Annotated in this window: 56 protein-coding genes, 1 tRNA gene and 1 pseudogene (1 of these 58 running past the window's edge); 25 read left to right on the plus strand and 33 right to left on the minus strand. The window is 49.8% G+C overall.

All coding sequences use genetic code 11. From position 1 onward, the window contains the following. The 3 genes and pseudogenes from uvrC to ABEA14_RS05230 all read right to left on the minus strand — a co-directional run. Nucleotides 1–583: the 5' end (the start) of an excinuclease ABC subunit UvrC gene (gene uvrC, locus ABEA14_RS05220; protein WP_345338818.1), read on the minus strand. The gene continues 1,247 nt to the left of window position 1, outside the view; only the first 583 of its 1,830 coding nucleotides appear in the window; it begins with the start codon at nt 581–583; its stop codon lies beyond the left edge, outside the window. 2 nt (nt 584–585) lie between these two features. Then, nucleotides 586–1,223 (minus strand): annotated as a pseudogene (gene uvrY, locus ABEA14_RS05225) (UvrY/SirA/GacA family response regulator transcription factor). A 281-nt stretch (nt 1,224–1,504) separates the two neighbouring features. Then, nucleotides 1,505–1,595: transfer RNA gene (locus ABEA14_RS05230), tRNA-Ser, on the minus strand. A gap of 150 nt (nt 1,596–1,745) precedes the next feature. Here ABEA14_RS05230 and tusD point away from each other — a divergent pair. The 4 genes from tusD to tusE are packed head-to-tail and all read left to right on the plus strand — an operon-like array spanning nt 1,746 to nt 3,115. Beyond that, a complete protein-coding gene (gene tusD, locus ABEA14_RS05235) occupies nt 1,746–2,135 on the plus strand; it encodes a sulfurtransferase complex subunit TusD (protein WP_345338819.1) in 390 nt (129 codons plus the stop codon). 9 nt (nt 2,136–2,144) lie between these two features. Further along, on the plus strand, nt 2,145–2,504 hold the full coding sequence (gene tusC / locus ABEA14_RS05240; protein WP_345338820.1) for a sulfurtransferase complex subunit TusC: 360 nt from the start codon (nt 2,145–2,147) through the stop codon (nt 2,502–2,504). Beyond that, nucleotides 2,505–2,780 carry a DsrH/TusB family sulfur relay protein gene (locus ABEA14_RS05245; RefSeq protein ID WP_345338821.1) on the plus strand — a complete coding sequence of 92 codons (276 nt, stop codon included), beginning with the start codon at nt 2,505–2,507 and terminating at the stop codon, nt 2,778–2,780. Between the two features lie 5 nt (nt 2,781–2,785). Continuing rightward, nucleotides 2,786–3,115: a sulfurtransferase TusE gene (tusE, locus tag ABEA14_RS05250; RefSeq protein ID WP_345338822.1), complete on the plus strand. Its 330-nt coding sequence runs from the start codon at nt 2,786–2,788 to the stop codon at nt 3,113–3,115. A gap of 65 nt (nt 3,116–3,180) precedes the next feature. Here the strand turns inward: tusE and serS are convergent, their stop codons facing one another. The 5 genes from serS to lrp all read right to left on the minus strand — a co-directional run bounded on the left by serS (nt 3,181) and on the right by lrp (nt 9,642). Continuing rightward, a complete protein-coding gene (serS, locus tag ABEA14_RS05255; RefSeq protein ID WP_345338823.1) occupies nt 3,181–4,476 on the minus strand; it encodes a serine--tRNA ligase in 1,296 nt (431 codons plus the stop codon). 153 nt (nt 4,477–4,629) lie between these two features. Continuing rightward, complete coding sequence (locus tag ABEA14_RS05260; RefSeq protein WP_345338825.1) at nt 4,630–5,973, minus strand: replication-associated recombination protein A; 1,344 nt, start codon at nt 5,971–5,973, stop codon at nt 4,630–4,632. Then, nucleotides 5,963–6,628 carry an outer membrane lipoprotein periplasmic chaperone LolA gene (lolA, locus tag ABEA14_RS05265; protein ID WP_345338826.1) on the minus strand — a complete coding sequence of 222 codons (666 nt, stop codon included), beginning with the start codon at nt 6,626–6,628 and terminating at the stop codon, nt 5,963–5,965. The genes ABEA14_RS05260 and lolA overlap by 11 nt, the downstream gene beginning before the upstream one ends. A gap of 47 nt (nt 6,629–6,675) precedes the next feature. Then, a complete protein-coding gene (locus ABEA14_RS05270; protein WP_345338827.1) occupies nt 6,676–9,117 on the minus strand; it encodes a DNA translocase FtsK in 2,442 nt (813 codons plus the stop codon). 45 nt (nt 9,118–9,162) lie between these two features. Then, nucleotides 9,163–9,642, minus strand: a complete 480-nt coding sequence (gene lrp, locus ABEA14_RS05275) for a leucine-responsive transcriptional regulator Lrp (protein WP_345338828.1) — start codon at nt 9,640–9,642, stop codon at nt 9,163–9,165. A 139-nt stretch (nt 9,643–9,781) separates the two neighbouring features. On the opposite strand from lrp, the gene ald reads away from it, so the two are divergent. The 5 genes from ald (at nt 9,782) to infA (ending at nt 13,779) form a co-directional block, all read left to right on the plus strand. Beyond that, entirely contained in the window at nt 9,782–10,894 is a 1,113-nt protein-coding gene (gene ald, locus ABEA14_RS05280; protein WP_345338829.1) for an alanine dehydrogenase, read from the plus strand. 109 nt (nt 10,895–11,003) lie between these two features. Continuing rightward, nucleotides 11,004–11,954, plus strand: a complete 951-nt coding sequence (gene trxB / locus ABEA14_RS05285; RefSeq protein ID WP_345338830.1) for a thioredoxin-disulfide reductase — start codon at nt 11,004–11,006, stop codon at nt 11,952–11,954. 97 nt (nt 11,955–12,051) lie between these two features. Further along, entirely contained in the window at nt 12,052–12,786 is a 735-nt protein-coding gene (gene aat, locus ABEA14_RS05290) for a leucyl/phenylalanyl-tRNA--protein transferase (protein WP_345338831.1), read from the plus strand. Further along, nucleotides 12,770–13,480 carry an arginyltransferase gene (locus ABEA14_RS05295; protein ID WP_345338832.1) on the plus strand — a complete coding sequence of 237 codons (711 nt, stop codon included), beginning with the start codon at nt 12,770–12,772 and terminating at the stop codon, nt 13,478–13,480. The genes aat and ABEA14_RS05295 overlap by 17 nt, the downstream gene beginning before the upstream one ends. An 80-nt stretch (nt 13,481–13,560) precedes the next feature. After that, nucleotides 13,561–13,779, plus strand: a complete 219-nt coding sequence (infA, locus tag ABEA14_RS05300; protein ID WP_345338834.1) for a translation initiation factor IF-1 — start codon at nt 13,561–13,563, stop codon at nt 13,777–13,779. An 89-nt stretch (nt 13,780–13,868) separates the two neighbouring features. Here infA and clpA read toward each other — a convergent pair whose 3' ends face one another. Together clpA and clpS are read right to left on the minus strand one after the other, a co-directional pair. Continuing rightward, the gene (clpA, locus tag ABEA14_RS05305) at nt 13,869–16,142 is read right to left on the minus strand and encodes an ATP-dependent Clp protease ATP-binding subunit ClpA (RefSeq protein ID WP_345338835.1); all 2,274 of its coding nucleotides are present in this window, start codon (nt 16,140–16,142) and stop codon (nt 13,869–13,871) included. 48 nt (nt 16,143–16,190) lie between these two features. After that, nucleotides 16,191–16,511 (minus strand): ATP-dependent Clp protease adapter ClpS, encoded by a 321-nt coding sequence (gene clpS / locus ABEA14_RS05310; protein ID WP_345338836.1) that lies wholly within the window; start codon nt 16,509–16,511, stop codon nt 16,191–16,193. Nucleotides 16,512–16,747: 236 nt separating this feature from the next. Between clpS and cspD the strand changes: the two genes are divergently transcribed. Beyond that, nucleotides 16,748–16,963, plus strand: coding sequence for a cold shock domain-containing protein CspD (gene cspD / locus ABEA14_RS05315; protein WP_345338837.1), 216 nt, complete (start codon nt 16,748–16,750; stop codon nt 16,961–16,963). A gap of 195 nt (nt 16,964–17,158) precedes the next feature. Here the strand turns inward: cspD and icd are convergent, their stop codons facing one another. Continuing rightward, on the minus strand, nt 17,159–18,412 hold the full coding sequence (gene icd / locus ABEA14_RS05320) for an NADP-dependent isocitrate dehydrogenase (RefSeq protein WP_345338838.1): 1,254 nt from the start codon (nt 18,410–18,412) through the stop codon (nt 17,159–17,161). A gap of 91 nt (nt 18,413–18,503) precedes the next feature. Between icd and ABEA14_RS05325 the strand changes: the two genes are divergently transcribed. The 7 genes from ABEA14_RS05325 to ABEA14_RS05355 all read left to right on the plus strand — a co-directional run bounded on the left by ABEA14_RS05325 (nt 18,504) and on the right by ABEA14_RS05355 (nt 24,770). Next, entirely contained in the window at nt 18,504–19,118 is a 615-nt protein-coding gene (locus ABEA14_RS05325) for a pseudouridine synthase (protein ID WP_345338839.1), read from the plus strand. Between the two features lie 48 nt (nt 19,119–19,166). Beyond that, nucleotides 19,167–19,622: an NUDIX hydrolase gene (locus ABEA14_RS05330; protein WP_345338840.1), complete on the plus strand. Its 456-nt coding sequence runs from the start codon at nt 19,167–19,169 to the stop codon at nt 19,620–19,622. Between the two features lie 262 nt (nt 19,623–19,884). Next, nucleotides 19,885–20,988 (plus strand): tRNA 2-thiouridine(34) synthase MnmA, encoded by a 1,104-nt coding sequence (mnmA, locus tag ABEA14_RS05335; protein WP_345338841.1) that lies wholly within the window; start codon nt 19,885–19,887, stop codon nt 20,986–20,988. Nucleotides 20,989–20,999: 11 nt separating this feature from the next. After that, nucleotides 21,000–21,626, plus strand: a complete 627-nt coding sequence (gene hflD / locus ABEA14_RS05340) for a high frequency lysogenization protein HflD (RefSeq protein WP_345338842.1) — start codon at nt 21,000–21,002, stop codon at nt 21,624–21,626. Between the two features lie 19 nt (nt 21,627–21,645). Further along, nucleotides 21,646–23,016 (plus strand): adenylosuccinate lyase, encoded by a 1,371-nt coding sequence (gene purB, locus ABEA14_RS05345; RefSeq protein WP_345338843.1) that lies wholly within the window; start codon nt 21,646–21,648, stop codon nt 23,014–23,016. Between the two features lie 156 nt (nt 23,017–23,172). Continuing rightward, nucleotides 23,173–24,309 carry a JmjC domain-containing protein gene (locus ABEA14_RS05350; RefSeq protein WP_345338844.1) on the plus strand — a complete coding sequence of 379 codons (1,137 nt, stop codon included), beginning with the start codon at nt 23,173–23,175 and terminating at the stop codon, nt 24,307–24,309. After that, nucleotides 24,306–24,770 (plus strand): GNAT family N-acetyltransferase, encoded by a 465-nt coding sequence (locus ABEA14_RS05355; protein WP_345338845.1) that lies wholly within the window; start codon nt 24,306–24,308, stop codon nt 24,768–24,770. Before ABEA14_RS05350 ends, ABEA14_RS05355 begins: the two co-directional genes overlap by 4 nt. Here ABEA14_RS05355 and ABEA14_RS05360 read toward each other — a convergent pair. Continuing rightward, nucleotides 24,767–25,198: a DUF4826 family protein gene (locus ABEA14_RS05360; RefSeq protein WP_345338846.1), complete on the minus strand. Its 432-nt coding sequence runs from the start codon at nt 25,196–25,198 to the stop codon at nt 24,767–24,769. The genes ABEA14_RS05355 and ABEA14_RS05360 overlap by 4 nt on opposite strands. 176 nt (nt 25,199–25,374) lie before the next feature. On the opposite strand from ABEA14_RS05360, the gene ABEA14_RS05365 reads away from it, so the two are divergent. Then, nucleotides 25,375–26,403 (plus strand): Leu/Phe/Val dehydrogenase, encoded by a 1,029-nt coding sequence (locus ABEA14_RS05365; protein WP_345338847.1) that lies wholly within the window; start codon nt 25,375–25,377, stop codon nt 26,401–26,403. A 176-nt stretch (nt 26,404–26,579) separates the two neighbouring features. Further along, nucleotides 26,580–28,454 (plus strand): diguanylate cyclase domain-containing protein, encoded by a 1,875-nt coding sequence (locus ABEA14_RS05370; RefSeq protein ID WP_345338848.1) that lies wholly within the window; start codon nt 26,580–26,582, stop codon nt 28,452–28,454. Nucleotides 28,455–28,477: 23 nt separating this feature from the next. Here ABEA14_RS05370 and ABEA14_RS05375 read toward each other — a convergent pair whose 3' ends face one another. From ABEA14_RS05375 to ABEA14_RS05400, 6 genes are all read right to left on the minus strand, one after another. Then, on the minus strand, nt 28,478–29,605 hold the full coding sequence (locus ABEA14_RS05375) for an META domain-containing protein (protein ID WP_345338849.1): 1,128 nt from the start codon (nt 29,603–29,605) through the stop codon (nt 28,478–28,480). Between the two features lie 45 nt (nt 29,606–29,650). Beyond that, a complete protein-coding gene (locus tag ABEA14_RS05380; protein ID WP_345338850.1) occupies nt 29,651–30,184 on the minus strand; it encodes an NUDIX hydrolase in 534 nt (177 codons plus the stop codon). Further along, nucleotides 30,181–30,720: a hypothetical protein gene (locus ABEA14_RS05385; protein WP_345338851.1), complete on the minus strand. Its 540-nt coding sequence runs from the start codon at nt 30,718–30,720 to the stop codon at nt 30,181–30,183. Before ABEA14_RS05385 ends, ABEA14_RS05380 begins: the two co-directional genes overlap by 4 nt. 89 nt (nt 30,721–30,809) lie before the next feature. Continuing rightward, entirely contained in the window at nt 30,810–31,358 is a 549-nt protein-coding gene (locus tag ABEA14_RS05390; RefSeq protein ID WP_345338852.1) for a GNAT family N-acetyltransferase, read from the minus strand. Nucleotides 31,359–31,419: 61 nt separating this feature from the next. Then, nucleotides 31,420–31,974 carry a hypothetical protein gene (locus tag ABEA14_RS05395; protein ID WP_345338853.1) on the minus strand — a complete coding sequence of 185 codons (555 nt, stop codon included), beginning with the start codon at nt 31,972–31,974 and terminating at the stop codon, nt 31,420–31,422. 138 nt (nt 31,975–32,112) lie between these two features. Beyond that, entirely contained in the window at nt 32,113–32,604 is a 492-nt protein-coding gene (locus ABEA14_RS05400; protein WP_345338854.1) for a flavin reductase, read from the minus strand. Between the two features lie 281 nt (nt 32,605–32,885). Here ABEA14_RS05400 and ABEA14_RS05405 point away from each other — a divergent pair, with 281 nt between their 5' ends. Beyond that, nucleotides 32,886–33,533, plus strand: coding sequence for a DUF1707 domain-containing protein (locus tag ABEA14_RS05405; protein ID WP_345338856.1), 648 nt, complete (start codon nt 32,886–32,888; stop codon nt 33,531–33,533). Between the two features lie 11 nt (nt 33,534–33,544). Here ABEA14_RS05405 and ABEA14_RS05410 read toward each other — a convergent pair whose 3' ends face one another. Next, a complete protein-coding gene (locus ABEA14_RS05410; RefSeq protein WP_345338858.1) occupies nt 33,545–34,330 on the minus strand; it encodes a rhomboid family intramembrane serine protease in 786 nt (261 codons plus the stop codon). 188 nt (nt 34,331–34,518) lie between these two features. Between ABEA14_RS05410 and ABEA14_RS05415 the strand changes: the two genes are divergently transcribed. Continuing rightward, nucleotides 34,519–35,064, plus strand: a complete 546-nt coding sequence (locus ABEA14_RS05415; RefSeq protein WP_345338859.1) for a sugar O-acetyltransferase — start codon at nt 34,519–34,521, stop codon at nt 35,062–35,064. Between the two features lie 17 nt (nt 35,065–35,081). Here the strand turns inward: ABEA14_RS05415 and codB are convergent, their stop codons facing one another. After that, the gene (gene codB / locus ABEA14_RS05420; RefSeq protein WP_345338860.1) at nt 35,082–36,386 is read right to left on the minus strand and encodes a cytosine permease; all 1,305 of its coding nucleotides are present in this window, start codon (nt 36,384–36,386) and stop codon (nt 35,082–35,084) included. 33 nt (nt 36,387–36,419) lie between these two features. Continuing rightward, nucleotides 36,420–37,706 carry an amidohydrolase family protein gene (locus ABEA14_RS05425; protein ID WP_345338861.1) on the minus strand — a complete coding sequence of 429 codons (1,287 nt, stop codon included), beginning with the start codon at nt 37,704–37,706 and terminating at the stop codon, nt 36,420–36,422. Between the two features lie 223 nt (nt 37,707–37,929). On the opposite strand from ABEA14_RS05425, the gene trpB reads away from it, so the two are divergent. The 3 genes from trpB (at nt 37,930) to ABEA14_RS05440 (ending at nt 42,587) form a co-directional block, all read left to right on the plus strand. Further along, a complete protein-coding gene (trpB, locus tag ABEA14_RS05430) occupies nt 37,930–39,156 on the plus strand; it encodes a tryptophan synthase subunit beta (RefSeq protein ID WP_345338862.1) in 1,227 nt (408 codons plus the stop codon). A gap of 161 nt (nt 39,157–39,317) precedes the next feature. After that, entirely contained in the window at nt 39,318–40,295 is a 978-nt protein-coding gene (locus ABEA14_RS05435; protein WP_345338863.1) for a phosphotransferase family protein, read from the plus strand. 525 nt (nt 40,296–40,820) lie between these two features. Beyond that, nucleotides 40,821–42,587 carry a S8 family peptidase gene (locus ABEA14_RS05440; protein WP_345338864.1) on the plus strand — a complete coding sequence of 589 codons (1,767 nt, stop codon included), beginning with the start codon at nt 40,821–40,823 and terminating at the stop codon, nt 42,585–42,587. A 97-nt stretch (nt 42,588–42,684) separates the two neighbouring features. Here ABEA14_RS05440 and ABEA14_RS05445 read toward each other — a convergent pair whose 3' ends face one another. From ABEA14_RS05445 to acsA, 6 genes are all read right to left on the minus strand, one after another. After that, on the minus strand, nt 42,685–43,752 hold the full coding sequence (locus tag ABEA14_RS05445) for a CNNM domain-containing protein (protein WP_345338865.1): 1,068 nt from the start codon (nt 43,750–43,752) through the stop codon (nt 42,685–42,687). Nucleotides 43,753–43,935: 183 nt separating this feature from the next. Further along, nucleotides 43,936–44,181, minus strand: a complete 246-nt coding sequence (locus tag ABEA14_RS05450; RefSeq protein ID WP_345338866.1) for an acyl carrier protein — start codon at nt 44,179–44,181, stop codon at nt 43,936–43,938. Beyond that, nucleotides 44,169–45,449: a dihydrolipoamide acetyltransferase family protein gene (locus tag ABEA14_RS05455; RefSeq protein ID WP_345338867.1), complete on the minus strand. Its 1,281-nt coding sequence runs from the start codon at nt 45,447–45,449 to the stop codon at nt 44,169–44,171. Before ABEA14_RS05455 ends, ABEA14_RS05450 begins: the two co-directional genes overlap by 13 nt. Before the next feature lie 59 nt (nt 45,450–45,508). Further along, entirely contained in the window at nt 45,509–46,489 is a 981-nt protein-coding gene (locus ABEA14_RS05460; protein WP_345338868.1) for an alpha-ketoacid dehydrogenase subunit beta, read from the minus strand. Then, on the minus strand, nt 46,489–47,499 hold the full coding sequence (gene pdhA, locus ABEA14_RS05465) for a pyruvate dehydrogenase (acetyl-transferring) E1 component subunit alpha (protein WP_345338869.1): 1,011 nt from the start codon (nt 47,497–47,499) through the stop codon (nt 46,489–46,491). Before pdhA ends, ABEA14_RS05460 begins: the two co-directional genes overlap by 1 nt. Next, nucleotides 47,496–49,304, minus strand: coding sequence for an acetate--CoA ligase (gene acsA / locus ABEA14_RS05470; protein ID WP_345338870.1), 1,809 nt, complete (start codon nt 49,302–49,304; stop codon nt 47,496–47,498). The genes pdhA and acsA overlap by 4 nt, the downstream gene beginning before the upstream one ends. A 665-nt stretch (nt 49,305–49,969) precedes the next feature. Here acsA and ABEA14_RS05475 point away from each other — a divergent pair. Beyond that, a complete protein-coding gene (locus ABEA14_RS05475) occupies nt 49,970–50,443 on the plus strand; it encodes an NYN domain-containing protein (RefSeq protein ID WP_345338871.1) in 474 nt (157 codons plus the stop codon). 33 nt (nt 50,444–50,476) lie between these two features. Here the strand turns inward: ABEA14_RS05475 and ABEA14_RS05480 are convergent, their stop codons facing one another. The 6 genes from ABEA14_RS05480 to ABEA14_RS05505 form a co-directional block, all read right to left on the minus strand. Beyond that, a complete protein-coding gene (locus ABEA14_RS05480; protein ID WP_345338872.1) occupies nt 50,477–51,814 on the minus strand; it encodes a hypothetical protein in 1,338 nt (445 codons plus the stop codon). Nucleotides 51,815–51,849: 35 nt separating this feature from the next. Continuing rightward, on the minus strand, nt 51,850–52,353 hold the full coding sequence (locus ABEA14_RS05485) for a hypothetical protein (RefSeq protein WP_345338874.1): 504 nt from the start codon (nt 52,351–52,353) through the stop codon (nt 51,850–51,852). A gap of 155 nt (nt 52,354–52,508) precedes the next feature. Then, nucleotides 52,509–53,240 (minus strand): TIGR00266 family protein, encoded by a 732-nt coding sequence (locus ABEA14_RS05490; protein ID WP_345338875.1) that lies wholly within the window; start codon nt 53,238–53,240, stop codon nt 52,509–52,511. Nucleotides 53,241–53,250: 10 nt separating this feature from the next. Then, nucleotides 53,251–53,934: a TIGR00266 family protein gene (locus tag ABEA14_RS05495; RefSeq protein WP_345338876.1), complete on the minus strand. Its 684-nt coding sequence runs from the start codon at nt 53,932–53,934 to the stop codon at nt 53,251–53,253. Nucleotides 53,935–53,957: 23 nt separating this feature from the next. After that, entirely contained in the window at nt 53,958–54,620 is a 663-nt protein-coding gene (locus tag ABEA14_RS05500) for a TIGR00266 family protein (RefSeq protein ID WP_345338877.1), read from the minus strand. Between the two features lie 56 nt (nt 54,621–54,676). Next, on the minus strand, nt 54,677–55,933 hold the full coding sequence (locus ABEA14_RS05505) for a M48 family metallopeptidase (protein ID WP_345338878.1): 1,257 nt from the start codon (nt 55,931–55,933) through the stop codon (nt 54,677–54,679). Between the last annotated feature and the right edge of the window lie 356 nt (nt 55,934–56,289).

A 56,289-nucleotide genomic window follows, 5' to 3' on the forward strand; every position in this document is an offset into this window, starting at 1 on the left:
GTCGTGTTTGATCAACTTGCTTTGCATACTGCTCGTCGGTTACATGTCCCTGCACACAAGGCGCAGTGCAACGACCCAACTGGTATTGCAAACAGGGCCTGGAACGACTGCGATAAGTCGTGTCGTCACATTGTCTTACCTGAAACAGCTTCTGTAACAGATTCAGCGATTCTCGAACCGCGCCACCACTGGGAAACGGACCGAAATATTCACCGTGGGATTTTTTAGCACCGCGATGAAACGCCAAACGTGGGTGTTTATGATTAGAGATAAGCAGATAGGGATAACTCTTATCATCCCGCAGTAACACGTTGTAACGGGGACGAAAGCGTTTGATCAGATTGTTTTCCAGGATCAACGCTTCCGCCTCAGTATGAGTCACTGTCACCTGAATATTGGCGATGTGTTTGACTAAGGCGCGAGTTTTGGCTGAATCAACATTGGTTCGAAAATAGCTGGATAGGCGTTTCTTCAGACTTTTTGCTTTACCAACATAGATAACGTCATCGTTGGCATTAAGCATCTGATACACGCCCGGCTGATCAGTCACCGAGCGCAGGAACGCCTTGGCATCAAAATCCATGGCTAGAGTTTTTCAGCGTCTAGCATTCCGTGGCGGATCGCCAAATGGGTAAGTTCAACATCACCATCAATGTCCAGCTTCTTAAACAAACGATAGCGATAGCTGTTCACTGTTTTAGGACTGAGGTTAAGTTGTTCTGAGATGTAACTGACCTTCTCACCACGAGTGATCATCAACATGATCTGCAACTCGCGCTCAGAAAGTTCTTTGAATGGGTTTTCCTGACTGTCGCTGAATTGGCTAAGTGCCATTTGCTGAGCAATTTCAGGAGATAAATAGCGCTGACCGCTGTTGACTAAGCGAAAATGACTTCGTCAGGCGCTGCACCTTTTGACAGGTAGCCGCATGCCCCCGCCTGCATTACTTTGCTCGGGAATGGGTTTTCTGTGTGAACAGTCAAAACAATAATTTTGCTGTCAGGTGAATGACGAAGAATTTTTCGGGTGGCTTCTAAGCCGCCAATACCCGGCATATTCATGTCCATGAGAATAACGTCAGGCTGATTATCTCTGGCCCACTTTACCGCATCTTCACCATTATCAACTTCACCCATGACTTGCATGCCGCGTACATCCTCTAACAGGCGGCGAATTCCGGTGCGAACAAGTTCATGGTCATCAACGAGAAAAACTCGGATCACGGATGGCACTCCAAAAAAAAGCTAATACGAAAACTGCGCCTCTAATCCGTTGGCTATACGGATGTCCTTTAACAAATCCGTACACTGAATAATAACGAATGCCACAATCTAAAATAAAGCTAATCACAGCGCAAACTTGCGCATCCGCAGTGTGCCGCACAATCAAATAGCAGTTTTGTGACATTGTTGTGAAGCTGGTCAAATTGCGGAGCGAAGGAAAATGGGGAGAGCCGGGAGCCAGAAACGAAAAAGGCCGTCGATATCGACGGCCTTTTAAGAGATGGCGGAGGAGGTGGGATTTGAACCCACGGTAGGGTATAAGCCTACGCCGGTTTTCAAGACCGGTCCATTCAACCACTCTGGCACCCCTCCGGAACGCCGCGAATAATACGGTGGTTAATTTCAGTTGTAAAGCCCCTATTTAACTCATTAGTATCGTTTGCTCATTATCTAAGCAAGACGACCAGAAGTTGGCCTAATTTAAGCCTTTTTCTTTTGATAACACTGTCCGATAATAGCGCCATGGCGACATTTACTATCTCAATCAGTGCCTCTCCTGTTTCTCACCAGGCACACAAAACGGCATACCAGTTTGCATTGGCTGCAATTACGCAGGGTCACAGCGTGAAACAGGTTTTCTTTTTCCAGGAAGGTGTAACAACAGGCTCCAAGTTGCTATCTCCAGCCGGAAATGAGAGCAATTGGGCTGAGCGATGGGCCGGCTTTTCTGCTGAACACAGTGTTCCCCTGATACTGTGTGTTGCATCGTCACTCAGACGCGGCATCCTCAATCAAGAGGAAGCAGATGATGTCAGTGGGTCGGCTAACCTGCATTCCGGTTTTCATATCGGCGGACTGGGTGAGTTGGTAACCCATTCCCTCAAGTCAGATCGCACGATCCACTTTAAATAGGCGAAGTTGATGGATAAACGTATTGCGCTGGTCTTTCGCCAATCACCTTTTGACGGCAATCAGGTTCAGGAAACGATAGATATCGGCTTAGCCTATGCCGCATACGATCAGGCAGTCACGCTGATTTTCACAGATGATGCCGTATCAGCTTGTTGCGACAGCACAAAACCTGAAAAAGCGGGTTATGCAAACTTTCTCAAGCAGTTTGGAGCCTTCGACATGTACGACATTGAGGAGGTGTGGGTGAATAAACAAGCGATGAAAAAAAGAGGACTTGCCGGATCCAGGCTTCGCGAAAGTGTTCAGTTCGTGGACGAAAATCAGATTGCCTCCTCGTTATCGTCATTCGATATTGTTCTGAGTATTTAAATGACCCCATTAATCATATTTAATAAGCCCCCTGAACAGGGCAGTCTTTCGCAATTACCAGCAAATGCAGCCATGTTATTGCGTGCCGATGCCTGTTTCGCCCTCCCCACCTGGCTTACCAATGATACGCTGACGAATATGTCATCTGGTGTCTACGTGCTGGAGGAGGATGCTCAGGCACGAGGCATTTCTGAGTTACCAAGCACTGTGAAGAGCATAACCATCGACCAAATGGTTGAACTGACTCTGTCGCACCACCCCATCATCAGTTGGTAGTTTTCATGTACGAATTTGAAGGCAAAACCATTGCCACCGATAAAGCCGGTTATCTGGAAAACATTGATGACTGGAGCGAAGCTCTTGCGCAGATCATCGCCGACGCAGAGAAGATAGAAATGACAGATAACCACTGGCAAGTGGTTCATTTCGTTCGGGAGTTTTACCTAGAGTTTGAAACTAGTCCGGCGATCCGCGTATTGGTTAAAGCGATGGCGAAAAAATATGGCGAAGAGAAAGGTAACAGCCGCTATCTGTATAAGTTGTTTCCTAAAGGCCCTGCCAAACAGGCAACCAAGATCGCGGGTCTGCCAAAGCCGGTAAAGTGTATATAAACAACGTGAAACGCCAGAAGTAAAAAAGGAGCCCTTTCGGCTCCTTTTTTAATCAAGCGATACGACTAGTCACGCTTCAAGATATGGGTTGTGCCACCCATGTAAGGACGCAGTACTTCCGGCACTTCAACAGAACCATCTTCCTGCTGGTAGTTCTCCAGCACTGCCACCAAGGTGCGTCCTACCGCCAGGCCAGAGCCATTCAGCGTGTGCAGCAACTCAGGCTTCTTCGCGCCTTTGGCACGATAACGAGCCTGCATACGACGCGCCTGAAAGTCGAGCATGTTACTGCAAGAGGAGATCTCACGGTAAGTTCCCTGAGTGGGGATCCATACTTCCAGATCGTACGTCTTACAAGCACCGAAGCCCATATCACCGGTACATAACAGCATGGTGCGGTACGGCAATTTCAACAGCTGCAGTACTTTTTCAGCGTGCAGAGTCAGAGTTTCCAAGGCTTCAAATGAATCTTCCGGCTTAACCAGGTGTACCAGCTCAACTTTGTCAAACTGGTGCTGACGAATCAGGCCACGCACATCACGGCCATAAGAGCCGGCTTCTGAACGGAAACATGGCGTATGCGCAACCATACGCACAGGCAAGTCTGCTTCATCAGTAATGGTATCGCGAGCCAAGTTAGTCAGTGGTACCTCAGCGGTGGGGATCAGCGACATGCCAACGCCCTCTTCGGTAGCAGGCTGCGTGTTGAACAGGTCTTCACCAAACTTAGGCAGCTGACCTGTACCGCGCAATGAGTCGGCGTTAACCAGGTAAGGTACGTACATCTCCTGGTATCCGTGCTGCTGGGTATGCAGGTCCAACATAAACTGGGCTAAAGCACGATGCAGGCGTGCCATCTCACCACGCATAACAACAAAGCGCGAACCAGACAGTTTCACTGCTGATTCAAAATCCATGCTCTTGCCAAAGTCACCCAGGTCGACATGATCTTTAGGCTCAAAATCGAACTCACGCGGTTCGCCCCAGCGGCGGATCTCTTGGTTTTCCTCTTCGTCTTTACCTTCAGGTACGGACTCGTGTGGAAGGTTTGGAATGCCCTGGCTCAGTTCTTTAATCTCTTCGAGCAGCTTGCTCAACTCAGCCTTAGCTGCGTCCAGCTCTTCACCCAGAGAGCCTACTTCTGCCAGTAACGGCTGGATATCTTCGCCACGGGCCTTAGCCTGACCGATCGACTTGGAACGGGTGTTACGCTCACTCTGCAACTGTTCAGTTTTTACCTGCAGGGATTTACGCTGCTCTTCGAGCGACTTAAATCGCTCTACATCCAGCTCATAACCACGTTTGGCCAGCAGTGTGGCCGTCTCATCGATTTCGGTGCGAAGAAATTTAGCGTCCAGCATTTTGCGTGTTGTACTCGTTAATGATTAAAAGGTGGGGTTGTCTCTATGACTCAAGCTACGTAGAACACCTGAGCTTCATCGAAACATCACATGGCCCCTTCTTATGGCCGCCAAGTTTAACAGAGGCGGCGCTGAAACCAAGGGATGGGATCATCACAGATCGCGTTTTTTATCACTGGCAGCATCTAATTGCGCCAGATACGCCAGTTTCTGTTGGATTTTTTGCTCAAGACCACGATCTGTTGGCTGATAATAGCGTCGCTCGGACAGCTCAGGAGGCAGATAACTCTCGCCTGCAGCATAAGCGCCCGGCTCGTCGTGAGCATATCGATACTCTGCGCCATGTCCCAGCGATTTAGCCAATTTCGTCGGTGCGTTGCGCAGATGCACGGGTACCTCATACTGCGGCAATTCCGCGGCATCTCTAAGCGCTTGTTTAAACGCGGTGTACACGGCATTACTCTTTGGAGCGACAGCCAGATAAACAATCGCCTGGGCAATTGCCCGCTCTCCTTCTGCCGGGCCGACTCGCTGAAAACAATCCCAGGCATTCAGCGCGACATCCATCGCTTTCGGATCGGCATTGCCAACATCTTCAGACGCAATAGCCAGCAGACGCCTGGCAACATAAAGTGGATCGCAGCCAGCATTGAGCATGCGTGCATACCAGTAAAGTGCGCCATCAGGGGATGAGCCACGAATCGATTTATGCAGAGCCGAGATCTGGTCGTAATAGTGATCGCCCTGCTTATCGAATTGGGCAACCTGTTGTCCGGAAACATCGGCAACCAACCCTTTCTCAATAACCTTGCTATCCCCTTCCACCAAATCGCTGGCCATTTCCAGCAAGTTCAGCAATCGACGCGCATCACCAGCAGCCAGGTCCAGCAAAAGCTCCTCTGCATCAGCTTCCAGCGTCAGCTGTTTTTCACCCAGACCACGCTCTGGGCAGGTCAGTGCGCCATTCACCAGTCCTTTCAAGGATGGCTTGTCTAAAGGCTTAATGACGTATACACGGGCTCGACTGAGCAACGCGGCATTCAGTTCAAAAGAGGGGTTTTCCGTCGTCGCGCCTATGAACGTAACCGTACCCGCTTCGATATGAGGTAGAAATGCGTCCTGCTGAGATTTGTTGAAACGGTGCACCTCATCAACAAACAACAGAGTACGCCGTCCAAGATCGTGCAGATTTCGCTCGGCGCGTTCAATAGCCGCACGAATATCTTTAACGCCAGCAGTCACGGCTGAAATACGCTCAATTTCAGCATTGCAATGCCCGGCAAACAACTCAGCCAAGGTGGTTTTGCCGGTACCCGGTGGTCCCCACAGGATCATGGAGTGAACCTGACCATGTTCCAGTGCGCGGCGCAGCGGCTTGCCCTCACCTAACAGGTGAGGCTGCCCTACATATTGGTCAATGGTTTGAGGCCGCATACGGGCGGCCAAAGGCTGATACTGAGTGGTATCAGCAAAAGAAAAGGAGAGATTATCCGGCATTAGCTTCGGCGCGCTGATCGTCCACGTCGACCCCCTCGGGAACAACAAAGCTGAAAGTGCCTTCCGCAAGCTCTGCTGGCGCAGTGAACTTAGTCAGTTTAAATTGGCTGCGCTGCCCCTGACTGTCAACAATCAGCAGTTCGGTTAACTGGTTGCCTGCAAACTGGAGTTCAAAACGCTCAATGTTGCCGCCCGCTTCCAGTGGCGTCACTTCATAGCGTTCACCGACTACGCGCACGCGATACTGCGCCCATACCTTAGGGTCATTCTCAGCCAACAGCAGGATGGGACTGTCTTTCATCACGTCTTGCGCGCTGTAGAGGCTTACCTGCTCCAACAGAGGGTTAAATACCCAAACGGTGTTGCCATCTGACTGCACCAAGTGCTCATCAGGAGAGATGGTTTCCCAGACAAACTGATCCGGTGTTTTAACTTTGATAACACCGGTCGCTTCCTGAACCAGCTCACCATCAAACGAGTGTACCTGTTGATTAAACTCAGCAGAAAATGACTGATAACTGGCCAGCCTGTCACGCAATGTTTTTGGCTTCTCTGGCGCTTTGTCTGCAGCAAACGCTGAAGCAACCACCAGGGACATGCAATAAACGAAAACAGCTGGCACGGAGGCCAGCTTTTTAAAAGAAGTTAAGATCATTCTTGCTCTCAATACTTACTCATTTTCTGATTAGCTATTTGGGCAAATCAGTCTCTTGGCGGTGGTGGCGCCAGGACTTCTCTATTGCCGTTATGGCCTGGTCCTGATACGACACCGTCCATTTCCATCTGTTCGATCAAACGTGCCGCGCGATTGTAACCAATTTTGAATTTACGCTGGACGCTGGAGATAGATCCTCTGCGACTCTCAGTGACAAAAGCGACCGCTTCGTCGTAAAGAGGGTCCAGGTCCTCTTCACCCTCAGGACGTTCACCTGGAAGTGCCGTTTCTGCTGTGATCTCTCCGCTCAGGATCTCGTCGATATAATCCGGCTTGCCACGCTTCTTCCAATCTTCAACCACAGCATGCACTTCATGGTCATCGATAAATGCACCGTGAACACGGGTTGGAACGCCGGTACCCGGCGGCAGGTAAAGCATATCGCCCTGCCCCAACAGTTGCTCTGCGCCCGGCTGATCAAGAATGGTTCGTGAATCGACTTTGCTCGATACCTGGAATGCCATACGGGTTGGGATATTGGCTTTAATCAGACCTGTAATCACATCTACCGACGGACGCTGAGTTGCCAGAATAAGGTGAATACCTGCAGCACGGGCTTTCTGAGCCAGTCGCGCAATCAACTCTTCCACCTTCTTGCCGACAATCATCATCAAGTCAGCAAACTCGTCAACAACCACCACAATGCTGGGTAGCTTCTCCAGCTCAGGCGCTGAGTCATCCATGCTATCGCCGGGCTTCCACAGCGGATCTTTAAGAGGCGTACCCGCTTCAATCGCTTCCGTGACCTTGGCATTAAAGCCTTTCAGGTTCCGCACACCCAAGGCGCTCATCAGCTTGTAGCGGCGCTCCATCTCACCCACACACCAACGCAGCGCATTGGCCGCATCTTTCATGTCGGTGACAACTTCCGCCAAAAGATGTGGGATACCTTCATAAACGGAAAGCTCCAGCATCTTGGGGTCGATCATAATAAAGCGAACATCTTCCGGCTTGGACTTATACAGCAGGCTCACGATCATCACGTTCACGCCCACTGATTTACCCGATCCCGTGGTACCCGCTACCAGCAGGTGTGGCATCTTTGCCAAATCCACGGCGACCGATTTACCGCCGATATCTTTACCCAACACCATGGTCAGGTTGGATTTACCATTTTCGAACGCCGGACAGGCAATCACTTCTGACAAACGTACGATCTCGCGATGGGCGTTGGGTAGCTCCAAACCAATCACAGACTTGCCCGGAATTACTTCGACAACACGCACGCTAATGGCACTCAGCGCACGAGCCAGGTCTTTGGATAGGTTGGAGATACGAGACACTTTAACGCCGGGGGCAAGGTCAAGTTCAAATCGTGTGATCACAGGGCCAGGGTAAACACCAACAACTTCGGCCTGAACGCCAAAATCCAGCAGCTTGGCTTCAACCAAACGGCTAACCTTATCCATCTCTTCCTGTGTTACCGGGTTGGTGCTTTTATCTGCCCGATCAAGCAAGCCAATGGTTGGCATTTCGGTCACTTCACTGGCGACATCTGCCGATGCCGCAACCGCAGGCAGAGGTGCAGTTCCGCCATTCACTACCTGTTTGGGCGGTTCAAATGCAGGCGCCACAATGGGAGCAGAGTTTTCAGCCAGATTTAGCGTTGGCGAAGGCGTGCTGGACGCAAGCGGATCGAACTCCTCTTCATAGTCGTACTCGTCTTCGTCGATATCTTCTGGCTCAAACGGCTCAAGTTCTTCTAAACGAAGTGAAGGCTCATTGTCTTCCTCTTCGACAAAACCTGTGGCTGGCGCTTCCTCTAATTCGGTTTCCTCAGTATTCGATGCTTCGGTGGCGCCCTCTTTACGGCTCTCCATGTAGTTGTGGATGGGTCGGTAGATGCCTTGAATAGCGCCCCAAACAAGTACTGCGCCGAGAAAATCTGCGATTGCAACCCAAGAGAGCCCTGTAGCGAGCGTAAAGCCAGAGAGCACCAGACCTAATAACAGCAGCGTGGTACCGAGCAGATTAAATACAGGCAACATGCTTGCGGCAATCACATCGCCAAGCATGCCCCCCGCGGAAAAGAAGTAAAAATCATCAAAATTGATACTGGCCAGCGCTGAGATACCAATAAGCAGCAATAAGCCACCCACCATCCGCAACGACAGCGCCATGTAGTCAATTTCAAACACGTGGTAGTAACGGCGGAAACTGTACCAGCCGAGGAAAGCGACCAAGAAAGGCACCATGTAGGCTTGATAGCCCAACACAAAGAAAAGCAGGTCCGCGACTAACGCACCTACCGCACCGGTCATATTTTTTATTTCGCCCGCAAACGCAGTCTGCGACCAACCGGGATCGGTCGGAGCATAGCTGTATAACGCCAGCAATAAAAATACCGCACCGACACTACTCACTATCAGTGCAGCTTCTAATAATCGCTGTACGCCATTTAACGTGGCGGGTTTAGTGATCCTGTTCAATCTGAACTCCCTGCGTAGAGATCCCTATAAGATCTCATTGAACGCTCAGGTAATCAACACGGCGGGGCGCTGTTTCACCTCTTCCATCACAACATAGGTGCGACTATCACTTACCCCGGGCAGTTTTAACAGGGTTTCACTCAACAATCTGCGGTATGCCGACATGTCTGTCACCCTGGCTTTTAACAAATAATCGAAGTCACCTGATACCAGGTGACATTCCTGTAGTTCATCCAACGTCATTACCGCTCGATTAAAGCGCTCAAAAAGGTCCGGCGTCTCACGGTTCAAAGTGATCTCAATGAACACCAGCAGCGTCTTGCCCAACTTAAAAGGGTCTAGGTCGGCCTGATAGCCACGGATAAAGCCGTCTCTCTCTAAGCGCTTAACCCTTTCATGGCAGGGGGTTGCGCTCAACCCAACGCGCCGGGCCAGCTCAACATTGGACACTCTGGCGTCCTGTTGTAGCTCCCGGAGAATGCTTCTATCTGTCCTATCTAGTTTTTTAAGCTGCTTTATCTGCATCTAACCAGTGAATTTCACTACTATGAAATCTATTTATAGTGTTTTTACACGTTATTAACAAGTTATTTGGAGAAACATTTTTTGAATTCGAATTTATACTTTGATCTGTCTCAACTAGCTTCTTCAGATAGGTTAAAAAATGATCGTCGGTATACCAAAAGAGATTAAAAACAATGAGTTCCGTGTTGCTATGACACCGGCAGGTGTAGCGGAACTGGTTAAAAACAACCACAAAGTTGTGGTTGAAACTCAAGCCGGAGTGGGCAGCGGATTCGCTGATGAAGATTATGTTTCTGCTGGCGCAGAGATTTTGCCTACCGCTGAAGCAGTGTTTTCCACTGCCAAGATGATCGTAAAGGTTAAAGAGCCACAAGCTATCGAGCGTGCGCGCCTGAACAAAGAGCACACGCTCTTTACCTACCTGCACCTGGCACCAGATCCTGAGCAGACGGCAGATCTGGTTAACTCAGAAGCCACCTGTATCGCTTACGAAACAGTGACTGATGACCTGGGCCGTTTACCTTTGCTGGCGCCAATGTCTGAAGTGGCTGGCCGTATGTCTATCCAAGCTGGTGCCTATGCCCTGGAAAAATCTCGTGCCGGTCGTGGAATGTTGCTCGGTGGCGTTCCGGGTGTAAGCCCTGCCAAAGTAGTTGTGATTGGTGGCGGCGTTGTTGGCCGTAATGCTGCGCAAATGGCAGTCGGCATGGGTGCCGACGTAACCGTACTGGACCGCAGCATTGACGTACTGCGCGCCATCGACGCCGAGTTTAACGGCCGAGTGAAGACTGTTTTCTCTACTGCTTTAGCACTGGAAGAACAGGTATTAGCAGCGGATCTGGTAGTAGGTAGTGTACTGGTTCCTGGTGCTGCAGCACCTAAGCTGGTCACCAAAGAGATGGTTAGCCGCATGAAAGCCGGTGCCGCTGTCGTTGACGTAGCAATTGACCAGGGTGGCTGTTTTGAAACTGCCAAAGCCACCACGCACGCCGAACCCACTTACATTGTTGATGACGTAGTGCACTATTGTGTCGCCAACATGCCAGGCGCGGTTGCTCGCACCAGTACATACGCCCTGAGCAACGCTACCCTGCCCTATATCATCAAGCTGGCAAACATGGGTGCCGAAGACGCTCTGAAGGCAGACAAACACCTGTTGGAAGGCCTGAACGTGCGCCATGGCAAGGTGACCTGTCAGTCAGTTGCGGAAGAGTTGGGCTACGATTTTGTGCCTGCCCTTGAAACGCTGTGATCACGTCTACATATAGCAACTAAGACTTTACCCTTATCAGGGGGCTCGATATTATCGGCCCCCTTTATTGATACCAATTCTCGGTTTTAAACCCGATGCGGAGAGCAGCATGAGTGACGTGAAACACGCCCGCCTCCTGATCTTAGGCTCTGGCCCAGCAGGATACACAGCCGCTGTATATGCAGCGCGCGCTAATCTTAACCCCGTCCTGATCACAGGTATGCAGCAAGGTGGTCAGCTGACCACGACCACGGAAGTGGAAAACTGGCCTGGTGATCCTAAAGATCTGACGGGCCCTGCGCTGATGGAGCGTATGCGTGAGCATGCTGAAGCATTCAACACCGAGATTATCTTCGATCATATTCATACTGCGGAACTGACTGAACGCCCTTTCAAGCTGACAGGCGACACTGGCAGCTACACCTGTGATGCACTTATCATCTGTACTGGCGCATCTGCTATGTACCTGGGCCTGCCTTCTGAGGAAGCTTTCCAAGGCCGTGGTGTATCCGCCTGTGCAACCTGTGATGGTTTCTTCTACCGCAACCAGAAAGTTGCCGTGGTTGGTGGTGGTAACACCGCTGTTGAAGAAGCACTCTACCTGTCAAACATCGCAGCTGAAGTTCATCTGATTCACCGCCGCGACCAGTTCCGTTCAGAGAAAATTCTGACCGACCGACTGATGCAGAAAGTGGAAGAAGGCAATATCGTGCTTCACCTGGATCGCACACTGGACGAAGTTTTGGGTGATGATATGGGCGTTACAGGCGTTCGTATTAAAGATACCAAGTCTGATGCCACCGAAGAGCTCGAACTGCAAGGTGTATTTATTGCGATTGGCCACAAGCCAAATACCGACCTTTTCGCTGGTCAGTTAGACATGAAAGATGGCTACCTGAAGGTTGAAAGCGGTACCGAAGGCAACGCGACACAAACCAGTATTGAAGGTGTGTTCGCCGCGGGTGACGTTATGGACCATATCTATCGTCAGGCTATTACCTCTGCCGGTACAGGTTGTATGGCGGCACTGGACGCTGAAAGGTACCTGGACGCTCAATAACCCATTAGTGTCATATTAATCTCAAAGCCCGGCTCGACCGGGCTTTCGTTTTTGTTAAGCTTTATAAAGGCTAAGTCGTTTCCGCTGCAAAGGTGATATGACCCAGTTTCTTACCGAACTCGATACTGCGACAACCATATTCCCGCCAACCGAATATGCACTGTCAGAGCCCAACGGGTTGCTGGCCATCGGTGGTGATCTTTCCGCAGATAGACTCAAGCGGGCGTATCAGTCCGGTATCTTCCCCTGGTTCTCAGAAGAGGATCCCCTACTGTGGTGGTCTCCCGATCCTCGCTGTGTCTTTGATATCGCCAGCTTTCGCGTGTCCCGAAGCCTGAAAAAGAGCCTGAGGCGCTGCGGTTATACAATCTCAGTGAACAGAGCGTTTGATGAAGTGGTAGCGGGCTGTGCCGGTCCTAGAGAGCAAGAGTCCGGCACATGGATCTTACCGGAAATGGCCCATGCTTATGGCGAATTACATCGTCAGGGAGCCGCCCACTCCATTGAAGTTTGGGCCGGTGAAACCTTGGTAGGAGGCTTGTACGGTGTTTGCAGCGGTCGTCAGTTTTCAGGGGAGTCGATGTTTTTTCGACAAACAGACGCCAGTAAGGTCGCGCTCACAGGGCTCGTAGCACTATTACACAGTACAGGAGCGCGCTGGATCGATTGCCAAATTGCTAATCCCCATTTGATCTCACTTGGCGCAATCGAAGTACCCAGAAAACAATATATCGAACAGCTGAATTTAGAGATTTGCACGGTACTGCCAGAAGAACATTGGGTAGCACGGGACATTACAGGATTAGTAAGCGACTATGCCGGAATCAATTAGTGTCCGACTTGGGATAACCCAAACCATCCCTTGCCAGTACATAGATGGCGAGTTTGAGCGATTGGTAGTTTTGGCTGCCGAAGAGATAGCGGACGACTTCAAATACCGCCACTTGCTGGCGCACGGCTTTCGTCGCTGTGGTGACAGCCTGTACGCGCCCCACTGCCCCGAATGCAAAGCCTGTGTTCCCATTAGAATTCCAGTCCAGGATTTCAAGCCCTCACGAAGCCAGCGCCGTGTGCTTAATGCTGGAGATCGTGCTCTCACCATTGAAGTAATTGATCAATTGGATCGCTCAGCCGTCTACCCGCTCTATAAACGGTATGTAGAGATCCGTCATGCTGAGAGCAGCATGAATCCAGTAAGTTATGAGCAGTATGAAAATTTCTTGTTCAGCCATTGGCACCAACCCAAATACCTGTGCCTCTATGATGAAAAAACACTGGTGGGTATTGCCGTTACCGACTATCTGGAAGACTCACTCTCTGCGGTGTACACCTTTTTTGAGCCCGAGTACGACAAGCTTTCCTTAGGCACTTATGCCCTGTTAAAGCAGATTGAGTTCGCCAAATCAGAACAAAAACCGTTTCTTTATCTTGGGTTTCAAATAGATAAATGTGCCGCGATGAACTATAAAACTCGCTATAAACCCTATCAGATGCTGGAAAATGGGCATTGGAATCAATATGAGTAAGGGTTCTTCTTTACACACTGGACAAATTTCGGCAAAATTCCGCGGTCTAAAATTTGGGCGTTAACAGGAATCTCTACTAGATGGCGAAAGAAGACAACATTGAAATGCAGGGCACTGTGTTGGAAACCCTTCCAAACACCATGTTCCGTGTAGAATTAGAAAACGGACATGTGGTCACTGCCCACATTAGCGGCAAAATGCGCAAGAACTATATCCGTATTTTGACCGGGGACAAAGTGACTGTGCAGCTGACTCCCTACGACCTCTCTAAAGGACGTATCGTCTTCCGCGCCCGTTAAGCGCCAGGAAGCTTCAATGCTTCTTAAAGAATATGAAAAAGCCCGGAACATTCCGGGCTTTTGCTTTTGTATCGTGATTGAACGTTTAACTAAGCTGGGCAGGCTTCATCTTCACCGCAAAAAGCCATATCCAATTCATCACTTTTCACCGTCACTTTGACACTGCCGCCAGCGGCAAGCTCGCCAAACAACAGCTCTGAGGCCAACGGCTTCTTCAGTTGCTCCTGGATCAAGCGCGCCATTGGGCGAGCCCCCATCGCTTTGTCGTAGCCTTTTTTGGCGAGCCACAAACGCGCTTCCTCACTGACTTCCAGAGATACACGCTTGTCATCCAATTGCGCTTGCAGTTCGACAATAAACTTATCGACGACCTGTTGGATCACCTCTTCGCTCAAGTGGTTGAACCAAACTACGTTGTCCAGGCGGTTTCTGAATTCAGGAGTAAACACACGGTTAATTTCAGATTTACCATCGAACGAGTTGTCCTGCTGCTTGAACCCAATAGAGGTTCGTTCAGTCTCTCGTACACCGGCATTAGTCGTCATTACCAGAATGACATTACGGAAGTCTGCTTTACGTCCGTTGTTATCCGTCAGGGTTCCGTTATCCATTACCTGCAGCAGCAGGTTATAGACATCCTGATGCGCTTTTTCTATTTCATCGAGCAGCACTACGCTATGGGGGTTTTTTAGTACCGCATCGGTCAGCAAACCACCTTGGTCATAACCTACATAGCCCGGAGGCGCACCAATCAGGCGGCTGACCGCATGGCGCTCCATATACTCAGACATATCAAAACGAATAAGCTCAACGCCCATGGCTTTCGCCAGCTGCTGAGTTACCTCTGTTTTACCCACCCCAGTGGGCCCTGCAAACAGGAAACAACCAACAGGTTTTCGATCATTACCCAAGCCTGCGCGAGCCAGTTGGATAGACTCAGATAGCACATCGATCGCCTCATCCTGTCCAAACACCACCATCTTGAGGTTGGTATCTAGGTTTTTAAGCAGATCTTTATCTGAACGGGTCACCGTTTTCTGTGGGATACGAGCTATACGCGCAACAATATCTTCGATGTCATGCACACCGATGGTTTTCTTGCGTTTACCCTGCGGGGTTAATCTCAGTCGCGCTCCCGCTTCATCAATCACATCAATCGCTTTATCTGGCAGATGACGTTCATTGATGTATTTAGCTGAAAGCTCAGCGGCTGCTCGCAATGAACCAACGGTATACCTTACCCCATGGTGCTCTTCGTAGCGCGATTTGAGACCTTTCAGGATCTTGGTGGTCTCTTCGACACTCGGCTCGAGTACGTCGATCTTCTGGAAGCGACGAACTAACGCGCGATCTTTCTCAAACACACCGCGGAACTCTTGGTATGTCGTAGACCCTATGCAGCGCAGGCTACCACCAGACAACAGCGGCTTAATCAGGTTGGAGGCGTCCATCATGCCACCAGAGGCCGCACCCGCACCTATGATGGTATGGATTTCGTCGATAAACAGAATGGCACCGGGATCTTTGCGAAGCTCTTTTAGCACTGATTTAAACCGCTTCTCAAAATCTCCGCGGTACTTGGTGCCTGCAAGCAAGGCCCCCATGTCCAAAGAGTAGATGGTGCTCTTCTCAATAACCTCGGGCACCTGGCCTTGCACAATGCGGTATGCCAGGCCTTCAGCGATAGCGGTTTTACCGACACCCGCTTCACCCACAAGCAAGGGGTTATTCTTACGACGACGGCAAAGTACCTGAATGGTGCGCTCAAGTTCCTGGTTCCGGCCGATTAGCGGGTCAATATTGCCCTCTTCCGCCAGTTTGTTCAGGTTGGTGCAAAAACTTTCCAAGCGATTTTCTTCACTGGCACCCTCGCCTTCACTCTCACGTTCCTGGTCTATCTGAGGCTGATCAGGTCCTGAGTGTTGGTCGACCTTACTAATGCCGTGGGAAATAAAGTTCACGACATCCAGTCGGCTCACATCTTCTTTCTTCAGCAGATAAACCGCTTGGGATTCCTGTTCGGAAAAGATGGCCACCAGCACATTGGCACCACAGACTTCACTGGCACCAGAGCTTTGCACATGAAACACAGCACGTTGAAGCACGCGCTGAAAGCCAAGCGTGGGCTGCGTTTCCCGTTCACTATCGTGTTCAGGGATCAGCGGTGTTGTTTCGGCAATAAAACGAGTTAACTCACCTCTAAGCCTGTCGAGGCTAACGCCACAAGCAGATAGGGCCTCGGATGCAGACGGATTGTCCAGCAATGCCAACAGGAGATGTTCAACGGTCATGAATTCATGGCGATTCTCACGCGCTTCGCGAAAGGCTCCGTTGAGCGATATCTCGAGGTCTTTGTTTAACATCGGCGTACCTCACATTGAGTTAGAAAACTCGCTACCACCGGCAGCGACTTAAGCCTTCTCCATTGAGCATAGCAAGGGGTGCTCATGCTGTCTGGCGTAACTGTTGACCTGTTCAACTTTTGTTTCAGCTATCTCGGCGGTGAACACACCACACACGCCTTTACCTTTGTAGTGCACGGAGAGCATCACTTCAGTTGCCTGCTCAACATTTAAGTTGAAAAATCTCTGTAGAACCTCGACTACAAAGTCCATCGGAGTGTAGTCATCATTATTTAGGATCACCTTATACATCGGTGGCGGCTTAACCTTCGGTTTCGCCGTTACCACGTCTAACTCGTGATGGTGATCTACCTGCTCGTCGTTACTCATAATTTCAATATTAGTACGTCTCTGATACGCCGCGAATTGATATCAAGTTCAAATGATAAATTCACTACGCGTCTTAAAAAAAACCAGTCAAAGCCTTGACTGCCATGTCAGATCGACTATTTTTTGACACTGGTAGTCGGTGTTTAATGTCTCATATATATGGGCATAGTGAAAACATCACAACCGTAAGTTCAAGGAGTTCAAGTCTTAAGGAAGTGAGGTAAGGAAGTAGATTTATGGCAACGGGTACAGTTAAGTGGTTCAACAATGCCAAGGGATTTGGCTTTATCGTGCCAGATGACGGCGGTGAAGACGTATTTGCGCATTATTCAACAATCGAAATGGAAGGCTATCGTACACTTAAAGCAGGCCAGCCTGTTGAGTTCGAACTTCATGAAGGCCCCAAGGGGATGCACGCTCATGACATCAAGCTTAACGACAGCTCTAAGTAGTCGGTAACTGATTCGATTAGAGAAGAGGAGCAGGCTCAGGCCTGCTTTTTTCTTTTTAACAGAAAACGTCGCTCCTGTGCATTTGCATGCCCCACGAAGTGCTTTGGGTACCATGCACCCGCGACATACCGTACTTCCTGTACATAAAAAAAAGCACCCAATTGGGTGCTTTTTTAATCGATGAATCACAACAAATTACATGTTGTTGATGATCGCATCACCGAACTCTGAGCACTTCAGCAAGGTTGCACCTTCCATCAGACGGTCAAAGTCATAAGTTACAGTCTTAGCAGCGATAGCGCCTTCCATGCCCTTCACTACCAGGTCAGCAGCTTCAGTCCAACCCAGATGACGCAGCATCATTTCGCCAGACAGGATCAGTGAACCAGGGTTAACTTTATCCTGACCTGCATATTTAGGAGCAGTACCGTGGGTAGCCTCAAACAGAGCAACACCATCACCGATGTTAGCGCCAGGTGCAATACCGATGCCGCCAACCTGCGCCGCCAAAGCGTCAGAAACATAGTCACCGTTCAGGTTCAATGTAGCGATCACATCGTATTCAGCCGGACGCAGCAGGATCTGCTGCAGGAATGCATCAGCAATCACATCTTTAATAATGATATCTTTGCCGTTGTTAGGGTTTTTGATTTTCACCCAAGGGCCGCCATCCAGCAGCTCGCCGCCGAAAGCTTCCAGAGCCAGTTCGTAGCCCCAGTCTTTGAATGAACCTTCGGTAAATTTCATGATGTTGCCTTTGTGAACCAGAGTCACAGAGGGACGATCATTCTGGATTGCGTACTCGATAGCTGCTTTAACCAAGCGCTCAGTACCCGCCTTAGATACTGGCTTAACACCGATACCACAATTCTCAGGGAAACGGATCTTAGTTACGCCCATTTCGTTCTGCAGGAATGAGATAACTTTCTTAGCTTCGTCAGAATCGCCTTTGAATTCGATACCCGCGTAGATATCTTCCGAGTTCTCACGGAAAATCACCATGTCAGTCAGTTCAGGCTGCTTAAGAGGGCTTGGCGTACCTTCGTAGTAACGAACAGGACGCAGACAAGTGTACAGGTCAAGCAGTTGACGCAGAGCAACGTTCAAAGAACGGATACCGCCGCCTACAGGTGTTGTCAAAGGACCTTTGATTGATACAACGTAGTCTTTTACCGCTTCCAGCGTTTCGTCTGGCAGCCATACGTCTTCGCCGTATACCTGAGTAGATTTCTCACCGCAGTACACTTCCATCCAAGAAATCTTCTTGTCGCCGCCGTAAGCTTTTTCTACAGCCGCATCCAGAACTTTCTTCATTGGTGGGGTAACGTCAACACCAATGCCGTCACCTTCGATGAATGGAATGATTGGGTTATTAGGAACGTTAAGGCTGCCATCGGCGTTTACTGTAATTTTTTGGCCGTCAGCAGGCACAACAATCTTACTTTCCATTTAGCTTCTCTCCTGGCCCTGTTAAACAGGGTTGGTGTTTTTAAAGTGGGGCCATCATAATGGATCGCCTCAAAGATTCAAAGCGCCTACCATGTCTCAGACTCGCCGTAAACACTCCAGTCAAAATCGACGCAAAAAGCAATCCCCCAAACGAGATACACCTGTTGCACCAAGAAAGATCGTTTTACTGAACAAACCATTTGATGTGTTATGTCAGTTCACTGATGACCAAGGTCGAAAGACGCTGGCCGACTACGTCAAAGAACCTAATGTTTACGCGGCTGGTAGGCTCGACAGAGACAGTGAAGGCTTGCTTATTTTGACCAATGATGGCGCACTGCAAGCTAAACTGACCCAACCTAAACGTAAAACCAGTAAAACTTATTGGGTTCAGGTCGAAAAAATCCCGGACGAAGCGGCGCTGCAGCAACTAAGAGACGGTATTGAGCTAAAAGATGGTATGACACTACCAGCCAAAGTGGAAAGAATGGAGGCACCTGATGTCTGGCCAAGGGTTCCCCCCATCCGCGAACGCAAATCGATTCCCGACTGTTGGTTATCTATTACCATTACCGAGGGCCGAAACCGCCAGGTGCGCCGTATGACCGCGGCAATCGGGCATCCAACGTTGCGGCTCATCCGCTACCGAATAGGCAATTGGACTATTGATGGTATTGCCAATGGCGAATATCGCGTCATTGAATAGGCGTACCGATAAGAAACTAATGGACAGAGAAACAAAGGAGCGGGTCTGATGTTTTTGCCGGAAGTCACTGTTGCATGTGTCATTACTTATCAAGATAAATTCCTGCTGGTGCAGGAATACAAACGCAACCAGCTGAAAATAAACAATCCTGCAGGTCATCTTGAACAGAACGAGTCACTGATAGAAGCCTGCCAACGCGAAGTGTTAGAAGAGACGGGCCTTGCTATATCGCCACACGGCTTCATTGGTAGCTATTTGGCACCTACGGCCGAACCTGGCAAGAGCTATCTAAGATTCTGCTTCTATTACGAATTTACCAATCCACCGCCCCAACACGAGCCACAAGATTCAGATATCGATAGTTGTGTTTGGCTGACTTATGAACAACTCAAAGTCGCATCAGCCCGTCACCGCAGCGATCTGGTCTTGAAATGCATTGACGACTTTAAGCGTGGCCAACGCGGCCCTCTCTCTTTGGTTCAGTATTGCCCAGACAAAAGCTAGGGCATGTTGAAAACGTTTGCTCCTATCCCAATCAGCATAAAAAAATAACCTGTCAGCGGGGGAAGTATGGGCAAGCACACTTCTCCGTTGCAGCCATTTGCAAGGCAACAACCATGGCTACACGACTGCGCCTTGAATTGAACTAGCCCAGGCTTCCTGGTTGACCATATCTTTATGCGGATTGGTATTAAACACACCACCCTAGCTGTGATAAAATCCCGCGCCTTTATTTAAGTTAGCGAATTAGCACAGCGTCCCAATCATGACAGATAACAGTCAAACCAAGGTTATCGTCGGCATGTCCGGCGGTGTAGACAGCTCCGTTTCAGCCTATCTCCTGCTTCAGCAGGGGTACCAGGTTGAGGGACTGTTTATGAAAAACTGGGAAGAGGACGACAACGACGAGTACTGCGCGGCAGCTGAAGATCTGGCTGACGCACAAGCCGTCTGCGATAAGCTCGGGATTGAGCTACACACGATCAACTTCGCCGCAGAGTACTGGGACAATGTGTTCGAGTACTTTTTAGCAGAGTACAAAGCAGGGCGAACCCCTAACCCAGACATCATGTGTAACCGGGAAATCAAGTTCAAAGCCTTCCTGGAGTTTGCAGCAGAAGAACTGGGTGCTGACTATATAGCAACAGGCCACTACGTCCGCCGCACAGATCGCGACGGACACTGGCAAATGCAGCGAGGTTTAGACACCAATAAAGACCAGAGCTATTTCCTCTACACGCTGGCCGAAAAACATATCGCCCAGACTCTGTTTCCTGTTGGTGAGTTGGAAAAGCCTGAAGTACGCCGCATCGCTGAAGAACAGGGCTTGGTGACAGCAAAGAAAAAAGACAGTACCGGGATCTGCTTTATTGGCGAGCGCAAATTCAGAGATTTCCTAGCCAAATATCTGCCAGCACAGCCAGGTGCCATTGTCACTGTGGATGGAGAAACCATAGGTGAACATCAGGGTTTGATGTACCACACTCTGGGTCAACGCAAAGGCCTGGGCATTGGTGGGTTAAAGAACAGTAATGACAACCCTTGGTATGTCGTAGATAAAGATCTGGAGCGAAACGAGCTGATCGTTGCCCAGGGCCACGACCACCCTCGCCTATTCAGTAACGGTCTGATCGCGGATCAACTGCACTGGGTGGACCGTAAAGGCCCGCAGGGCGAGCTTCGCTGTACCGTCAAAACCCGATATCGCCAAACAGACGTACCATGCGTACTGAAACGTACCGAAGAAGATAAAATCGAAGTCATCTTCGATGAACCGCAAGCTGCGGTAACCCCAGGACAGTCTGTCGTAGTCTATCTTGAGGATGTTTGCCTTGGTGGCGCAATTATTGATTCACCGATCAGGGATTAGAGGAGTAGAGGTTGAGTACACCACTGATAGATCAAGTACTGAGTTTTTCCGGTATCTGCCAGGCAACGGCGCTGGTTCAGCAGATTGCAAAAACCGGCCAAGCTGACAGTGATGCATTGCAAAACACACTCAAGAGTATCCTGATCACAGATCCAAGAAGCACCGAAGAGGTGTTTGGTGGTACAGCAAACTTAACCTTGGGTATCAATACCTTGGTTAACCAATTGAATCCTACGGGTGACTCGAAAGATGCTGAGCTAACCCGTTACGTGGTTAACCTGCTAAGCCTTGAACGCAAGGTGGCGCAGCAGCGCGGACTGATGTCGATGCTGGGCGAGCGTATTACTCAGGTAAAACGCCAGATAGAGCACACCAACGAACTTGACTCTCAAGTGGTGCGAAGCCTTGCAGCCATATACAGCGATCTTATCAGCCCGCTTGGTCCGCGTATTCAGGTCTCTGGCTCACCGACCTACCTGAAACAGGACCTCTGTCAAAACCAAATCCGTGCCGCATTGCTGGCTGGCCTGCGTGCCGCCGTATTGTGGCGTCAGGTTGGGGGCAAACGCCGCCACCTGTTATTAAGTCGTAAGAAAATATTGGACACAGCCCGTTACCTGAAAACTCAGGTAATTTAACTCTTTAGCAGGAGCAAACATGCAACTATCCAGTTTAACTGCCATCTCTCCCGTTGATGGTCGCTATGGCAGCAAAGTCTCTGCATTGCGCGGCATCTTCAGTGAATTTGGCCTGGTAAAGTATCGCGTTACCGTTGAGGTTCGCTGGCTACAGAAGCTGGCAGCTACCGCAGAAATCGCTGAAGTACCCGCATTTTCTGACGAAGCCAACGCCCTGCTTGATGCTATCGTTGCCAACTTCAGTGAAGAAGACGCACTACGCGTAAAAGAGATTGAACGTACCACTAACCACGATGTGAAAGCGGTTGAGTACTTCCTGAAAGAAAAAACAGAAGCCCTGGACGAACTGGCCAAAGTCAGCGAATTCATCCACTTTGCCTGTACTTCAGAGGACATCAACAACCTGTCACACGGCTTGATGATGATGGAAGCCCGTGACCAGGTGTTGGTACCTATGCTCAATGAGCTAACCGGCGCGGTGAAAGCGTTGGCATTTGAGTACAAGAGCGTGCCTCTGATGTCTCGAACTCACGGCCAGCCAGCCTCTCCGTCAACACTGGGCAAAGAGATGGCAAACGTATACATCCGTATGCAGCGTCAGATCCAACAGATCGAAGCGGTTGAGCTGCTTGGTAAGATTAACGGCGCTGTCGGTAACTACAACGCGCACCTGTCCGCCTACCCAGAGCTGGACTGGCACAAATTCTCTGAAGAGTTTGTTACCAGCCTCGGTCTGACCTGGAACCCTTACACAACTCAGATTGAACCGCACGACTATATCGCTGAGATCTTCGACGCAATCGCACGTTTCAACACAGTGCTTATCGATTTCGACCGTGATATCTGGGGTTACATCGCGCTGGGTCACTTCAAGCAAAAGACCATCGCCGGTGAAATCGGTTCTTCAACCATGCCGCACAAGGTTAACCCAATCGACTTCGAAAACTCTGAAGGTAACCTCGGCATCGCAAACGCTTTGTTTGACCACCTGGCCGCTAAGCTGCCTATCAGCCGCTGGCAGCGTGACCTGACAGACTCAACCGTACTGCGTAACCTGGGTGTGGGCGTTGCCCATGCGGTTATCGCTTATCAGGCAACGCTGAAAGGTATCAGCAAGCTGCAAGTAAATGAGCAGAATCTGCTGGACGAGTTGGACCAGAACTGGGAAGTATTGGCAGAGCCAGTACAAACAGTTATGCGTCGTTACGGTATCGAAAAGCCTTATGAGAAGCTTAAAGAACTGACCCGTGGCAAGCGTGTTGACCAACAGGCAATGGCCGACTTTATCGATAATCTGGAACTGCCAGACAGCGTGAAAGTTGAGCTGAAAGCAATGACACCGGCAAACTACATTGGCCGTGCAATCGCCTTTGTTGACGATCTGGCGTAATCTGCAGCCAAACTAGCTAAACTCAAGAAAGCCACCGCTAAGTCGGTGGCTTTTTTATATACAGGACGTATGGTATGTAGCGGGTGCATGGTACCCAAAACACTTCGTGGGGCATGCAAACGCACAGGAGCGACGATTTATGTCGAAGGTAAACAGATGCCATATACCCTGAACTTGGATCTTGAAGACTTCATGGCCAATTATTGGCAGAAAAAACCACTGTTAATCAAACAGGGATTCGTCGAATTTGAAGATCCGATAGACGAGAGCGACCTTGCAGCGCTGGCGCAGGAAGATGAAGCCGATAGTCGGCTGGTCAGTCACACTGACGGTACACAATGGCATGTTGCCCATGGCCCCTTCGATAACTTCGAGCATCTAGGCGATTCTCAGTGGAGCCTGCTGGTACAGGGAGTCGACCATTGGATCCCGGATGCTGCAGAGCTGATTCGCCCATTTCAGTTTATTCCGCAGTGGCGTATCGATGACCTGATGGTCAGTTTTTCCATGCCCGGTGGTGGCGTGGGGCCGCATCTGGACCAATATGACGTATTCATTGTTCAGGGCAAAGGTAGGCGTCACTGGCGGGTTGGTGCGCAGCAAGAGACACAATCCCACTGCCCTCACCCAGATCTTTTACAAGTGAAAGCCTTTGAAGCGATTATTGATGCAGAACTAGAACCTGGCGACATCCTGTACATCCCACCAGGTTGCCCTCACGAAGGCTATGCAAACACACCCGCTCTGAACTATTCGATAGGCTTTAGAGCCCCCAGCGAACGTGAGCTTTTCAGTGGCCTCGCTGACTATTTGATCGATCACGATTTGGGTAACCGAAGGTTTTCAGATCCATCCAGAGCAACCTATGGCAACCACTGCGGCAAGGTCAACGAATCTGACATTGCGCAGCTTAAAGCCATGCTGCAATCCATTATCGATGATGAGTCATTGCTACGAGCAAGCCTATTGCAGCAACTTTCTACGCCCAAGCGCGAACTCAGTCTTGATCCCATCGAGGGTGTTTTAACCAATTCTGATGTCATCCAGTTTCTGGAAGATGGTGGTGAACTCACTTGGGTATCGGGCGTTCGCAGGCTCTATACCCTGGGTACTGGCCTCTATGTAAATGGCGAGAAGTTAGACGCTGGTTTGGCCGAAAACGATATGGAGCTCCTGGCCGACAATACAAACCTTGGCTTGGCTCAACTGAAACAGGCATCGGATTTATCACTTTTTGCTGAAGTAATAACTACACTTACTCAACAAGGGTTACTTTTTAGCATGACTGAATGAGTAGTTTTACTATCCGGCAGGTATGTTGGAACGATGCAGCTGAGGCGCTGAAGCGGGTCAGATATCAGGTATTTTGTTGCGAATGGCGCATCCCAGAAACGTTAGAATTTGATCAACATGATCCCGTTGCTTTTCACGTGTTGGTTGAAGATGAAGAGAGCAATCCGCTGGCAACCGGGCGGCTACTGCCGAATGGCGATTTGGGCAGAATTGCCGTTGTGATCCCCGCTCGCGGAAAAGGCATAGCCAAAGCAGTACTTAATCAACTGCTTAATATCGCACGCAATGAACAGATGGAAACGGTGTTTATCAACAGTGCTCTAGAGTCCATAGACAAGTTTAAGATGCAGGGGTTCCTGCCAGTCACAAGAGTATTTATGGAAGCGGGGGTACCCAGGCAACGCCTCAAGTGCAGGCTCGGTCGACTGACCGAGCTTGATCAATCAGAGCAGCATCATTAGCTCGCCGTAGGCTCGTTTGCCCATAAAGCTTGGTTATCATACATCTGAGCTAACCCTTCAGCGCGACTAATCAACATTCCAGCAAACTCTTTTTGGGTTTTATCCGCATTAGGACCTTGTTGGATGATCTGTTCGGCTTGCATCTGCCAACGCAAACCAAAGTAACGTAACACTTCCCGTGCCGAATCTGCAGCACCCGCTTCGACATGATCTGAAGGCAAATCACCGCTGATTACCCAAACTGTCTTTGCTGGCTTGTCGGCCGTCTCAATCTTCCAAACAGATACCAGCGGCGGCAGGTAACGACTCTCTTTCTCCAACACGCGTGCCGGTATAATGCCTTTGGATGCCAGGTGTTTCTGTGCCTTTTGAAACTGTTCTCTAACCCACCCTTGCAGGGCTTCTCTATTATCTTGTTGTTCTGACATCTCAGACTCCCTTAAAAATCGCCCTCACCTTATGCCAGCAAGCGTTAGACTGCAAGTGACCCACCCTTTATGTAAAGACTTTATGACAGCGACTCTCGGCTGTTTAAGTGGGTGTAGTGGCTGCTTTCCACCAGCAGTGATATGGTTCACATATTCGCGGCCATGAGGGAAAACACGTGTCTTTTTTTGATTCCGAAGCATTCGATAACCATGAAGAAGTTGCCTATTTCAGTGATGCTGAAACAGGCCTGAAAGCGATTATCGCAGTTCACAGCACCACGCTTGGACCTGCTGTAGGTGGTTGCCGCATGTGGCGTTATGACGATGATGCAGCTGCTTTAAGGGATGCATTGCGCCTCAGCCGGGGAATGACATACAAAAACGCGATAGCTGACGTAGGTTTTGGTGGCGGCAAGGCCGTTATCATTGCAGACCAATCGATGAAAACGCCTGAAATGATGCAGGCATTTGGCCGCGCAGTAGCCAAAATTGGTGGCCGCTACTATACTGCGGAAGACGTAGGTATTTCCCCCACTGATATTGGCGAAGTGTCAAAAGAGACAGAGTTTGTAGCCGGACTTGAGCATACCAGCGGGGATCCGTCCCCCTTCACTGCCCTGGGCACATTTGTGGGCATTCAGGCGTCAGTTAAACATTTGACTGGCAGCGATAGCCTCGAAGGAAAGCGTGTCGCGGTGCAAGGTGTTGGTCACGTGGGATATTACCTATGTGAACACCTCAAAAAGGCGGGTGCAGAATTGATGATTTGCGATATCAACCAGTCGTACTTGGACCGTGTCGTGGAAAATCTGGGAGCCACTGTTGTCGGTATTGACGAGATCTACGACCAGGATGTCGACATTTATGCCCCTTGTGCATTGGGAGCAACCATCAACGCAAATACTTTACCGCGCCTAAAAGCCAAGATCGTAGCTGGCTGCGCCAATAACCAGCTGGCCACGCCGGAAATGGACCAGGCTTTGACAGATGCAGGTATTCTCTACGCACCTGACTACGTTATTAACGCTGGCGGTATCATAAATATCTCGTTCGAACGCGACGGTTATTGCGCCGACAAAGCCACCGAAAAAGTTGAGCGCATCTATCATACCTTGAGCGATATTTATCAGCGCGCCTCAAAAGAGAACACGCCAACAGGGATCCAAGCAGATCGGCTGGCTCGCGAGATTCTGGCTAAAGGCTAAGCTAAATGAACAGGAATAAACCGAGGCAATGCCTCGGTTTATTTTTTGTTTATCCTTATTGAGTTATATCATTGTGTTAATACCTGGATATCGGCATCTTCCACGCCGCGCATATCTTCGGGAGATTTAAGTCTGTGCATAGGCTCAGCAAAACAACATCAAGGAACAACGGATACTTGTGGTTATGGATAGCCTGCCTCTCCATCGCCTGTGTTGCTGCTGCGCTTCATTTCTACGCGAAGCAGATCGAACAGGACAACCGTCTGTCCCAAGAGCGCAAGATTCTGCAACTTCTGGTGAGCAATGTTAAAGAGGATCTGGCTCACTCGATTTCAGACACTGATTTCCTGCAAAATCAGATTGCGAATATCGTGCAGTTACCTGTTGAGCCGTCAGTAAAGTTGCGTGATATTCAAACATTGCTTTTTCAGTTTGCTACCCGTAACCCACGCTACTATCAAGCCGGCTTTATTGACGACCTTGGTCAGGAAATTGTTCGTGTACAGAACGAGCAGAATGGCAGCAAAATTGCCACCGGTTCGCATATAAAAAGCAAACACAACCGTCCATTTATCAACACGCTAAGACGACTTCAAGCTGGTCAGGTCTACATTTCCCGTTTCGATTTCAGCCTCATAGATGGGCAGATAGTGCATCCATTTCACCCGGTTATTCATTTCGCAATGCCAGTATTTGACCAGAGCAAGATCTACCATGGTGCCATTGTTGTGACTCTTGATGGTCAACAGCTTAAAAACCGCTTAGCCCAGGTTGGAAAAGCGTCTGAAGCGGTGCTTAGCTTTGTAAACGGTGAAGGGTTATGGCTGTTTGGCGAAGACACGGAACAGGAAAGCACACGAAGTGACCAGCTCGGTACTATTTGGCCCATGCCAGTGCGAAATAGTCGTGGGATAGCGAAGGGCAATAAGAAGCTCTACCTGCATGATGTGCTCAATTACAAGAATCTGAGCCCAACTCAGAAGTTACCACCAATGCTCCTGGAAGAGTCGTTCTTTAAAGTTGTCTCAACGTTGCCGTTGGCTGAACTGACACCACACGCCAATCAACGGAAGAAAATTGGTTTGCCGATATTTATTGGTCTATTGCTGGCAGCAGTAGTGCTTGCTGTACGTTGGCAAAGAGTGAGCCAAAAGGACCGCAACAGTGTTACGCAGATGGCTCGATTGGCCCAGATTATCTCTGAGAGTCAGGAGATCATCTGCCTGACTGACAAGCAGGGTATTATTCGCTACGTGAATCCAGCCTTTGAGTCGCTTACCGGTTACCAGAGTGAAGAGTGTATCGGCCAGCCTGTGAGCCTTTTAAAGTCCGGGTATCATAACGATAGTTTCTACAAACGGCTTTGGACGCGTCTCAACGCCGGAGAAAACTTCCAATCCATATTCGTAAACCGACGTAAAGACGGCTCTGTTTACTATGAAGAGAAAGTGATCACGCCATTCAAGAGTCACAATGATGATCACGAAACTTATTACTTCTCTTCTGGACGGGATATCACCGAAGCTAAGCAACTACAAAGCCGCACCAAGCAACTGAGTTACCTGGCACAGCATGACAGCCTTACCGGTCTGGCTAATCGGCCATTGATGGAAGATGCGATAAACAATGCCTGTGAACGTCAGATAGATGCCAGTCTGGTTCATATTGATCTTGACGATTTCAAGAAGTTTAACAACCTTCATGGCCATGCAAACGGCGACAAACTGCTTATCCAGGTGGCAGCCAGGATACGAGAGGTCCAACAGGAAGGTGACACGCTTGCCAGATTAGGCAGTGATGAGTTTACCCTACTGGTGTCGAGAGCTTTGAATGAAGCGGAACTATCACGACTGGCAGAACGGGTAAAAACGGCCTTTTCGGAGCCCTATCAAGATGCCAGTTACGCCTACACACTGACCGCAAGCATAGGCGTTGCAACACTGAGAGAGTGTGGGTTCGTCTCTGACACCTGCCTGGGCAAAGCGTTAGAACGTGCCACTGAAGCAAAAGCGCAAGGCGGCAACCGTGTCAAAATGGGTAAGCAAGCTTAACCATGAGAATCAAGTAAGTAAGCTCAGTTCAAGTAGACAGCTTCTAGCTTTAAAAGTGGCTGGCCCGAATGAAACAGGGTCATGCTCTGGCCAGTAATTTTATAGCTATCCACAAGGCCAAGCGCATCAAGGAATGCTTTTTCAGCATTCATGCCGCCACTTGGACAGGCGCGTTTGGTGCCACCAATGCTGTGCAGGCGAATACTGGAGTCGTCCACCTCATATTGGGCAAAGTAACGATTACAGCCAGCAAACCCATGCGCGCGCGCCTCAGCCCCCAGAACAACATGAATCTCCAGCTTGCTTTCGCCAGCGGTCACTTCCATACCATCAATAGTAAGAAGCTTCCAATAAGTGCCCGTTATCGTCGGCTCAGCAAATTTTTCTTCGCAACTGGCAACGCCTGAAGTCTCAATAAAACCATCAATCTGCCAGCGCTCATCCCCCCCCTCTTCCCCGGGTGTCGTTACAATGGTTGCTTCAACTCCAACCACCATAGGCTCTGCGGGCTCCTTGATAGCATCAAGGTAGGCTTTCTCCAGCGCCAAACTGTCAGCTCGCTGTAACACTGGTAATTTTAACTGTGAATGGCACTCAATCAGGTTTCCAGCATCTGCCATATAGCGAAATACACCGGTAATAGGCATTGGATGGTGGTAAAGGTGATCTTCCGTTGACACTAATGTCAGTTTTTCAGTGGAGGTTGGGTCAAACCAAATCAAGCCACCCTGCTCAGGTTCTGCCAACAGCACATATTCTGTACCCAGTAACTTAACTGCCACCCCCGTACTCTCATCCACCTTTTGCCAACGACCAAAGCGCTGCGCAACAATTCGGTCCTCATCCAACAGTCTCACTAATACCTGATAGACACCGTCTGGGCGTATAGTCACCGACATCTGCTTGGCCTGACAGGCAACACAGGTCATAGCGCCTGTATAGGATTCTGTGCTGCTCAGAGTAAGAGGAGGCTCTGGCTCAGTTGTGGGCTCAATTATGGGGTCAGCGGCAGGCTCTGAAATCATGGCAGGCCCCTCAGGCACTTTATCGGCATCACTGCTACTGGGTAATTGTTCTGTTTTTGCGGGCTCTTCAGAAGGACAGCCGAGTAGACTCGTAGCCGCTACCAGCAGGCACAACCACTGACTCATACTCACCATAAACACCTCCCGGGTTATCCTATATCACACCAAAGGTCAGGCAGATGTGATCCATCGGTTGACGATGCGTTGCACAGAAGGAAAAGCAAAACTCTCTTTTGCAGCTTCCTGTTTACTTAGCCAACGGAAGCCAGAAATATCGTCATGGGCCGACAGTTCAGGCAAACTATCCAGGGTCAATGAGAACACAGCATCAACCGTACAGTACTCTACACCTGAATATTGATAGCGATTAGACACAGAGCTCAGATAGCCGAGGGATTCAGGTGAAACCTGTAACCCCAACTCCTCTTCAAGTTCTCTGCATAACGCTTGTTCCATCGACTCATCTGCATCGACAAACCCTCCTGGAAGGTCGAGCATGCCTAACGAAGGCGCCTTGCCTCTAATTGCAAATAAAAAACGATCCTGATGACAGATCAGGGCACCGACAGCACAGGCTACATTATGAAAGTAAATAAAACCGCAACCACCACAGCGCCAAGCTTTTCCTTCCACTACAGCGATGTCGTCGCTTTGACACTGAGGGCAATGCTTCCAGAGTTCACCATCAATCTGAGGTTTGCTCATGGCTGAAGGCCCCAGTCAGTCACTTCAAACACTAAGCCTTCATTGCAGCTGTCATCACCTGGCAAATAGCCAACATACGTGTCCAACAGCAGACCAAATCGCCCCTCCACATCGACCACAGCCAATGAAAAGTCAGAATGTTTGTTATGAGGCAACGCACTGCTTGCTTCGCTAATCAGGGAGGGGATGATGTCATTGCGACATTTAAGCAGTGGGCTTTCCTGGCACAACCAGATCCAACTTTCCCCACATTGAGGCCATTCGATCTGTCTTAACCAAAGGTCTAACTGCTCTAATCGTGACGTATGCCGATAATGGAAAAAAGCAAAGTGGGCTTTATCTTCAGCGTCATCACTGTCTGGTTCCGGCCACGGCCAACTGGCCACCAGTTCCGCCATGCCCTCACCAGCCATTTTGGGAGACTGGATCAGCGCAGCGGCTAAAGGTAGCGACGTTAACGCTTTTACCCAAGTGGGAAAATATTCAGGGATATGCTGCTCGCATAACACAAGGCGCTCACCTGCTGTTACATCCATCGCTCAACTCCTGCTACGGTCGTAATCCCTACGCCAGCAAATCGTTAATCAAATTCCATACGAACACAAGGGGCTCATGCAAAAATTGGTTATAGGATGCACAATCGCATGTCCTGATTAAACACATCTGTCTGGTAACCACCAAAAGGCTCAAACCCAAACTTTCGATAAAAACCAACCGCACGCTCGTTGGTAGCCTGCACTCCGCCCATCAACACCAAAGAACTAGCGCCTAAGGATTTCACATACTCAATGACCAAAGGCATCACTGCAGATGCCAGGCCCTGACTCTGCATATCGTCCGCAACAGAGGGCGCGAAGCTGACGTCCCGACCCGGTGTCAGCTCAATCCCCTGCGCTGAAAAGCGTTCACATTCATGTGGAAAGTGCTCACACTCCAAAATGAAATACCCCTTAACCTCACCCGAAGCATTACTTACCACCAGTCGTTTAGCGCTATCTTGCGAACGAGAAACCAGCTCTCTGGCGTATTCTGCATTTAGGGGATGAGGACCAAATCTGCGTCGGGTTTCCTCACCCAAAGCGTCAAAATATCGACCAAGGGACTCCCCATCATCGGCACTCAATAATCTTAGGCAAACCACTTCACCGTTCCTGAGCTGAATTGATTTATTCATTACCTACGATCGCCCACTTCTGATTAGAGTTTTTAGATAAACTTTTGAATAAAGGTTCGCGTTAATCTTCACAGGGGCTTTGAGGCAAACGGTCATCACACACATACACCTCAGAGAAGTAGTCCAACCAAGCATTCTTTGACGCTTCTGTTGGCGCTTCTACCCACTTGCGAGACAATACATAAAACGCATCATTCCCAGAAACCGATAAATGGAAGCTAAATCTTGCAACCTCTGATTCAGAGTCGAGACAAGAGGTCTGCCACAGCATCTCTGTGTATCCATTGCGTACAACGGTATCAAACAGCTTGGAGCTGAAGCTGTTGCAGGCTTGCTCCAACTTCTGATCGTGAAACGCACGATACTTTTCTAAATCACCCCGTTTTTGCTTAGGGAAGGTGACGACTTCGAGCACATCTTTTTTGCCCACTCGCCCCCAGGTGACCCTTTTAGCATCAGGGTAAATATGCGTGAATCGCTCCCATGAGCCTTCTGGCAGCGGCATGGGCTGAAACAAACTCTCACCCTTGTACTTCACTTCTTCTTCATCCGTATTGCTACATCCAGCCAATGCCAACACTGCACAAGCTGCAACAGAGAGTTGCTTTATATCCATAATTTGCTGAATTAACCAGATCGCGCCTGTTCACAATGGCGCCAGTATAGGGGGAGGCGAATAAATTAACCACGATAGAGAAGTGAATCCGGGATATGCATGCAACTCTGCACATGCTTAGCCAGAATTTAAAGGTAATTAGAAATAGTCAGTTTTCCGGTATGGCAATGGAATACAGCCTTCGACCTCTTCCCGGTGCAGCATCTTTGCGATAACGATGCGCTGCCCTTCGATCCTATCTTCGGAAACCACTTCACACAGGTAGACGCCACAGGCATTTTTAACCGCGGGAATGCCCCACTCAGTCATCTCCAACGCCTCTTCTTCCTGCCAATGAATATCAGACGCCAACTGCTTTTGTTGGCTACCGCCAAACATTTTCGCCACTGGCACCTGACACTCCGACAGAACACTGAGCGTAAAGCGGCTGTCATCCAGCAAGCGATCAGTAACGTCTGAGTTTCCCGGCAGTGAAAGTACTAGGTGGTCTGTTTCTACCTGGGTAAACCAAGCGATCGACATCCCCTCAGAGTCCGCTACATCGCCTCTACAAACCACAGATACGCCGTTAAAAAACATCGCTTTGCCCTGTGATGGTGAAAAAGTGAACATGAAGCTAAGGGATTTCAATCGGGTTTGCTTTGATCTGGATAGCATCGCTGTTCACTTATTGACCACTTATCTATGAATAGCTGTCCGTGCATCAGATTTTTTGTTAACCATTTCGATGAAATTACGCACATTCTACCCATTTCAAAACTGGCTAAATTCACCAAAAGTTAACCTTACTTACCTATCAAAATAGCTTCTTTTTATTTATGTTATTGATTTAATTAGACTCTATAACCTGGCATGTTTTATGTACCTATACTCTTTAATGTCAAAACCGCCAGCTATGAGAAGGAAAGCACATGGCCGTGAAACTAGAAGATCGACCTATCGATACGCTACGCCAGGAAGTGATTGACCAATTAATCATGAACTACGGACATGGCGAACTATCGCTGGAGGCGTTTGAACGTCGCCTGGATATCGCAATGCAAACCACCTCCCATGAAAAGCTGGTTGAGCAAGTGGCGGATCTTCAATTAGCAGTGAACAAAGAGTACGTCGACGAGAAGCAACAGCAGATGGGAGTGAAACTGTCACCGTTGGAAACTAAAGCCAACGATTACATGATCAGCCTGTTTGGTGGCAACGACGTTTCGGGCCCTCGCCCGATAGCCAGAACCACCTGGGTGGTGGATATTTTCAGCGGCGCAGACATTGACCTCACCGACGCAGTGTTCCCTCAGGGTGAAGTACGATTTCGAATGTTTAACCTGTTCTCCGGCACCGATTTCTACGTACCGGAAAACGTCAATGTCATCACCCGGATGTTCAGTATATTTGGCGGTGTAGATTGTCGTATCACCTCAACACCTGAACCTAATGCGCCAACCATCATTGTTGAAGGTATAGCCATTTTCAGTGGTATCGATATCAAGGTGAAAAAGTCACTGAAAGAGCGCTTCATAGGTTTTGCTGAGCAGTTTAAGAAGCTGTTACGTTCTGAATAGATCCAAGAACCCTAGTTTCTGGAAATGTGAAATGGCCTGCCGTTTGGTTTCGGTGGGCCAGACTCACCAAAGCCCTCTTCCACCTGTTCCTCCGATCGTTCCATCGAATGAGGCGACGACTGCTTCCAAAGGTCGCCGATCAGTTCATCGTCAGAATTCACTTCAACGTCAGTCAATTCGGAACCAGCTTGCTCAGGTGCGGATGACTCCTGTTCCCAACTGTAGCGCTTCTCCTTCGGTTTTGGATCCCAACGCCAGAACATGATTGCAGACAGCAAGCCACCAATACCACCAAACAAATGATACTCAAACGAGATCCCTGGCTCTCTTGGGAAGATGGTCATCAGCATACCGCCGAACATAAAAAACGCTATCATCATCAAACCGATGGAGCGCTTGTCTCGCCGGAACAAGCTCACAAAAAACAGATAGAAGAAGATGCCGTGAGTCAGGCCACTTGCACCGAAATGATAGCTCTCACGCCCCCAGAACCAGACGCCAAGCCCAGATAAGATCCAGACGATCCCCAAGACCCACCACCGAGACCTTGGATACCCGTAAATCAAAGCAGGCATCAAGATCATCAGCCCGATACTGTTTGCGGAGATATGAGCAACAGAGCCATGAATAAGTGGACCGGTTAACACACCGATCAAGCCAGTCAGCTCTCCGGGATAAACGCCTAATCCACGCAGTTGCCAGCCAAATGCCCACTTTCCCAGTTCCAGAAACCAGAGAAACATGACAAACAGGGTGGTGGCCCAAATGGCACTTTTTAGCTTTTTAATATCACGCATAGTTTAAAGATTGGGGCAGTTTGCAAACTTGCAAGCCAACCCCCGCTAACTTGGTAGTTGCCACTAGGGAACAAGACCTGAAATGATCTGTCTTTATTTCAGTTCCAGAATTCAGACCACGCCTGATTTCACTATCAAAAGGTATTGAAACCCGAGCGCATAATTGCGTTCGTTTTATGGAGAGTCGTATGACGGAAAAAGAGAAGATGTTAGCTGGCCAACCCTATGACGCTTGGGATGAAACGCTATTAGCAGAAAGAATGCGTGCCAAGTCGCTCTGCCACAAGTTCAATATGGCCGATCCCACCGATCTGCCAGCTCGCATGGCAATAATGGCAGAGCTGGTCAATCTCAAGGGCAAGGCCCATTTCGAGCCGAACTTCTTCTGTGACTACGGTTACAACATCACTGTTGGTGACAACTTCTACGCCAACCACAACCTGACCATTTTGGACGTATGCGAAGTGGTGATTGGTGACCATGTTCTATTTGGTCCTCATGTCATGATTGCTGGCGGGGCTCACCCCACCGACCCAGAGCAGCGTAAACATACTGAATACGGTGCTCCTATCAGGATTGGTGATAACGTTTGGGTCGGCGGTAATGTCTCTATCATGCCGGGGATCACTATCGGCGATAATTGCGTCATCGGTGCTGGTAGTGTTGTCACTAAGAATATCCCCGCCAACAGCATCGCCGTGGGCAACCCTTGCCAAGTGAAAAAGTCGGTATAGCGCAGCAATAACTGCGCTTATTGCCTGGTCTTCGCCGGAAACAGCCATACAGATAGAAGAAAGTGCGCCACCATGGCGGTGATAATGGCATTGAGCGGTGCGATACTGAGTATCCCCTGTTCCGGCGACAACACGGAAACGGTGATAGCCAACGCCCAGGCGATCATGGCCGCCCAGTTAATCGACTTAAAATGATATTGGCTCGGCTCAGGATAATGTCTGCGACAGCGTAGATAAAAATCGCCGATAATAATGCCGCCTATCGGTGGCAAAGAGACACTTAAAAACACCAGCCAATCGACAAAGTTGTTGTAAAGCCACTCAGCCAGCAAGGTGCCAACTACGCCCGCAGCGATCACCAAATGAACGCGCTTTAATCCGGTCAAATTGGCTAATCCCAGGCCTGCGGCATACAGCGCGTTATCATTCGTGGTCCAGATATTCAGCACTAACAAAAAGATCCCTGCACCCAGCAATCCCTGTAAAGCCAATACCTCAGCGATATCTGAGAGCCCTGTTGAAATGGCGCCTATGGCACCAAACAGAAACATCAAACTGTTGCCAAAGGTGAAGCCGATAATGGTCGCTGTCACACCTATTTTGCGCGTTTTAGCATACCGAACGAAGTCCGGTGTCAGTGTGGCACCACTGATAAACGAGCCCACGGCCAATGCGATGCCAACAGCAAAGGTCAGCGTCTTTTCGGGCTCAATCGCCATCAACGCTTCCAAGCCACCCGGCGTATCCGCGATGGCTGTACCAACAGAGGTTAACCCTAACAGCAAAATGGCCGGCACGGCGATAACACTTAACCACTCAATCGCCTTAAACCCGACTACTACGGTGTAGGTCATCACCAAACCACCACCAATAATCAATGGCAGGTTCGGCACATCTACAAACTTATTTATCGGGTAAGCGAACATGGCAACCCCCACACCGAACCAGCCGATCTGGGTAAAAGCCAACATAAACGAAGGCAACTTTGAACCCATCACGCCAAATGCATAACGGGACAACAGGTGGGTTGAGAGGTTGGTTTTAGCAGCGGCGTAACCCAGCAGCGCGCCATACACACCCAGGATCAAATTACCCAGCAGAATCACCACAATCAAATCAGGCCATAACTGAAATCCCTGACCCAACTTGCCACCTGTCCACATAGAAGCAGCAAAGAAGGTAAAACCCAGCATCACTGCGGACATCGAAATCAGCCCGCGACGAGCCCCCTCAGGTACCGGCTGCAGGGAAAAATCCTCGTGACTTGCGGCGTAATCAGCCTCGTCGGATGCAATTGATGCTTGCTTTGGATCTGTCGCCATCATTCCCTCGTTTATCAGCGGGTTTTCATACTATTAAGACGAAAACAAACCATGACTGAAATCTACTTCATGAGCACCATTTGGTAGATTCAGGTGAGTCTGTGCAGGTGTCGTTTGTGCAATCACTTTGCCTCGACGCAGCACCGCCAGCCGCGCGGGACGCAATTGGATCGCTTCGATCGGGCTGCGGGCCTGCAGCAAAACCATGTCGGCATAACATCCTGGCTTAAGACCATAACCGTCCAACTGTAATACGTTGGCACCTGCTTGCGTTACTGCGTCAAATGCCTGTGTCATCCCCTCAAGGCTGGTCATTTGAGCAACATGCAGACCCATATGGGCCACTTCCAACATGTCGTGACTGCCAAGGCTGTACCAGGGGTCCATCACGCAGTCATGGCCAAATGCCACATTAATACCAGCGTTAATCATCTCAGGTACGCGTGTCATGCCTCGCCGTTTTGGATAGGTGTCGTGCCGGCCTTGCAACGTGATATTGATTAGTGGATTAGCCACCGCGTGCACACCCGCTTCTCGGATCAAAGGCAGTAGCTTGCTGACGTAGTAGTTATCCATCGAGTGCATGGAAGTGAGGTGTGAGCCCGTTACCCTGCCCTGCAATCCCAGGCGCTGGGTTTCATACGCCAGGGTTTCAATATGACGAGAATGCGGATCATCGCTTTCATCACAATGCATATCTACCTGCAGGTTTCGCTCCGCGGCGATCTCACACAATAATCGGATAGACTCAGCACCGTCTGCCATTGTGCGTTCGAAATGGGGAATGCCACCGACCACATCGACGCCCTTATCTAACGCGCGCTTCAGATTATCAACGGAGTTTTTATAACGAAGGTAGCCATCTTGAGGAAACGCCACTAACTGCAGATCAAGGTAAGGTTTTACCTCTTCTCGCACTTCCAGCAGAGCATCAACGGCCAGCAGGGAATCATCGCAGATATCGACATGGCTGCGAACGGCCAGCGTTCCCTTTGCTATCGACCATTGGCACATGCGCAGCGCACGCTCTTTAATCGCATCAAAGGTCAGTTGCGGCTTAAGCTCACCCCACAATGCGATCCCTTCGAGCAAGGTACCACTTTGGTTCAGGCGCGGCTGACCAAGGCTGAGTGCCGAATCAAGATGAAAATGGCTATCTACAAACGGCGGACTTACCAGATAACCGTTTCCATCCACTTCTTCCTGCGCAGAATCATTAATGCCTGCAGCAATGGCCTGGATACGCTCATCTTTAATGGCAATATCGACGCCTTGCGTGCCATCTGGAAGGTTGGCATTGCGAATGATCAAATCGTACATATCGACGTCACTTATCCTTTTGAAGACGTCCTAGAACCGCTTCTATGCAACTGATTTCACGTTGATTTGGCTGAACTATGACGTGCAAATTGTCTTAAGCATAGTTGATCTTCAAGCCTTAACTTTACAAATTATTTGAAGTTATCTGCGCGCTTACACACATTTTTACTGTGGTTTTATTGTTATAACGAGCCATCGACAGCGAAATTAGGAAGGAAGTCTCGTGTACAGCAGTTTTAATCACCCACAGCCTGATGCCAATGGTTACTTTGGACAGTATGGTGGCAGCTTTATCCCACCCCAGTTACAAACCATTATGGATGAGATAACCAAAGCCTATCTCACCATCCGTCAGGAACCGGACTTCCTCAGCGAACTCGCTCGTCTCTACAAACACTTTGTTGGACGCCCCAGCCCGATTTTTCACGCACAGAATCTGTCGGAAAAATACGGCGCAGACATCTACCTGAAACGGGAAGACCTAAACCACACTGGCGCTCACAAAATCAATCACTGTTTGGGCGAAGCTCTTCTTGCCAAGAAGATGGGCAAAACTAAACTCATCGCCGAAACGGGTGCTGGCCAACATGGTGTTGCTTTGGCGACTGCGGCGGCACTGGTTGGATTGAAATGCGACATCTACATGGGCGAAGTCGATATCGCCAAAGAGTATCCAAATGTGGTTCGTATGCGGATTTTAGGAGCAACTGTGATCCCAGCCACCCACGGCCTGAAAACATTGAAGGAAGCCGTTGATGCCGCGTTTGAAGCCTACATGCAGGATCCCGTAAACCAGTTCTATGCCATTGGCTCAGTGGTCGGCCCGCACCCCTTCCCGATGATGGTTAGAGACTTCCAGTCGGTGATCGGTAACGAGGCCCGCGAACAATTCCACGAAATGAATAACAAACATCCAGACCACCTGGTTGCCTGTGTTGGTGGTGGCTCAAATGCGATGGGGCTGTTTAGCGCTTTCCTGTCTGACTCCGTGATGATGCATGGTGTCGAGCCTGCGGGTCGTGATTTGGAAAAACAAGGGGAGCACGCGGCTACCCTCACCTTAGGCGTTCCGGGAACCATGCATGGCTTTAAGTCATATATGCTACAGGATGAAGCTGGCGAACCTGCACCCGTCCATTCTGTTGCCAGTGGTCTGGATTACCCTAGTGTGGGTCCACAGCATGCCCACCTCAAAGACAGCGGCCGAGTAAACTATGCAGCTATCAATGATGATGAAGCGATTCATGCGTTCTTCGAGCTGTCACGTCTGGAAGGGATAATCCCAGCCATCGAGTCGTCTCACGCAGTGGCGTATGCCATCAAACTCGCCAAAGAGAAAGGACCCAGCGATATTCTGGTCAACCTATCTGGTCGAGGCGACAAAGATATCGACTTCGTCGTGAAACACTACGGTAAGCAATACGGAATTGAGACTATGGTAGAAGGCTGATCCTAGCCGATTTCCACAGTAAAACCGATCGAGTCACTGCGTCAGCAAAACCCAACTTTCGATTGCTGACGCAGTTTCTATGTCGAGTCCTTTCTATCGCCTTTGTCTTATAACACTTTCCAATTAAGATAGCCGTCAGTTAACTCTGCAACCGAAGCCAAATGCGCTCTCTATTGCCACCCAACCCAAACTACACGGCTGCCTGCGACTTTATCGATTCACCGGCCATCGAGCCATGGCATCCGGTATTGGCATACATCACCCAAAAGCATCAGCTTGGCGAGAGCCGATGGCAACGGATCTCCGAGGGTGGCAATGCACTTTTTCGCGGTCAAAATGCTTCAGGTAACGGCTTAATCCTAAAGCTTGTGCCCCCCAACTGGCGGTATCAGGGGGAGGCCGAGGCCGCCGCCCTGTCGCTACTGCAAAACCAGACATCACTGGCTATCCCCTCTCTCGCCGCCTCGGGAGAGCAGGATAATTGGTTTTACGTCGTAATGAACCAACTTCCAGGGGTCTCACTGGCTGATGTATGGGGCGGTATGAACTCAGCGCACAAACTATATATTGTGCGCCAACTGGCAGACTTTATCGTTGAGTTGCACAGCTTAGATTTACCGGATGCGCATCCACTGAAACCATCATGGCATCAGTATCATCAAAAACTGTTAGATGACTGCATCGCCCGCCATACCCGCAAACAATTGGCACCACAATTAGTCGACCAGATAACTGACTATCTCGCCGCTTCACCGCCCTACTTCGATGATGATGCAACCTTCTTTATCCATATGGATCTGCACCCATGGAACCTGATGGTGGAAGAGAAAGGCAATGGTTACCAATTGAGTGGCGTGTTGGATTTTGGTGATGCCGTCATTGGTAACAGTCGATTGCTGGAACTGGCCACACCGTTGATATTTCTGTGCCAGGGAGACCCGGCATTAACCGCAACGCTACTTGAACACACTAAGGTCCTATCACGTCCGGCCGATGACACATTGCAACATGCATTGATGGCCACGTCCTTAATCAGGCCTGCCTGTGATTTTAATTTTGTTCTGAGTCAGGTCCCTGTAACAGGGCCCAGGGACAATTGGCAACAAATAGCAAAACAACTGTTTCCAATCACAGATTGAATCAGTATTAGCCATTTATAAAACCACCCATACATATATCAAAAATATAAAGACTAATTTCCTATGAATATATGCACTATATTATTTAATTCTTATTAACTCACTAGATGCATAAAAAGATAATAACGTTTAATACTCTTACGTGACCTCTAGTAACCAAATACAACTAAAACATTTTTAGTCCATTCTTTTCATATAGATACAGACTATTAAACGAATAAAAACCAGATTCTACAACTGCGTATTAAGCGTTTAAATCGTGAGTTCTCTAAAACAGCAATCAAACATTAGGTATTTCGAATTAATGGTCAAAAACCAAGCAAATGAATGCGTTTTCGTAAAAATCTAAATATTTTTCATATTTTTAAATTCAATAACTTAAACATTGTTCGTAAAGATATGTTTGCATAAAGTGCCCATCACAATTAAAGGGCATTCTTATCAAATTGTTATTTCTTTTATTCCTTTCTAGTTTGGATTTTGGTCATCAGACCAGAAATATAAAAACAGACTAGAGAGAGAACAATGAAACATTCCACATACAAAAGCGGACTGCTACTCGCTTTGCCATTGGCGTTGTCGGTTTCTTCCGCAGTAAATGCGGTCGAGCCAACCTCTGCAGCACTGTCACCGTCCTTTGAGCGCCCTCAGGACCTGTTCAAAGCCGGTCCTAAAAAGCGCTACATCATTAAGTTCAAGGAAGGGTTTACGCCTTCGATGGCGAGCACTGCTGACGCAGACGAAGCCAAACGTGTGATGAAGGATAAACTGCGCCGTTCTGGCTTTAGCGACAATGCCCGGATTCTCCGACAGATGGCCACAGGAGGCTTTGTTGTCGAAGGTTCAATGAAAGCAGGTATCAGCCCGCTATCGATGCAGCAAAACCTGATGGCCAGTGGTGAAGTTGAATACATTGAAGAGGACCGCCTGCTGCAACACTTTGCGACCCCAAGCGACCCCAGTTATAGCCAGCAGTGGCACTACTTTGAATCGACCGGAGGTATGAACCTTCCTGCAGCATGGGACCAAACCACGGGTACCGGTGTGGTCGTCGCAGTACTGGATACCGGTTACCGCCCCCACGTTGATCTAGTCAACAACCTGCTGCCAGGTTACGACATGATCTCCGACAGCTTCGTTGGTAATGACGGCAATGGGCGTGATTCCGACGCTCGTGATCCGGGGGATGCTGTTACACGGGGTGAGTGTGGTGGAGGTCAGCCAACTCAGGACCAATCTTCAAGCTGGCATGGTACACATGTGGCAGGTACCGTGGCGGCGGAAACCAATAACGGTCGGGGTGTCGCTGGTGTGGCATATAACGCCAGCGTAGTGCCTGTGCGTGTATTGGGTAAATGTGGTGGTTACACCTCTGATATCGCTGACGGCATGATATGGGCAGCAGGGGGAAGCGTCTCAGGTGTTCCCAGCAATGCTAATCCTGCGCAAGTGTTGAATTTAAGCCTCGGTGGCGGTGGTGGCTGCGACAATACCACCCAAGCCGCTATCAATACCGCTCGCAGCCTGGGAGCTACCGTGGTGGTTGCCGCCGGTAACTCCAACGCCAACGCATCTAACTACAGTCCGGCGAGTTGTAGTGGTGTGATTACCGTTGCCGCCACTAACCGCTCTGGCGGTCGCGCTTATTACTCCAACTATGGCAACGTCGTGGAGGTTGCCGCACCAGGGGGTGACGTGCGCAGTGGTGCCAGTAACGGCGTACTGTCTACACTCAACAGTGGTTCAAACGGCCCAGCAAGCGACAACTACGCCTTTTACCAAGGCACCTCGATGGCTGCGCCCCACGTAGCTGGCCTAGCAGCCCTACTCTATGCCGCAGATCCGGCAATCACGCCAAATGAGGTCGCGACAGCTATTCAGCAAACTGCGCGCTCCTTCCCGGCATCCTGCTCTGGTTGTGGTGCTGGCATTGCTGATGCTGCGGCGGCGATCGACCTGGTGCTGGGCAATGGTGGTGGCGGTGACCCCGATCCGACTGGCGGGTTTACCGAAACTAACCTCTCTGATTCTCGTCGCGGCTGGCAGTACTTTACGGTAGAGGTCCCCGCGGGTGTTGATGCGTTGAATATCGCGATCAGCGGCGGCTCCGGTGACGCTGACCTGTATGTGCGTTACGGTGCACAACCTTCCACCCGAAGCTATGACTACCGCCCTTACCTAAACGGCAATAACGAAACCGTTTCGGTCAGCGCGCCAACGTCTGGCGTCTGGCATATAGGTATTCGCGCTTATCGCGCATACAGTGGCGTGACATTGGATGTCAGTTACTAATCACTGACTGCCTGATTCTATTCAAACAGTTTCTTCCTGACACAAAAAGGCCGCTTATCGCGGCCTTTTCTTTTGAGTTAATTCGCCTTCCGGTCGGTTACTCCTCTTTCAGTACCTGTTGGTCACTGTCGATTTTCTGCTTGCGACGTAAACGGTCGCGGAATCGGGTTTTCGCCAATTGCTGCATATCTTCGGTCACATCAGTTTCATCCACGATCTCACGTCCCAGCAGGGTTTCAATCGCATCTTCGAGGGTGACGATACCGGCAGTCTGACCAAAGTGGTCTTCCACCAGGAACATATGCTCTTTACGAGAAATAAACAGATCCAAAAGCTTGAGCACAGGGATCTGCTCAGAGACACGGTGAATAGGCTGAACCAGTTCAGAAATACCCGTATCGCCTTGTCCGGCGCGAGAGGCATCAGACAAGGCTCGGTGGGTCACCATGCCGATCACATCATCTAAAGAGTCACGGTAGACAGGCATACGGCTAAAGCGCTGAGTCATATCTTCAGCCAGCGCCTCATTGACTGTCATGCTCTCATCAAAGCCGTGCACCACAGTACGTGGTGTCAGGATCTGCTGGGTGGAGTTATCACGCAGGGTAAGAATGTTGTCCACCAACTGGTTTTCCTGTTGCGCCAACACACCACGTTTAAAGCCTAATGCCGTAAACGCTTTAATCTCTTCCCGGCTGATACCACTGCCATCCTTTTTGCTAAACAGGCGGGTAATAAACGCCGACAGCCATACCAGGGGATACACCAGCTTTACTAACCAGCGGATCAAACGCGCCGAAGGGAATGCCAGCGCACGCCAATAGGTTGCACCAAGGGTTTTAGGAATAATCTCAGAAAGATAGAGGATCGCCAGGGTCAACAGCACTGCGATTAACGTTTCCCACTTGGCACCAAATACATGTGCGGCTTGGGCACCCACACCTGCGGCCCCCATGGTGTGAGCAAATGTATTCAGGATCAGGATCGACGAAATTGAATGGTCGATATTGTCCTTCACGTGTTTGAGCGCCTTGCCCTTGTTCGGCTCATTACGCAGCGCAGTTTCCATGTAGCTGGGCGTAATCGAGAGAAGAACAGCTTCGAGAATTGAACAGATAAACGAGATGCCAATGGCAATAAACAGGTATATCAGTAGTAGTGTCATACAGTGCGTTTAACGCTTCCTAGTCAACGACGGAACTCCGCCATATTAGCATTGACGTTGATATGGGCGCTAAGTTCTGTTTTCAATTTGCTGTTACAAGGTTTGTCACAAAAATACCCTCATCTCAATCTTCTCCCAAGGGGAGAAGAGGTAAACTTGAATAGTGAGGACGATTGCCAGACTTCAACTGGCTTTAGCCACCAAATAGTCCAGCATCTGGTCCAGCTCCAGCACTTTGCGGTAATCCGCCTCGGGGATCTCCAACCCGGTGCGTTTATGTACCGCAGCAACCAGTCGCATAAAATCCATCGAATCCAGATCTAACGCATCACGCAGATCTTCGTCATCCGGCACTTCATCGGCCTCGACATCAGGCGCAATGTTGATCAACTCTTCAATGATCATTTCTCTTAAAGCTACTCGTTCCATAACGCCTCCGGCTTCTGTAAACGCTTGTTGATTTCCATAAGAAAACGGCTGCCATAATGGCCATCCGTCACCCGATGATCGGCAGAAAGCGTCACCGTCATTACCCGGCTTACGGTGATTTCACCATCCACAACAACCACGTCACTTCTCGGGCAGCCTAATCCGACAATCGCTACCTGTGGCGGATAGATAACACCCAGAATAGACTCAACACCCCGGTCGCCAATACTGGTCACGGTAAAACTGGGATTATCCAGATCCGAGAACTTCAAACTGCCCTGCTTTGCTCTTTCGGTGACCGCCTGGAGTTGCTGCATCAGCGCCTCCATGCTTGATTTGTCCACCTGTCGCAGAACAGGCATCACCAGTCCACCGCCACGCAGATTAACGGCATTGGCCATATCGACTACCTCAGAGGGCACAAACTGGCCATCCCTGTAATGGCCATTCAACTGAGGGAATTTGATCAGGGCACGCGCAATAAGGCTTAACAGCGGAGCGATCAGCAAGGTTCGTTTAAGCGGCTCAACATCTGCATTTCGCTCGGCAAGATGTTGCTCAAGCTTGCTGATATCCAACGTATGACTGAGATAGTAATGGGGGATCTCTCGCTTAGATCGCGTGACAGTGGCTGAAATCGCCTCTCGCATCATTGCCGGGTCAAATCCGGATTGAGCCACGGCTTTTGCGGGAACAGACTCGGTCGTTTTCTCAGAAGATGGTGAGTCAGTTGCACTCACAGAACTCACACCACCTATCGCCAATAGCCCCTCAACATCCACCAGGGTGATAGCCCCGCCAGGCCCAGTACCCTTGATATCAGATAGCAAGATACCGCTTTTGGCCGCCAGTTTACGCGCCGCAGGCGTAGCAGGCTGAAAGTCTGCCGTTGCTACTGCAGTGTTAGGCGCTCGCGGTGCGATAGGCTTTGCTGGAACTTTAGCTGGAGGTGCATCCGGCGCTACCGATGTATCAAGGTCCGGCGCTGTTTCTCTTTTCTGATCAACTGTCGTTGCCGATGTAATCTCTTCTCCGGGCTCTGCCAGCATAGCGATCGGCTGCCCTACCGGGGTCTGTTCGCCCACCTGCACCAGCAACTGCGCAATTGCCCCTTCATCAAAGGCATCCAGCTCGATGGCACCTTTATGCGTCTCGATCACCGCTATGGGATCACCGCGCTTAACCTCGTCACCAACTTTAACTTGCCACTCGGTCAAGACGCCCTGCTCCATATCAGAGCCAAATGACGGCATGGTGATCTCTTTCATACGCTTGGCTCCTTTACTTAATACTCAGTTCTCTATGGCTTGCAGGTTGAGCGGACAGATTATTTCGGCTCAACTAACTGACGCGCAGCCGCCACTATTTGATCCACCTGAGGCAGTGCCGCTTGCTCAAGATGCGCAGGATAAGGAATTGGCACTTCTGCACTGCATACTCGCGCGATAGGCGCATCCAATGACCAGAACCCCAGTTCGGCAACCATCGCCGAGATCTCTGCAGCCATACCGCCGGTTTTCCAGGATTCATCGACAATCAACATGCGATGAGTTTTGGCGACTGATGTCAGCAGCGTATCGCTGTCGATAGGACGCAGGCAGCGCAGGTCCAGCACTTCCGCATCGATACCAAGCTTTGCCAACTGCTCTGCCGCCGCCAGGCTTTTACCCAAGTTCACGCCCCAACAAACAATGGTCAGGTCGTGGCCGACACGTCTGATCACCGCCTGCTCCATAGGCGCAATAGTGTCGCGCTCAGGCAACGCCTGTTCTTCGTTGTAGAGCATCACATGCTCAAACAGGATCACAGGGTCGGGATCTTCCAACGCCATCTCCAACATGTAGCGAGCATCACCCACCGTGCCGGGATAGAGCACTTTCAAACCTGGGATATGGGCGTACCAGCCCTCAAAACTGTGGGAGTGTTGCGCCGCTAACTGCTTACCAGCGCCACACGCCATCCGAATGACCACCGGCACGCTGATCTGACCGCCCGACATATGTCTGAGCGTCGCTGCGTTATTGACGATCTGGTCCAGCGCCAGCAGGCTGAAGTTAACCGTCATCACCTCAACAATGGGCCGCATACCACCCATGGCAGCGCCTATGCCAGCTCCCACAAATCCGGATTCTGCCAACGGCGTATCAATCACTCTTTCCGGGCCAAATTCGTCAATCATCCCTTTAGACACGGCATAACAACCACCGTAGCGGCCGACATCTTCACCCATCAGGAACACGCGGCTGTCAGCGCGCATCGCTTCAACCATGGCATCATGGATCGCTGTTCGAAAACTTAACTCAGCCATCAGCCTGCCTCCCCTTTCACTGCCGTCTGTACCGCGGGTGTATACACGTGTTCCAACAGTGCTGACTCAGCCTCCCACTCAGCCTGTTCTGCTGCGATTTCAGCCTGTTCAATCTCCTTATCTACCGCCTGCTCCATTTCAGTTATCTGTATCTGCTCAATCAGCTCATTAGCCAGCAGCCACTCCCGCAATTGCACTATCGGCCCTTTTGACCGCCACTGAGCGATCTCGTCGTTGCTGCGATAAAGCTGGGTATCGAACATCGAGTGGCCTTTAAAGCGGTAGGTCTGGCACTCGATAAACTGCGGAGCGCCGGTATTGCGAATGGCGTTGCAGGCCACCTTAGCCGCCGCTTCTACGTCTACCACGTTCATGCCATCCACCACCTGTGCCGTAACGCCGTAACTGGCCGCTTTGCGGTAGATATTGGGCTCTGATTCCTCAATGTTGAGTGGTGTCCCCATGGCGTAGCGGTTGTTCTCACATACAAACAGTACCGGCAGTTGCCACAATGCCGACAGATTCAGACTTTCGTGGAACTCCCCTTCAGCCACTGCACCTTCGCCAAAAAAGCACACCGTAATTTGATTGCGGCCAGACAGCTTATCCGCCAGAGCCAAGCCCACAGCGATCGGCAAACCTCCGGCAACAATGGCATTGCCACCATAAAACCGGGTTTTCACATCAAACAGGTGCATCGAACCACCACGGCCGCGACTGCATCCCGTCACCTTGCCATACATCTCCGCCATCACGGCGTTCATATCAACACCACGGGCCAGGGCATGGCCATGCTCACGATAGGTCGCCACCACGGCATCCGCGGGTGTCAGCGCCTGCATCACACCCACAGCAATCGCTTCTTCACCATCGTACAGATGCATAAAGCCACGTATTTTCTGCTGCTGATAAAGCTGGGCGCAGCGCTCCTCGAAGCGGCGGATTCGGATCATCTGCTGCAGCAAAAACAGCAGATGTGGGGTGCTGATATGTAGCTTGCCATTGCTCATGATTCATCACTCTCCAGCGTTGAAATATCGCCTTCCGGCAGCCCCAACTCCCGCGCCTTCAGCAATCGACGCATGATCTTGCCACTGCGGGTTTTCGGCAGGTTCTCGCGGAACAGGATCTCTCTGGGCGCGACGGCCGCACCCAGCCGTTTTCTGGCATGGGCCATCAGCGACTTGGTCAAGGCTTCATCAGGCGCATTTCCGGGTTTAAGGGCGACATAGGCTTTCACCAACTGGCCTGCAGTTTCATCAGGCACACCGATCACGCCAACTTCAGCCACAGAGGGGTGTTCCATCAGAGTGCTTTCCACTTCGAATGGGCCGATCAAATGACCGGAGGATTTGATCACGTCGTCAGCACGACCGACAAACCAGAAGTAACCGTCTTCGTCGCGCATCGCCAGATCTCCTGACAGATACCAGCCATCAACAAAACATTTGTCATATCGGGCCTGCTCGTTGAGATAACCACGAAACATAGAAGGCCAACCCGGTTTCAGTGCCAGCTCGCCGACCTTGTTGTTTTCACCGATGGGCGTGACGTGACCATCTTCATGTCGCTCCACCACGGCTGCGGTAACGCCGGGCATGGGTTGCCCCATAGAGCCGGGACGAACGGGCTCAGAAGCAAAGTTAGCGATCATGATCCCGCCGGTTTCGCTCTGCCACCAGTTGTCATGGAACGGCATGCCGAAGGTTTGCTGACTCCAACGAACAGCTTCAGGGTTCAAGGGCTCGCCCACCGAGGCCATAAACTGCAACGCAGAAAGGTCGTATTGTTCGACCAACTCAGCCCCCGCTTTCATCAACATGCGAATAGCCGTGGGCGCCGTGTACCAGATATTGACCTTGTGCTCCGCCAGCACCTGATACCAGTGCTCAGCATCAAACTCCTGCTCATCAATAATTAGAGTGGTGCGATGGCAAAGGGGCGAGATAATGCCGTAGGAGGTGCCAGTGACCCAGCCCGGATCGGCGGTACACCAGAACACCATCTCTGGTCGCAGGTCCAGTGCAAAACAGCCCGATAACTTGTGATAGGCCACAGCAGCATGCACATGCATCACACCCTTGGGTTTACCCGTGGTACCCGAAGTAAAGTGCAACAAGGCCAGCTGTTCATCATCACAGGCACGCACCGGAAAATCTGGGTCCGCCTCTGCCATGGCGCTGTCGAGGTCAATACAGTTGTCGGGCAGTTCGCCTTTAATGCCATATAGCAGCACATGTTTCAGCCCCGGCATTTCCTCCCGCCAAGGCAGCACTTTCTTCTTGTATAACGCATGGCTGGTAACCAGCACGCGGGCATCACCAATGGTCATGCGAGCTTTAACTGGCTCTGGGCCAAACGCAGAAAACAGCGGCGAGAACACAGCGCCAAACTTCAATGAACCCAGCACCGCATAATACAGTTGAGGCACACGGCCACAGAGGCCAAACACGGTATCCCCCACTTCGACACCCAGCCGGCCTAACACGCTGCTGAATCTCGCCGTCTGCTGTTTAAGTTTCAGATAGCTGATATCCAACACCTGGCTGGATTTACCCAACCAGCGCAGCGCGGTCTGCTCGCCGTGGCCCTCATCGACATGGCGGTCCACCGCCTCGTAGCCAATGTTAATACCGCCGGGCAGCGTGGCGATCGCATCCTTCGCCTGCTGCCAATCAAACTGGGCATAACACTCGGTGTAATTGGTGAGATTGTGCTGGTGAACACCAGCTCCGGATTTGTTTATCTGTTCGGTAGCCATGACATTTTCCCCACGCAGGAAGCAGCCGGGCCATGACACTCGTAGATACGGCATGATGGTATATTGCTGGTAAGTCAGCGGTTGGAAAAGGCTGATGGAATGGCCGCCGACTCATCCATCTTGTCTGGTGGCACGACCAGTTAACTGTTACCTCTAGCCTAGTTCACCGCCTCGGGGTTTTCTTGTACAGAAATTGACCTGCGGCAAGAGTGTGGGTGATTTGGTTTAGAGGAATTAATTTTAGATATTTGGGTGCGGGATAGAGGTGTTTTCAATACTGCCAAAAGACCCCTCATCTCAATCTTCTCCCCATGGGAGAAGAGGCGAAAAGCCTGCGCCCTCCAGGCGATTAGACAAAGCCAACTCCCCTCTCCTCAGGGAGATTAGTCTGCACTGCCCCCTCTCCTTGGGGAGAGGGCTAGGGTGAGGGGTATCTAGACAAAAGCCCCCCTAATCTCAGTCTTCTCCCCATGGGAGAAGAGGGGAAAAGCCTGCGCCCTCCAGGCGATTAGACAAAGCAATCTCCCCTCTCCTCGGGGAGACTAATCCGAAATATCCCCTCTCCAGGGGGAGAGGGCTAGGGTGAGGGGTCTTCTACTCTGTAGTGCTCTAGTCAAACACCCTGTAGCGACACCAACTCACATACTCTAGAATGCTTGTCGTATTCGGAGCTTATAACTTTTCAGCTCCAAAAAACCGAGCTAAAACGGAACTCTCCTTTGAAAAAGATCGCGCTGTTTGTCGATGTACAGAACATCTATTACACCTGTCGTCAGGCCTATGGCCGCCAGTTTGATTACCGCAAACTATGGCAACGGTTAGGCTATGAAGGTGATATCGTCACCGCCAACGCTTATGCGATCGACCGCGGCGATGACCAGCAGCGTAAATTCCAGGATGCACTGCGCCATATCGGTTTTGAAGTAAAACTTAAGCCCTTTATCCAGCGGTCCGACGGCTCTGCCAAAGGTGACTGGGATGTGGGCATTACCATTGATGTGATGGAAGCGGCCAGCGACGTGGACACCGTGATCCTGCTCTCCGGTGACGGCGATTTTGATCTGCTGCTTAAACGGATAAACGAAAAGTACGGTGTAACAACACAGGTATATGGCGTGCCAGCGCTGACAGCGAAATCGCTGGTGGATAGTGCGAATCAGTTTTATGGGATTGAAGAAGACCTACTGAAATAATATATAAGGAGCATAAGTTGTATTAAACCAAAATCAATCATAAATATGGTTTATTATTCTAACAATCACTTTATCATTGAAACTAGAAATTTTATTTCCTGTTAAATCACAGCTACTGTAATCCACTAATTCAGTCAACCTATGTTTCAACCTATCTCTATGGAGATCCGTTGAATTTTCGAGGACACTAAGTAAAAAACCTAAAAACAGTTGCTTACGAAGATCAGATTCCTCACCGCACCTGATTTTCCCTCCTCCTAAAACAGGGAAGCCATCAGCGATCCATATGCTATCTTTATAGTTCTTATCTTTATCAGTCAAATAATCCGCCCAAAGATTAGAGGCAATACTGGAATCATAAAGGTAAAGCCTGCTAGCGATAAGATACAAAAGCCTGAAGTAAAGATAATCAGATTTATTCCAAAAATAAGGCCTACCGTTATCATCTAGGAGAGGAAAAAAAGCAACATTACTATCTTCTTTAAGAACACTAAGAGCGAAGTTGCTAGTTAAATCAATCAGGTGACCGTTAGATATCATTTCTTTTAGATTCAACGCTCTTACACTTGAAAGTATTGGGTATCTAGAAATACGATTAGACGAAGACCAAAGAGAAATTAATGCATGCAACCTATACCGTCTTTCGACATTGCTAAAGTTGAGCTTTGATATTGGGGAGCGTAGGAACAACGATACATGTTTCGGTGTTACGTACTCATTCTCAAGTATTCTTTTGGATAGTCCTTGATTAATAATATATAAATTTTGATAATTACTATCATGGTTTCTCGAAACAGTTCGTCTGCTTTTTAAATAATCAACAAATAGATTAAGGTAATCGACACAGTCAGATGCAGAAGTATAATAGCAATCCTCTCTAGCTTTGATAGCACTACTGTTCTCATTGCTATTTAAGCTCAACAGAGTCCTCACTAAATACTCTAAATACAGTTTTTCATTCTTTAACAGAGATTTTTTATCAAGCCTTATCTTAGTCTCATTTAAAATGTCAATTATCAAATCTTGATTAATATTTACAGATGGTTCAAATAAAATATCCCCTTTATAATCAATAATTGAAGAATAATTATCCACCACCCAAATTGAAAATACTTTCGATGTCTTTTTATTACATGCTTTTATGCCTAAAAACGAGCTTCCGTCACCATAAGGATGTCTATAGAATAAACTTAAAAAATCATCGTAGAAAGAAGGTGATTTTAAGTTTAGCGAAAGTTTATCTGAGCACGGCTCTCCCGAATGCAAATATACATCTTGATACTTAACCAGAGGTATTGGGGTGGCAAAGCAACTGAATACCGACGATATTACAATCAAGATAGTAACAATCAACATCTTAAACATGCTCATAAATTATCCTATCCCTAGAAAAATAAAATCCAATATTAATCATAAATTGGATAGGGCTCCAAATATCTACAACACTCCTTGAGCTGCAATACTGCAATCTTTTTCTCGGTAAATTGTGCCCTATTCGAATATTCGTAAAGCAGATCTGCTGGCCTAAGCTTGGATTTTTGAAGCGCGCCTACCTTTCTTTTCTGCTCTTTCAATGACAAATACAACTCTTCCCCGGCAGCAACTTCAATTGGAAAATCAAGATCTGGCGTGTAAGCTTTTTCTGGCCAGACAACTCTTACCCTGTATTTTCCTTCAGGTAGGTATATGTTTGTATATGCGCCTGCAGGCAGAGGCGTGACCATATCACGCTCAACATATATTTGTGGTACCCACTCCGTTGAACGATCCGTTTTCATTCGGAAGATGTAAAGCGTGCCACTTCCATCTGGCGACGGAGGAGCCGGAGAGTATGCAGGAGCATCATCAGGAATAGTGGATGCACATCCTGACAGAGTTGCGATCAAAAACAGAACAGTAAAAAACTTCATACCGCTTGTTAGCCTCGAACATCGGTTGTTTGGGGTTTTCTGCCAGAGCCGAAAAGTACTACGACTGAGGTAGCTCAGCAGTGTGGTTGATTAACTCTCTCTATCACCCCACCGCTTAATCAAGCCAATCAAGCAGCGGGATGGTTTATACAGGTTTACTTCTTCTGTACCGGCCTAAACCAGTGGGCCCAGCCAACAAATGCGCTGGCGCCGCGGGTTTGGATCCAGACTTTACCTTTACCGCTAAAGCGGCAGACAAAACCTTCGCCAGAGAAGAACAGGGATTTATAGCCGCCCACCTTGGTGACTTTGTAATCCAGCCCTTCGGTAAAGGCGACGATATTGCCGGTATCCACTACGTAGTCGTCTTCAACGTCGATTTCAATCACGGCACCGTAGCTGTTAAAGAACAGATCGCCGGTACCTTTGGCGCGGATCAGGAACAGGCTCTCACCTGAGAAGAAGCCTTTCACCAGCCCCTGCCATTTACTCTCGATCTCGATGTCCGGGCCACAGGCAACAAAGGCGCCGTTTTGCAGATAGATGGTGTCGTCTTCCAGATAGCGGTGGCACAGGTCGCCCGGCGTACCCGGTGCTATGCCCACTTCACCATCGACACCTTCAGCAGTGAACTCGTTGATAAAGATGCTTTCACTGGTCAGCAGACGGCTCAAGCCGCCACGCATCTTAGTTTTCATCTTCATATTGGTGTCCATGGTCGCCATGGCGGAGGCTTCCACTTTCAGCATTTTCCCGGCAGGCACCTGCACGGTCACAAAGCCATAATCAGGCTTGCCGACCATCTCAAAGGCATAGCCTTTATGTTCAGTAGGTAGGGTTTGAGTCGCAGGCATTTCGCTGTTCTCTTCCATTGTTAAATCGCTCATGCTCTGCTCCTTAGGCTTTTCGCGCACGTAGTGACGGCGTCAGGGCGTTACCAAAACTTGAGGTGTTGTGGCTTTGGCACCAAACCGTGCCTGTTCCCTTAAACTTACACACCAAACCTTCGCCACCCAGCCAGGAGTGCAGCCAGCTCTTACCGGCCTTGGTAATGCTGAAGTCCAGCGTTTCATCGAAGGCGACGATGTGGCCAGAATCGACAATGTATTCACCGTCTACCTGCACCGGATAGATAGCGCCAAACGATGACACGATAATTTTGCCCGAGCCTTTCAGATTCAGCCAAAGCACGCCTTCGCCAGAAAACAGCGATTTAAAGCCCTGCCAGCCCAGGTCCACTTCAATGCCGCTGTCGCTGGCCAGGTAAGAGCCGCTCTGTACGATCAGGTTGTCGTTATCCAGCTCCATGGTCATCATGTCGCCAGCCAAATCTGTACCAAAAAAGATGGTGCCCTGCTCGCCTTTGGGTTCAAAGTGGTTAAGGAACAGTGACTCGCCGCCAAGCAAACGCTTGGCTGCTTTAAACAAACCGCCCGAGTTCTTTTTGTGGGTGGTTGTGGTGATATCCATGTTGCCACTCATGGCGATCATGGCGCCCGCTTCTGCCGTGATGGTTTCACCTGCCTGCAAGGTCACTTTTGCCGCCGTATTACCGGGGCGATGGGTCAATTCAATATCCATTATTTGCTCCTGATATCGCCCGATTAACGGAATTTAGGGTTAAGCCAGCTGGAGAGACCAGACAGGCTGCGGGTTTGTACGATAATCTTGCCTTTGCCCTGAACGCGGGTTACTAGTCCTTCACCACCGAAGAAGCTGGAGAAAATGCCACCCGCCAGTTGCAACTTGAGTTTGATACCCGGCTCATATGCAACCAGATGCGAGGTATCCACGATGTATTCGCCATCAATCTCTTTTTCTACCAATGCGCCATAGGCGCCGTAGAACACTTTTCCGGTACCTTTCACGGTCAGTTTAAACAGACCTTCGCGGGCAATAAACGAAACCAGGCCCGCCCAACGTAGACCAAGCTCAACACCATCGGAAGATGCCAAATAGGCACCCGGTTGCAGATGAAACTCTTCGTTGTTCAGCTCTACACAACGGATCTCACCGGGTACAGGCTGTACCAGGGTTACACGCTTGCTGGCGTTGGTATTGTTTGTAAAACGACTGACAAACAGGGTTTCACCACCCAAAAACTTCTTCAGCAGCCCCCTGAAAAAGCCGCCATTAAAGGTAGCGGTCAGATCGAGGTCGGCGTCCATGCTGCTCATGGCATCCGACTCGCTCACTATGGTTTCACCCGGCTCTAAATCGACATCGATATAAGAAAACGCCTGGGAGCCTTTTATCTCAGCTTTCATTCCATTTTCCTTGTGCTTATGCGGTGAAAAGGTCACCACAAAAAATCAAAAAATTTCTAACGGCCCGCGGCTAACACGGTTTCAGCTTCTGCAGCCTGCTCGTCTTCATACAGACCTTCTTCATACAGATCATCTTGCGCATCTGGAGCATCTTGCTCACCTTCAATCACAAACGCTTCCACACTGGCTTTGAGTTCGGCAAAGGGTTGTGACAGATCTCGATACTCGATACTTTCATCTGCGTCACGGTGATTTAGCGCGGTAATGCGCTCATCAGTTGTCGGATGCGAGCTTAAAAAGCCCATGGCCGTGGTGAGCCAGGCTTGGGTTTCTTCATCACCCAGTTCGGCCAGCTTTTCCTGCTCTTTGGCACGCATTTTTTCGAAGAACCGTGCTAGTCCGGTGGGATCAATGCGCGCTTTTACCAGCAGCTCGTGGCTCAACTCATCGGCTTCTGTTTCAAAATCCCGCGAATAGCCCTGGCTGATCAGCAGCGGCGCGGCATCGGCGACAACAGCCAACACCCCAGAGACATCACCGACCAGTGCGCTCACCGCCACATAGATGCCAGCCCGGGAGATCACGCCGCGAATACCATGACGCTCACGAACATGGGTGATCTCATGGCCGACGACGCCCAATAGCTCTGCAGCATCATCGGCGGCAAGTATCAGCCCGGAGTTAAGCACCACAATGCCACCCGGCAGCGCAAACGCATTCAGACTGCCGTCGTTGACAATATAAAAACGGTAATCGAAGCGCCGGTTTGGCAATACATCAATGAGCGGCGAGATCAGCGGTTGCATCAGTCGCTCGGACTGCTCTTCATCCATCAATTCGGCACCGATCTGATACTGGGCAAAACTGGACTCACCCAACTGCTGTTCCCATTCCACAGGTACCTGCTCGGCGATCACCGCGCTGGCGCGATGCAAATTCATCATCGCAGCGATGGGCACAGCCAGAATGAGCAACAGCACAACCACTAACAGTGACCAGTTAAAAACATGCTTGTTACGGGCACCGCGCATCTTTGTTGCCAGGTGCGGGTACTGCTTGAAGTGTGGGTCTTTGAGGACCGATTTATCCGAGGTGTAGAAGCGCCAATCAGGCCGCGCAGGGTGAGTGAAAAACACCAGGCGATCACTGGCACCGCCCTGCTCCATGGTCAGTTCATTGAGGCTTAATTCAATCTGCTGATCGGCGATAGTAAAGATCAGGTGCGAGCGCCCTACCCGCAATTGGCCAGATGCTTTGCCCTTGGGCAGCGACGAGTGAACACCATGGCATGGATAAAGAGAGGGTTCAGACATTGAACGGCGTATTCCCTGTGTTAGTTAAATCACAACGCCTGACGACAACCGGACAGGTTGCAGAGTTTATGTCCGGCAAGGTCACTGCAAGCGCTATTGAAAAATCCCTTAAACTTCAATCAGTAAATCTCAGTCTTTACCTTGAACAGCGCATTATAAGCAGGCCGATAAGGCCACAACCTTGACCAATGTCCAGTTTCTGAGGTTACAAAAAAACCAAATAGTAACCAGAGGTGAATGATTGAGTATCACCTGGTTTTCTCGCCCCAACATAAGTAAATAATCCACCTGCATAGCAGGTGGCTTTGCTTTTGGGCACCCTATAAGGGTGCTTTTCTGCTTTAACTAACTCCTAA

The organism is Corallincola platygyrae (assembly GCF_039544265.1).
In the GTDB taxonomy this organism is placed as follows: domain Bacteria; phylum Pseudomonadota; class Gammaproteobacteria; order Enterobacterales; family Neiellaceae; genus Corallincola; species Corallincola platygyrae.

Excerpts from the sequence above, each read along its gene's own strand:
- tusD (WP_345338819.1), top strand. The coding sequence starts at position 1,746 with ATGGCGACATTTACTATCTCAATCAGTGCCTCTCCTGTTTCTCACCAG.
- tusC (WP_345338820.1), top strand. The coding sequence starts at position 2,145 with ATGGATAAACGTATTGCGCTGGTCTTTCGCCAATCACCTTTTGACGGC.
- ABEA14_RS05245 (WP_345338821.1), top strand. The coding sequence starts at position 2,505 with ATGACCCCATTAATCATATTTAATAAGCCCCCTGAACAGGGCAGTCTT.
- tusE (WP_345338822.1), top strand. The coding sequence starts at position 2,786 with ATGTACGAATTTGAAGGCAAAACCATTGCCACCGATAAAGCCGGTTAT.
- serS (WP_345338823.1), bottom strand. The coding sequence starts at position 4,476 with ATGCTGGACGCTAAATTTCTTCGCACCGAAATCGATGAGACGGCCACA.
- ABEA14_RS05260 (WP_345338825.1), bottom strand. The coding sequence starts at position 5,973 with ATGCCGGATAATCTCTCCTTTTCTTTTGCTGATACCACTCAGTATCAG.
- lolA (WP_345338826.1), bottom strand. The coding sequence starts at position 6,628 with ATGATCTTAACTTCTTTTAAAAAGCTGGCCTCCGTGCCAGCTGTTTTC.
- lrp (WP_345338828.1), bottom strand. The coding sequence starts at position 9,642 with ATGCAGATAAAGCAGCTTAAAAAACTAGATAGGACAGATAGAAGCATT.
- ald (WP_345338829.1), top strand. The coding sequence starts at position 9,782 with ATGATCGTCGGTATACCAAAAGAGATTAAAAACAATGAGTTCCGTGTT.
- trxB (WP_345338830.1), top strand. The coding sequence starts at position 11,004 with ATGAGTGACGTGAAACACGCCCGCCTCCTGATCTTAGGCTCTGGCCCA.
- aat (WP_345338831.1), top strand. The coding sequence starts at position 12,052 with ATGACCCAGTTTCTTACCGAACTCGATACTGCGACAACCATATTCCCG.
- ABEA14_RS05295 (WP_345338832.1), top strand. The coding sequence starts at position 12,770 with ATGCCGGAATCAATTAGTGTCCGACTTGGGATAACCCAAACCATCCCT.
- infA (WP_345338834.1), top strand. The coding sequence starts at position 13,561 with ATGGCGAAAGAAGACAACATTGAAATGCAGGGCACTGTGTTGGAAACC.
- clpA (WP_345338835.1), bottom strand. The coding sequence starts at position 16,142 with ATGTTAAACAAAGACCTCGAGATATCGCTCAACGGAGCCTTTCGCGAA.
- clpS (WP_345338836.1), bottom strand. The coding sequence starts at position 16,511 with ATGAGTAACGACGAGCAGGTAGATCACCATCACGAGTTAGACGTGGTA.
- cspD (WP_345338837.1), top strand. The coding sequence starts at position 16,748 with ATGGCAACGGGTACAGTTAAGTGGTTCAACAATGCCAAGGGATTTGGC.
- icd (WP_345338838.1), bottom strand. The coding sequence starts at position 18,412 with ATGGAAAGTAAGATTGTTGTGCCTGCTGACGGCCAAAAAATTACAGTA.
- ABEA14_RS05325 (WP_345338839.1), top strand. The coding sequence starts at position 18,504 with ATGTCTCAGACTCGCCGTAAACACTCCAGTCAAAATCGACGCAAAAAG.
- ABEA14_RS05330 (WP_345338840.1), top strand. The coding sequence starts at position 19,167 with ATGTTTTTGCCGGAAGTCACTGTTGCATGTGTCATTACTTATCAAGAT.
- mnmA (WP_345338841.1), top strand. The coding sequence starts at position 19,885 with ATGACAGATAACAGTCAAACCAAGGTTATCGTCGGCATGTCCGGCGGT.
- purB (WP_345338843.1), top strand. The coding sequence starts at position 21,646 with ATGCAACTATCCAGTTTAACTGCCATCTCTCCCGTTGATGGTCGCTAT.
- ABEA14_RS05350 (WP_345338844.1), top strand. The coding sequence starts at position 23,173 with ATGCCATATACCCTGAACTTGGATCTTGAAGACTTCATGGCCAATTAT.
- ABEA14_RS05355 (WP_345338845.1), top strand. The coding sequence starts at position 24,306 with ATGAGTAGTTTTACTATCCGGCAGGTATGTTGGAACGATGCAGCTGAG.
- ABEA14_RS05360 (WP_345338846.1), bottom strand. The coding sequence starts at position 25,198 with ATGTCAGAACAACAAGATAATAGAGAAGCCCTGCAAGGGTGGGTTAGA.
- ABEA14_RS05375 (WP_345338849.1), bottom strand. The coding sequence starts at position 29,605 with ATGAGTCAGTGGTTGTGCCTGCTGGTAGCGGCTACGAGTCTACTCGGC.
- ABEA14_RS05380 (WP_345338850.1), bottom strand. The coding sequence starts at position 30,184 with ATGAGCAAACCTCAGATTGATGGTGAACTCTGGAAGCATTGCCCTCAG.
- ABEA14_RS05385 (WP_345338851.1), bottom strand. The coding sequence starts at position 30,720 with ATGGATGTAACAGCAGGTGAGCGCCTTGTGTTATGCGAGCAGCATATC.
- ABEA14_RS05390 (WP_345338852.1), bottom strand. The coding sequence starts at position 31,358 with ATGAATAAATCAATTCAGCTCAGGAACGGTGAAGTGGTTTGCCTAAGA.
- ABEA14_RS05395 (WP_345338853.1), bottom strand. The coding sequence starts at position 31,974 with ATGGATATAAAGCAACTCTCTGTTGCAGCTTGTGCAGTGTTGGCATTG.
- ABEA14_RS05405 (WP_345338856.1), top strand. The coding sequence starts at position 32,886 with ATGGCCGTGAAACTAGAAGATCGACCTATCGATACGCTACGCCAGGAA.
- ABEA14_RS05410 (WP_345338858.1), bottom strand. The coding sequence starts at position 34,330 with ATGCGTGATATTAAAAAGCTAAAAAGTGCCATTTGGGCCACCACCCTG.
- ABEA14_RS05415 (WP_345338859.1), top strand. The coding sequence starts at position 34,519 with ATGACGGAAAAAGAGAAGATGTTAGCTGGCCAACCCTATGACGCTTGG.
- codB (WP_345338860.1), bottom strand. The coding sequence starts at position 36,386 with ATGGCGACAGATCCAAAGCAAGCATCAATTGCATCCGACGAGGCTGAT.
- ABEA14_RS05425 (WP_345338861.1), bottom strand. The coding sequence starts at position 37,706 with ATGTACGATTTGATCATTCGCAATGCCAACCTTCCAGATGGCACGCAA.
- ABEA14_RS05435 (WP_345338863.1), top strand. The coding sequence starts at position 39,318 with ATGCGCTCTCTATTGCCACCCAACCCAAACTACACGGCTGCCTGCGAC.
- ABEA14_RS05440 (WP_345338864.1), top strand. The coding sequence starts at position 40,821 with ATGAAACATTCCACATACAAAAGCGGACTGCTACTCGCTTTGCCATTG.
- ABEA14_RS05445 (WP_345338865.1), bottom strand. The coding sequence starts at position 43,752 with ATGACACTACTACTGATATACCTGTTTATTGCCATTGGCATCTCGTTT.
- ABEA14_RS05450 (WP_345338866.1), bottom strand. The coding sequence starts at position 44,181 with ATGGAACGAGTAGCTTTAAGAGAAATGATCATTGAAGAGTTGATCAAC.
- ABEA14_RS05455 (WP_345338867.1), bottom strand. The coding sequence starts at position 45,449 with ATGAAAGAGATCACCATGCCGTCATTTGGCTCTGATATGGAGCAGGGC.
- ABEA14_RS05460 (WP_345338868.1), bottom strand. The coding sequence starts at position 46,489 with ATGGCTGAGTTAAGTTTTCGAACAGCGATCCATGATGCCATGGTTGAA.
- pdhA (WP_345338869.1), bottom strand. The coding sequence starts at position 47,499 with ATGAGCAATGGCAAGCTACATATCAGCACCCCACATCTGCTGTTTTTG.
- acsA (WP_345338870.1), bottom strand. The coding sequence starts at position 49,304 with ATGCCGTATCTACGAGTGTCATGGCCCGGCTGCTTCCTGCGTGGGGAA.
- ABEA14_RS05480 (WP_345338872.1), bottom strand. The coding sequence starts at position 51,814 with ATGAGCATGTTTAAGATGTTGATTGTTACTATCTTGATTGTAATATCG.
- ABEA14_RS05485 (WP_345338874.1), bottom strand. The coding sequence starts at position 52,353 with ATGAAGTTTTTTACTGTTCTGTTTTTGATCGCAACTCTGTCAGGATGT.
- ABEA14_RS05490 (WP_345338875.1), bottom strand. The coding sequence starts at position 53,240 with ATGAGCGATTTAACAATGGAAGAGAACAGCGAAATGCCTGCGACTCAA.
- ABEA14_RS05495 (WP_345338876.1), bottom strand. The coding sequence starts at position 53,934 with ATGGATATTGAATTGACCCATCGCCCCGGTAATACGGCGGCAAAAGTG.
- ABEA14_RS05500 (WP_345338877.1), bottom strand. The coding sequence starts at position 54,620 with ATGAAAGCTGAGATAAAAGGCTCCCAGGCGTTTTCTTATATCGATGTC.
- ABEA14_RS05505 (WP_345338878.1), bottom strand. The coding sequence starts at position 55,933 with ATGTCTGAACCCTCTCTTTATCCATGCCATGGTGTTCACTCGTCGCTG.